Raw genomic sequence first — 50,000 nt, forward strand, 5'->3', positions numbered from 1 at the left:
CTTAGTGCCGGAGCTGATGTCGAGCCCTCGCGCGCTCCATCAACCCCGTGTGCCGGATAGCCGATATTTGCCACTATTGCCCCTGATCCGCTGATTGACCGGCAGGCGCGCGGCAAATTCGACGAGGTGATGGTCGAGCAATGGCTCGCGTGCTTCCAGGCTGACGGCCATGCTCATCCGGTCGGTCTTGGTCAATATGTCGCCGGGCAGCCAGATGCGGATGTCGGCATATTGGGCGCGGTCGAGCGGATCGCGCGCAGGGGCATCGGCCATTGCCTTGATGTAGCGGTCCTCCGCACGATAGGCGCCCAAACGGCTTTTCATGTCCTGATCGTAGAGCCGGTGGCGCAGCGCATGCGGCGTGACCCCGACCGAAGCGGCATAGGCAGCCCCGCCCTCCCCCGCCAGTTCAAGGAAGGTCGATTTGGCCCGCAGCGCGCGCGGCGCCCAGTCCGCCTTGGGATAATATTTGCCGAGCGCGCCGAACAGGGGCTGACGGACTGAGGCCGGGATGAGGCCGCGTATCCGCTCCCCCTGCATCTGGAAGCGATGGCGGCGATAGCCCGCGAATGCTTCGTCCGCGCCATCGCCCGACAGCGCCACTGTGACCTGTTCCCGCGCCAGTTCGCACACGCGAAAGGTCGGCAAGGCGGAGGCGTCGGCAAAGGGTTCGTCGAAATGGAAGGCAAGCCGGTCGATCAGGCCATAGTCGTCTGGCGACACGATACGGGTGCGATGGTCGGTCGCAAAGCGGCGGGCTATGCGATCGGCAAAGGCGGTTTCGTCGAGCGAGGCGACATCGAAGCCGATGGTGCAGGTCTTGACCGCCTGGGACGAAGCTTCCGCCATCAGCGCGACCACGCTGCTACTGTCCACCCCGCCCGACAGGAAGGCGCCCAACGGCACGTCCGCGACCATGCGGGACCGGACGGCCTGCCGCATCAGGGCGACCAGTTCTTCCTCCAGTTCCTGCGGTTTCGCCTTGGTCCGATCGGCGAAGCTGACGTCCCAATAGCGTTGGGGCTGGGGCAAAGGGCGACCGCGCACCAGCCGCAGCGTTTCGCCTGCGCCCAGTTTGCGCACGCCAGCGACCATGCAGGCGTCGTCGGGGACATAGCCATAGGCCATATAATCCTCGACCGCGCTCAAATCCGGCGCGCGGCGCAGCAACGGATGGGCAAGCAGGCTTTTCAGTTCCGATCCGAAGATCAGGCTGCCGTCGGACAGCAGGGCATAATGGAGCGGTTTGACCCCCAGCCGGTCGCGTACCAGCCAGAGCGATTGCGCCCGCGCATCGAACAGGGCGAAGGCGAACATGCCGTTGAAGCGGTGGACGCAGTCCTCGCCCCATTGGCGATAGCCGTGGAGGATGACTTCGGTGTCGCTATGGGTGCGGAAGATGTGGCCCTTGGCCTCCAGTTCCGCGCGGACTTCGCCGAAATTGTAGATTTCACCGTTGAATATGACAGCGAGGCTTTCATCCTCAGTCAGCATGGGCTGCGCACCGGACTCCAGGTCGATGATCGACAGGCGCAGATGGCCGAGGCCCACGCCGGGCGCGGTCCAGATGCCGCTGCCGTCCGGCCCGCGATGCGGCATCGCGTCGAGCATGGCGCGCACTCGCGCGGGATCGACCGGCTTGGCCGTTTCGAGATGAAAGATACCTGCTATGCCGCACATGGTGACCGCCCTAGCGCAAGCCCATCGCGCGGTCAGCCAAAAGCTTCACGTCACCCATATCGCCCAGGAAGGCATTGATGGCGGCGTCGGCGGACTGGCCTTCGCCCTCTTGCGCGGAAATGAGGATGGCGACGGCGCGCTGGTCCTGTCCCAACAGGCGCGCTTTCATCGTTTCGATCTTGACCGCAGGGCGGCTGCCCGTGGGGTTTCCTGCCCCCACGACATAGAAGCTTACGACATGGCGGACCACAGGGCCGGGCGCGGTGATCTGTTCGCCACGCGCATTGGCGGGCGCGCGGGCGGGCGAGGACCAGACCCATTGGCTGTCCGGGTCCGCCGCGCCCTGACCAAAGCCGACCAGTTCGCGGCCTTCATCCTGCCGGGCATAGGCAATGATGGTGAGATCGACGACCTGCCCCTTGCCATTGCGATAATGGCCAGTGACGCGATGATCCGCACCGTCGAAGCGGGGTGTCCAGGGATAGCTTTGGGCAGAAGCGGTGCGGGTCCAGCCATCGACCAGCGGCAGATCGATCCGCGAAGGCAGCGGATCGGCGGTGGCGGCGGTGGCGGCGAGCCAGAGCGGCGCAGCGATAATCAGCACCAGGGCGATGCCGGCCACTGTGCCAGCCGACGTCCGATGCCGCACCGCCCCCTGCAACTGCGCCGGATCGAACCATGGATCGCCCGGCTTGCGATCGAAAAAGGGCCAGGCGGTGGCCATCACGACGATCATGATGATCGCGAAGAATATCCAGCCATAGACCACATGGTCGAAACCGACCGCCGCGTCCACGCTGGTCAGATGGGCGACGAGGATGGTGGCGAAGGCGCGCACGCCATTGGCCAGCACCGACAGGCCCAGCGCGCCGGTCATGAAGATGATGCGGCGCGGCCATGTGCGGAAACAGACATTGCACACCAGTACGCCATAGGCCGTCATCGCGATCAGGAATTTTGCCCCGGAGCAGGCCTCGGCCACCTCGAAATAGCCTGTCGGCGTCGTGATGAAGATGCCCTCCATATGGGCGGGCACCCCCGACAGGTCGAGGAAGAACATGGCAAGGCGGGCCGTCACCAGCTGAAGCGGCGGAACGATCTCCTCACCAAAGGGGACCATGAAGAAGGCATAGAAGAGCGGGAAGATGAGCGCGCGCGCGACCGCCGGGCCGAGCAGCGCGATCGTCACGCCCTGCAACATCATGACAAGCGCGCCATGGCGAACCATCGCCACGCCAGCCGCCGCGCCAACCAGCCAGGCCAGCGCTCCCAGCGCCAGCCAGACCAGCCCCGGCGGCCATGCCACCGGCTCCAGTTGGCGCAGGCCGGGCAGACGTTGCTGCACCAGCCAGGCGACGAGCAAAGGGATGAAAAGGCAATGGCCGAAGGTGGAGGCCGTCCACCAGATGGTGACCATCGACCAGAGATCGGCATGGAACAGCGCCAATATGGCAGAGGCAACGATGCCCAGCGCGGTCAGATGGCCGCGCCACCCGGTCCGGTCGATCAGCGGCACCCGGCCAAGCGAAAGCGCCCGAACGCTCATGCCGCCTGCGACCCCGCGTCGTGGCCGAACAGCAGATCGGGCAATCCGGCAAGTGTTGCCGACCAGCGGTAGCGCGCCTCCATCCGGGCGCGGCCAGCCAGAGCGATCCGGGCGGCGCGGGCGGGGTCGGCGAGCAGGGCAATGACCTTCGCGGCCTCTTCAGCCGGGTTGGCGGCAACCAAAAATTCGGTGTCGTCGGCTGCGTCGATCCCCTCCGCAGCCTGTGGCGAGGCCACGACGGGCCGGGCCATCGCCATGGCTTCCAGCACCTTGTTCTGGATGCCGCGCGCAATCCGCAGCGGGGCGACGACAATATCCGCCGCCGCCAGCCAGCCGCGCACATCGGGCACGCCGCCGGTGACGATGACGCCGGGCCGATCAGCCAGCGATTCGACCGCTTTGGTCGGGTTACGCCCGACAATGGCAAAGCGCGCCTGCGGGTGGACGGTCCGGATGGCAGGCAAGGTCTGTCGCGCGAAACTTTCCACCGCCTCGATATTGGGGCGATAATCCATCTGCCCTGTGAAGACGAGCAGCGGGCCAGCGCCATGGTCAATGGCGGGAAAGGCGGCGGCGGGATCGAAATAATCGAGCGCCACGCCATTTTCGAGTGCGACGATACGTTCCGGTCCCAGCCCTGACGCAGTGCGGAACAGCGCGGCTTCGGCTTCGCTGACGAAGGAGCAGGCGTCGGCGCGAGCGGCTATGGCGCGTTCGAAATCGAGCAGCACCCGCCCCTCGCGCCGGTTGATCCAGGCCATGGGGCCAGCGCCTTCCGCGCCATAGGCGGCATATTTGGCCGAATCGAAATCCACGAAATCCATCAGAAAACGGACATCGGGAGCAAGTTGGGGCACGAAATGCGCCATTTGCGCCGAATAGGCGACCACCGCCGTGATCGGCCGCTGCGCCAATGTCTGTGCCACCCATTGATGCAGGCCGGGATGGTCGAACAGGGACACAAGCAGCGACTGGCCTTTGGCCAGACCGGTCAGCCCGGCAACGACTTTCGACCGGTCGCGCCGCAACAGGCACTGGCTGGCGGCCAGCTGCGCCAGATCGCCCGCATAGTCCATGTCGCGATCGTCATCGCCAAAGCAGCCGACATGGACCGGCGCAATCTGGGCCAGACGTTGAAGCAAATGATAGGAACGGATCTTGTCGCCGCGATCCGGCGGGAACGGGATACGGTGACACAGGAACAATATGTCGCCGGTCATCCCAGCCCCCGCGCGATGTGCGGGCCGATCAAGGTCGCGATCGCTTCGGGCAGCTTCTTCCAAAGCTCCACCTTGCGCCGATATTGCGGCGAGAGCGGATTGACATCGCGCGTCTCCTTGCCGGGCGCCGTGCGCAGATAATAGCCGAGCGGTTCACCGGCAAAGCCCCAGGTCTTTTTCCAGGCCGCCGGGCCAGTGCCGACCTTTGACCGGCCGAAATCAAATGTCGTCAGTCCACGTTCGCGCGATTGCCGCATCAGCAGGAAATAGAGGACTTCGTTGGAGCGCGTCGCCCGTGCGCCCTCCGCCGCGCCATGCCAATAGGGCATGCAGGCGCCGTGATGATAGAGGCTGATGACCGCCGACAGCGGCTTGCCGTCCTTCGACACGATCGCGATGTCGGCATCCTTCCCCATATGGTCGAGCATGGCGTCGAACAGCCCACGGGGAAATACCGGCGTGCCCAGATTATGCACGCTGTGCGCATAGAGGCGGTAATGAATGTCGCGAAGCCTTTTGTCCCGGCCACATTCAAAGGTCAGGTCGTTGCCCAGTCCTTTGCGGATTTCAGCGCGATGACGCTTGGGCACGGCCTTCAACTCCGCTTCGTCATCGGCGGCCAGCGGTCGGGAGAAGCCCAGATAGGCGTCGGCCTTTTCCTGCCACACCGCGCCGTCGGGCGCTTCGCCCCCACGCAGTTCCAGCGTGGAACAGCCCAGTTGTTCCGCCAGCGTCCAGGCCGCGTCGGCGAGCGCGGAGCCAGCCCTGCGATGCGTGGTCAGTAGTCCGCCATCGACCGCAAAGCCACTGCCGACCAGCGCACGGCCAAACAGGGCGGAACGGATATAGGTGAGCGGCAGCACGCCGACAATGTCGCCGCCCGCCCGGCGCGCCACCAGCATCTTCGCTTTCTGGCCCGTTCCGGCCTCTACGCCCATGATCCAGGCGGGGCGTTGAAAGGGCGTCGAATCGGGATGCGCACAGACCCATGCGTCCAGTTCGGCGACGCAGGCTGCATCCGTGAGACGCGCCTGCTCGACGATGACTGTCAGTCCGCTCATCATATTCATCGACGTTATTCCTATTGTCGCCCCGCCAACGATCTACGCGTGGAGGCTGAACATTTCGTATCCGTTTCAACCCAGTCCGCGCGAAATGAACGGGCCGATGAAATTGGCGATCGGTAGCGGCAATTTTTTCCAGAGCGCGACGCGGCGCTGATACTGGGCGCTGCCCGGATCGATGTCACGCTGCACGCCGTCCGCCGACCAGGCGTGATAGATGAGGGGCAAGGGATCAAAGCCGAAACTTTTTTTCCACGCCGCCTGTCCGCTGCCCGCTTTCGACCGGCCGAAGTCGAACAGCGTCATGCCGCGCGCACGGCCATGGGCCATCAGGCGATAATACATGAGTTCATTGGAGCGCAGCCGCCGTGCATCGGCAAGGCCACCGCCCCAATAGGGCATGACCCGCCCCTGATGGTAAAGCGTCAGCACCGCGGAAACGGGTCGGTCGCCTTCCCGGACGATCAGAATATCGGCATCCGCGCCAAACTGGTCCAGCACGGCGCGGAACAGGCGTCGCGGGAAAACCGGCGTGCCAAGGTTGCGGACGCTCGTGGCGTAAATATGATAATGGTCCCGCAAATGGCGCGCATCGCGACCGATCTCTACGCTGAGCGCCGGATTGGCAAGCGCCTTGCGCAGTTCCGCGCGATGCTTGCGCGGGACGGCGAGGAGTTCCGCATCATCGTCCACGGCCAGCGGACGCACGAAGCCGACATGCGCTCCATCCAGCCTTTGCCAATTGTCGCCGGGCGCGGGACCGCCGCGCAGTTCCAGCGACAGGCCGCCGCGTTCGCCCGCAAGCCCCTCCGCCGCCGCCGCCAGCACGGCAATGGCGCGATCATCATCCGCCAATATGCCGCCACCGACTGCAAACGCCGTGGACACGAGCGCAGCGCCGAACAGGCGGCTGCGCACATGATGCAGAGGCAGGATGCCCCTGATCCGGCCCGACGGCCCGACCGCTGCCAGGAGGAGTGCGCGATTGCCGGTCGCCTGCTCGATCGCGTGCAGCCAGGCGGGACGATGGAAAGGCAATCCGTCGGCATGCGCGAGCACGAAGACATCGACTGCGCGCGCCTGCGCCGGATCATTCAGGTCCATCAGGATGACGGCCAGGTCAGCGCCATTACCCAGCATCATGGCGCGAGCGCCGCCTGCGCGTCAGCCAGCGCATCCACCCGTGTCCAGGCGAAATCGCGGGTCAGGCGGCGCAGCTTGGCCGCCATGACCGACAGGTTGGTATAATGGCGCAGCCGTGAGCGCAGCGGCGCGTCGGTGCGGCGCGGCTGGCCGGGATCGATTTCCCATGGATGGAAATAGATGATCGCGGGTCGCCCGGCTTGCTCATTGACCTGCCGGATCGCCCAGCGGGAAAATTGATAGGGCAGCAGCCGGAAAAAGCCCCCGCCCCCCGCCGCCAGCGTCCGCTTGCCAAGCTTCGCGGTCGTCACCGGCAGCTCGACCAGATCGGACCCGGTCACCGGCTTCCATGCAAAGCGCGGCGAATCGGGCCAGCCATAATGATCGTGCCGGATCGGCGCGACGCTGGAGGAGTAGCGATAGCCCTCCTCCGCCAATATGGTATGCGCCCATGGCGTGCGCGGGTCGATGGAGAAGCTGGGCGCGCGATAGCCGGTGACCGCCTGCCCGCTGGCATCCTCCAAGATGGCGCGCGATTTGCGCAGGTCGGCGCGGAACTGATCGGGCGTGAAGGTGAACACCCGCGCATGATCATAGCCGTGGCTGGCAACCTCATGCCCCGCGTCGGCAATGCGGCGCATCAGCGCGGGATAACGTTCGGCGACCCAGCCAAGCGTGAAGAAGGTGCCGGTCACACCCGCTTGCGCGAACAGGTCCAGCACCGCATCGGTATTGCGCTCGACACGGTGCGTCAGGCCGTCCCAGTCGGCGCGCCGGATCGTGCGCTCGAACGCGCCGACCTGAAACCAGTCCTCGACATCGACGGACAGGGCGTTCTGTATCATATGGCGCACCTTGGCCGGGCTGCCCGCACGGGGCAAGCCATGTGTCAGGCAGCAGCGCTGTCGCGCGGCGCCGCCATTCGTTCTTCCCGCTCGACCCAATCGACCAGCAGGGTCAGCACCCGGCGCAGTGCCGTGTCCTGTTCCTCGGCGCGAAATTCCAGCGATTGCAACCGCTCCTCGATCAGGGTGAAGCAATCCTTGAGCGCTTCGGGATCGACTGTCTGTGCCGGCGTGAAAGGCACATGCGCCTGCACTGCCCGCAGCGAGGAAATTTCCGCGCGCAGCGCTTCAATCTCGGCCAGCATGTCGTGGCGCAGGGCGTCGACCTGATCCGCGTCGATCGTGGCGACAGGTTGCGGCTCGATCTGTCCGGGCGGTGACTGTTCGAAGGTCGACGATTCCGCCATCTCTGGCTCCTCCTCCGCTTCCTGCGCGTCCCAAGCTTCGACCGGCTCCTCGACAGCATCGAATGCCGTGTAGAGGGGTTCGTCCATCGCAGCGTCCGGGGATGCCTCTGCCACCGGCGACTCATCGACCTGCGGCGCGGCAAAGGGTGCCGCGAAAGGCGCAGGCGCGGTAGCTTCCACCTCTTCCTGCTCGACGACAGTCTCGTTGTCGGCCTCATCTGCGATCTCAGCGGCGGGTGCCTCCTCGACCTCCGCAACGCTATCGAGCGGCGACGGCGCGACCGGTTCGGGTGCGACATCCACGTCCAGCCCCATATCGGCCACGACAGCCTGCACCACATCCGCGTCAATCTCACGCAACTGGTCGATCGCGCCCATCAGCAGCACGCGGCTGACCAAAGCATTCAGGCGGCGCGGTACGCCACCCGTCGCAGCGTAGAGCGCGTCGAAGGCGGCGGGGGTGAATGTCGGGTTGCCCACCCATCCCGCGACCGTCAGGCGATGGATGATGTAAGGCTCGACCTCCTTGGCCATCATCGGTTCGAGATGATGGGTGGCAATGACGCGCTGGCGCAATTGTTCAAGCTGGGGCGATTTGAGCAGGTCGCGAAATTCGGGCTGGCCCAGCAGGAAAATCTGGAGCAGCGACTGTCCGCCAAGCTGAAAATTGGACAGCATCCGCAATTCCTCGATCGCGGACACAGGCAGGTTCTGCGCCTCGTCCACGATCAGAAGCGTGCGCCGTCCGGCGCGCGCCTGGCCATGGAGGAAGGCTTCGACCTTTTGCAGCGTCACGGCCTTGGACATGCCATCGGTCGCCAGACCGAAGCTCTGCGCGGCGAGGCGCAGCATGTCGTCGCCGCCCACCTGGGTCGACACGATCTTGACCGCGGTCAGCCGCGCGGGGTCGATCGTCTGCATCAGATGGCCGACCAGCGTCGTCTTGCCCGCGCCGATGTCGCCGGTAATGACGATGAAGCCTTCGCCCTGCGCCAAGCCATAGCCCAGATAGGACAAGGCCTTGCGATGGGTGGCGCTTTCAAAATAATAATGCGGGTCCGGCGTCAGCTGGAACGGGCGGCTCTGCAATCCATAATATTGATCGTACATCAAAATTCTCCAACCGACCCGTTAGAAACTGTAACGCAGGCCGACCTGCCCCATCGCGCTGATCACCGTGTCGAGATCATCCGCCTTCACGCCATCCACACCGACCGATGCCGACGCCGAAAGACGACGGGTCAAACCCTTGTAATAGCTGGTGAACCCGCCATAGTTGAGAACGTCTGGGCGCGCGTCGCTGGCGTCGAAATAATTGACGTAAACAACGGTATCGATGCTGTCGCGATCGCCCAACATATAGGTCATCGACGCATTGCCGTACCAGTTCTGGTCCTTCGACCCGCGCACCAGGACAGTCTGTCCCTGCGGCGTGACGAACTTGCGCTGCGAATAACCGGCACCCACGCCCCAGCCCCACTGGCCGCGACGCAGCGAATATTGCGCCGAAACGCCGCGATAGCGGAAATTGGCGTCGGTGATGCCCGACAGCGCATCATTGAAACATTGCCCGCCGCCGGTGGTGGAGAAGGCGCAACCGGTAATGTCGCCGGTGAAGGGATTGCGCGCCACGTCGAAGCTGCTGCCCGACAGCGCGGCGGCATTGGCGGTGATCAGACGACCGAAGCTGTCGATGCCGTCGAACAGGATCACGGCAAAGCTGCTGTTCGCGCCCTGCCAGGTAAAGCTGCCCTGATAGGTCATGCCGCCATAGCGCTGACCGACCTGCGCCTGAAGCGACGTGCGACGGCTGGGCCGCCACAACACGCCCGCGTCCCAGATAATATCGTCAAATTCATAGACCAGCGCGCGCGGCGAGCTTTTGTCAGTGACATAGCGGCCGTTGCGGATGACGGGCACGCCCGCTGAGTCCAGCAGCGGCGAACGCTGGCTGATTTCGATCTGCTCATAGCCAAGACCACCGATCAGCGCGACGGTGCGCGATACCGGCAGCGTGGCGTCGACGCGGCCCCATTTGTCCTCGAACCGCTGATCGAGCTGGCTGGCATCTTCACGGTCATAACCTGCGCTGGCGGTCAGGCCGACGGGCAGCAAGGTGCCGGGGCCAAAGCCCACCGATCCCATCAGATTATGCGTCCAGCTGTCCGCGAAAGATCCGCTGACAGGAGCGTTGGAAAGGTTGGAGTCCAGATCGTCCTCGACCCGCGCATAGCCGAGCCGATAGGAAGCGTTGACGGTGATGTCGCCGATCTGCGTCGTGTAGGCCGGGCCGATATAACCGGCATAGACCTGACTGGTGTAGCTGTCGTTGAGCGTCGATGCGCCCGACAGTCCATCCGTCCGCACCCGCGATGCCAGCCCACCGGTGTGGATGGACAGGCCGCGCGCGACATTGACGGTCGCGTTGGCGATGCCGCTCAGCACATCCTGGTCACCGATCTGGTTGCTCCAGCTGAAGCTGTGATTATATTGCAGATCGACGGCGGCTTCGACCCGGCGGGTCTGGACCTGCGCCGTCACGCCTGCGGTGACATTGGTGTAGGTCAGCACGTCGCCATCGCCCTTGAGCGGCGCCATCACCACCTGATCAACGCCCAGATAGGGCGTGACATTAACGCGCCGGTCCGCGCTGGTCGTCTGGGCGAGCGCAGGGGCACTCCCCGCGGCCAGCACGGCGAGCGATGCGCCGCTGATCCACTGACGGACAGTCATGACGAACTCTTCCCCTTGGCATAATAGCTGCCGAACCGGCGACCGCCGCCGTTGAAGCGGACCGCGTTGAGCAGAAGCTGAACCTGTGCGCCGCCCTTGAGCATCCCGGCAGCATCGCGCAGCGCGCTTTCCGATGTGCTGTCGGCGCGCACGACCAGCAGCGCGATCGCGACATGGCTGGCCAGCACGGCGGCGGGCGATGCCGCCAGCAACGGCGGCGAATCAAAAATGATGATGCGTTCGGGCCGTCCTTCGGTCAGCCGTGACAGCAATTGTTCGGTGCGCGCGGACGCAAGATATTCCGTGTCGGCATTGCTGCGCTGCCCGGCAGGCAGCACTGACAGCGACGGCAGGTCCGTGCGGATGATGATATCCTCTATCGCGATCATCGGATCGGCGAGCGCGTCCATCAGGCCGGGGCCGCTTTCCAGACCCAGCGTTTCGGGGATGCCGGGCTTGCCGAAATCCGCATCCACCAGCAGGATTTCGCGATCCTTCTCCGCCGCCAGGCTAAGCGCCAGATTGATGGCGCAGAATGTCTTGCCATCGCCGCTATGGGCCGAACAGATGAGGATGCGATTGCCGCGCTCCTGCCCCTGCAACTGGGCGAGCAGGTCGCGCTTGAGCAGGCGGAACTCCTCGCTCATCGCGGTGACTACGCCGTCGGGGCGCAGGAAACCGGCCTCCTCCAGCTTGATGCGATCGATCGGCTGGACCGGGCCGGTCCAGGGCAGGGCGCGAAAGGCCGACGGTGAAGGCGACACAGGGTCGGCCATGACCGGCGCTGGTGGCAGGTCCGCCGGAACGTCGACGGCCGGGGCGGCACGACCGCGCAGGGCAGCCGAGAAATCGTAAATCTCCGTCGCCCGCTCGATCAGCGATCCGCCCTTGATGGAGCTATGCTGGTTCATGGTTCCTGGCTCCTTCACGCCATACCGCGCTGGACGAATTCGACGACGATCAGCAGCAGGCAGACAGCGGCCAGACCACCGCTGGCGCCTGCGAACCATTTCATCCGCTGCTTGTCGATGGCGACCTGCGCGGCGCTGATCGTCTGGCTGATGGAGCCTGCGACCGGCAGGCCGATCGCCCGCTCCAGCCGCGCGGCGGTGGGGAATGTGCCCTTGAGCTGCCCCATGGCGAAAGCCACGCCGACGCCCGCACCGATCCCCAGGACCAGCACAGCCAGCAACAGCAGCGGCCGGTTGGGCGCAGCAGGCGCGGTCGGCATGCTGGGCGGGTTGATGACGCGGAACTGGACGGAGCCGGTCTCGGTCTTGACCTCGCCACGCAGACGGATCTCCTCCCGATCGGCCAGCAGCTTGTCATATTGGGTTTTCAGAACCTCATAGTCGCGGTCCAGCTTTTCCTGCTCCGACGCGATGCCCGGTTCATCGACCTGCTTGGCCATCATCGTGTTGAGATCGGCCTGTAGCTGCGCCTTGCGGGTCGAAAGCGCCTGCACCGTGGCGGCGCGTTCGGCCTGCATCGACTTGATCGACAGATAGGCAGGATTGGGGGTGCCGCCGCCGCCCGAACCGGCGCCGCCGCCGGACTTGCGCAGGGCGTCCACTTCACGCTGGGCAGCGATCACGTCAGGGTGTTGCGCGGTCCAGCCGCGCGCGCGCATTGCGGCCAGATTGGCCTGCGCCTGACCCAGCGCCGAAGGGCCGCCCGAAGGGCCGACGCCCGGCAGGCTTTGCGGCGTACCCGCCAGCTGACCGTTCATGGCACTGAGCGCGCTTTGCGCCTGAACCAGTTGCGAATCGATCGTGTTGATTTCCTGCCGCGCGGCATCCATCCGCTGGCTGATCGAGCCAGCACCGGGCAAGAGGCCGACATAGCGTTGCGCAAATTCAACGCGGCGCTGGTCGGCGGCTTCCAGCTGCTTGCCCCGCGCCGCGATCTGCTGATCCAAGAAGGCAAGGCTCTGCTTGGTTTCATTGCGGTCGCCGGAGAGATTTTCCTCCTGGAAAATATCGATCAGCTTCTGCACGATCTGCTGCGAAATCCGCGCATTCGCGCCGTCCGACAGGCTGCTGTCCGCGGAAATCGCGCTGATGTCGATCATGCTGGGGTCAGCCTGCGCCATCACCGTGATATTCTCGCGCAGCTTCGTGATCTTGGCAGCGATGTCGCGGGGGCCGGACACGCTCTGCGACAGGTCAGTGTTGCGCACGACCTTTTCCAGATTTTCCGCGCTGGCCAGCGTATTGCGGACCCGGTCGAGATCCTGCTGCGACTGGACCTGGGTGATGCCCACCTTGTCCTCCAGCAGCGACTGGGTGTTTACATAGACCCGCGCCTTCGACTGGTAGCTGTTGGGGATCAGGGCGACGCCTAGCCAGCCCAGCATACATACGCCCCAGGCCACGCCGAGCGCGATCCAGCGTCGGCTCCAGACTCCGTGGAGCAGCAGAAGCAATTCTTCGTAGAGACCGGCCATGATCAGAACATGCTTTCAGGGATGATGATGACGTCGCCGGGCGCGAGCATGACGTTCGCCTTCGTGTCGCCCTTTTTCAGCAGGTCGTTGATGCGGACCTGATATTCCTGCTGCTTGCCGGTATTCTTGTTGAAGCGGACCAGCCGCGCGCGGTTGCCCGCTGCAAATTCCGACAGGCCGCCGACCGAGATCATCGCATCGAGCAGCGTCATATTGGCGCGATAGGGGATGGAGGCGGGCTTTTCCGTCGCGCCCACGATCCGCACCTGCTGGCTGAACGTTCCGCTGAAATTGTTGACGATCACGGAAACCAGAGGGTTTTCGATATATTGGGTCAGCGCCAGCTTGATGTCGTCGGCCAGCATTTTGGGCGTCTTGCCCACCGCCGGCATGTCGGTGATCAGCGGCGTGGTGATGCGGCCATCCGGGCGCACCTGAACCTTTGCCCCCAGTTCGGGGTTGCGCCACACGAAGATGGTGAGATCATCGAGCGGGCCGATGACATATTCCTCGCCCGGCCCTTCGCGGGTCGACACGAAAGAGGCTGGCGGCAATTGCGGTCCGCTGGCACCACCCGCAGCGCAGCCCGACAGGACAAGCGCGGGCAGCGATGCACCGATCAGGAGCCTGGAAACCGACACGAAACGCATAATCTCACCTCTTTGTGCGGCCATGCGCGACCAGCCGCCAAAGAGGGCAAGGCGGGCCGGTCAGCACAGGGCTTCCGAGCTCTTCTTGCCGGGAAAGGGTAAAGATACCGTTAGGAGTTAAGTCACCAACAACTCAGCCAAGTAAAACTTCGCGAGGACTTGGGTGACCAAGAAATGCTGCCGGACTGGCCGATGCGCCATAGGCCCCGGCAAGGAAAATGGCGATCAGGTCGCCTTCCTGCACTGGTGGCAGCGCAATCCTGTCGCCCAGCCGGTCAATGGGCGTGCAGAGGCAGCCAACGACCGTCACGGGATCGGCGGCTGGCGGCGCGCCGAAATGGTTGGCGAGCGCGATCGGATAGTTGCGGCGAACCACCGTGCCGAAATTGCCGCTGGCCGCAAGTTGATGATGCAGCCCGCCATCGACGATAACGAAGGTTTCGCCCTGGCTGATCTTCACATCGATCACGCGGGTCAGATAGACACCCGCCTCCCCGACCAGCCAGCGGCCCAGTTCGATCGCAAAGGCGCTGCCCTTGAGAATATCCGGCAGCGATTCGAACGCTGTGTCGAGCGCAACGCCAATCGGGCGGATGTCGAGCGGCACGTCGCCGGGGAAATAGGCAAGGCCAAAGCCGCCGCCCAGATTGACCAGCGGCGGCGTGACGCCCACCGCTTCGGACAGGCGGGCGGCCAGCGCGATCGTCGCCGCCTGCGTCTCGATGATCGCCATAGCATCGAGATTCTGGCTACCGGCAAAGATGTGCCAGCCGCGCCAGTCCGCACCGCCATCGATCATCGCGCGGGCGAGCGCGGCGGCGCGATCGGCATCGACGCCAAAGGGTTTGGCCCCGCCACCCATCCGCATCCCTGATCCTTTGAGATCAAAGTCCGGGTTCACCCGCACGGCGACGCGCGGGGTCTTGCCTATCCGCTGGCCGATGGCGAGCGCGCGCCGCCCCTCCCCTTCGGATTCAAGGTTCAGCGTGACCCCGGCAAAGATCGCCGCTTCCAGTTCGTCATTGCGCTTGCCCGGCCCGGCAAAGCTGATCCGTGCCGGGTCCATGCCCGCCGCCAGAGCCATCTCCAGTTCACCGCCCGACGCAATGTCGAAGCCGTCCACCTGCTCCGCCATCGCCGTCAGCAGCGGCGCATAGGGGTTTGCCTTGATCGCATAATGGAGGTGAAGCGCCTGTGGCATGGCTTCGCGGAAACGGCGGATCTGCGCCCGGACAATGTCCATGTCATAGGCAAAGAGCGGCGTATCGCCCACTTCGTCGACCAGACTCGCCGCGCCATAGCCGCCGATCAGCAGCATCCCCTCTTCGCCCGCAAACCAAGCCGGGATCGGTCCCATCGGTTTCAAATGCCATACTCCCGCGCCAGCGCGACTCGATCAATCTTGCCGTTGGGATTGCGGGGAAATGCCGTCAGCACAAGGATTTCGCGCGGTTGCATGAAATTGGGCAGTTCCGCCTTGATGTGCGTGGAGACCGCCGGGGCAACGTCCGGGTCGGCGGAGCGGATCAGCAATTTGACCGCCTGCCCCAGCCGTTCATCCTTCACCCCCAGCGCCACCGCTTCGGCGACGCCCGGCACGGCCACCGCTGCCTCCTCTATCTCGGTCGGGCTGATCCGGTTGCCCGCCGACTTGATCATCGCATCGTCGCGCCCGACGAAATAGAGCAGGCCATCGGCATCGCGCCGCACCGTGTCGCCGGACCAGACCGCCATGCCGCCATAGCGGGACGCGGATGGCGCAGGCTTGAAGCGCTCGGCGGTACGGGCTGCGTCGCGCCAATAACCCTGGGCGACGAGGGGGCCGCAATGGACCAGTTCGCCCGGTTCGTCATCGTCAGTGATGCTGCCATCGGGGCGGACCACCAATATCTCGGCAAAGGGGATCGCCGACCCCATCGAGTCGGGGTGGCTCTGAACCAGGGCGGGCGGCAGATAGGTGGAGCGGAAAGCTTCGGTCAGGCCGTACATGGGATAAAGATCGGCCTTGGGAAACAGCGCGCGCAGCCGGGACACCAAAGGTCGGGTCAGCGCGCCGCCACTGTTGGTCAGCCGTTTGAGCTTGGCCGCTACCTCCGGCGGCCAATCCAGTTCGGTCAGCTGCACCCAGAGCGGCGGTACGCCAGCCAGCGTCGTGATGTCGCGCCGGTCGACCAGCTTCATGACGTCACGGGCCGTCAGATAGTCGAGCGGATAGACGCAGCCGCCGGCAAACCAGGTTGAGAGCAGTTGATTCTGGCCATAATCGAAGCTGAACGGCAGGACGCAGGCTGTGCGGTCCTGCGGCGTCAGACCCAGATAGTCGGCGACCGCGACCGCGCCCAGCCAGAGATTGGCGTGGCTGAGCATCACCCCCTTGGGCCGCCCGGTCGATCCGCTTGTGTAGAGGATGGCGGCGAGATCGTCCGGGGCTGCGGTCGAGGGTGCAAGCGCGGTACCACCACTCATGGCGCAGGCGGCGTCATCCTCCCGATGCAACTGGCACCCCTGCGGCACATCGCCCGGGGCCAGCGTCGCGAGTCGCGCCGTCGTGCCGATCAGCAGCGCCGCGCCGCTATCGGCCAGAATATGCGCCACCTGCGCATGTTTGAGCAGCGGATTGACCGGGACATGGACAAGACCCGCACGCGGCGCGGCGAGCGGCATCAGCGCCGCCACCGGCCCCTTGGCGATCCAGCTCGCCACCCGTGCGCCCGGCTCCAGTCCAAACCCCGCCAGCCAGCCTGCAAGCCGCCCCAGCGTTTCTTCCAGTTCGGCAAAATTATAGCTGCCCGACCGCCCGTCCAGCGCCGCCCGGTCCCGATCGCCGCGCAGCAGCAGGTGGTCGATCGGCAGGATCGTCATGGTCTGGTCTGTCTGGCGCATGCTTAACTCCATTTCCAGACTTTGCCCCTAAGCCTCACCTTCACGCATGCGGAGATAGTCGGTTGCCGACGACAAGGGAATATCACAGCCTCGCGCAAGTGCGGGACGCGCTGCAAGGCCGTCTCGATCGCGACGCCGTGCCCGGCCTGTTTGGCCGGTTCGACTGGTTCGATCTGCTGCATCGTCATTGTCTGGCCGATGTTCCGGTTCGGGTGGTCATGTCAGAGGATAATGGCGCGCAAGCCTGGCTGTTCCTGCTGGAACATGAAAGCCGTCGTCTGTCTGCGCTGGCCAACTGGTATAGTTTCGACTGGTCGCCGCTGTTCACGGGCAAGCCCGATGCGGCGCAGCGGGCACACCTGCTCGACACGCTGAGCCGCCACCTGTTGCGCAGCGCCAGCCAGATAGACCTCTATCCGGTCGAATCGAGCGTCGAACTGCTGGCCAGCCTGCGCCGGACCGGATGGTTTGCGCTGTCGCGGCCAATGGGCGGGCGGCATATTCTGGCGGTCGCCGGGCGGGATTTCGCGACCTATTGGGCCAGCCGCCCCGGTCGGCTGCGCACGCTGGTCAGGCGCCGGGCGCGGGCCAACCGCTATGACCTGTCGATCAGCGACCGGCTGACCGACGATCTGTGGCGCGATTATGTCGATGTGCACGGGCGCAGCTGGAAGGAGGCGGAACCCGGTCTGAATTTCCTGCGCGCGCTGGTCGAGCAGGAAAGTGATGCCGGGACGTTGCGGCTGGGCTTTGCGCGGGAGGCCGAGGGGAACAGGGGCCGCGCAGTCGCCACCCAATTATGGACGGTGGAAAATGGCGTCGCGCTCATCCACAAACTGTCCCATGATCGCGCTCATGACGCGGGATCGCCCGGCACGCTGCTGAGCCATGCCATGTTTGCCCAAGCGATCGATGGCGATCGGGTCGCGACGATCGACTATGGCACGGGCGATAATCCCTACAAGAGCGACTGGATGGAGGAGCGAGTACCGCTCCACCGCATCGACGCCTTCAACCCGCGCCATGCGTCCAACTGGCTGCCTGCGGCCCGAACAGCCATTTCCGCGCTTGTCGGATAGAGCGGGAATGACTAGGACGACGCCCATCATGCGGGCGCAATCTCCTCAGCCGGTCGACCGGACCGATGACATCGAGCTTCTGACGCGGGCGCTGTTGCGCGACGTGCTGGGCCTTTCGCAGGATCAGGTCGACGGGTTCGCGGCTGACACGCCCTTGTTCGGCGCGCTGCCGGAGCTGGATTCGATGGCGGTTGCTGGCTTGCTGACCGAGATGGAAGATCGTTTCGACATATTGATCGAGGATGACGACATCGACGGCGACACGTTCGAGACGTTCGGGTCGCTGGTCGCCTTTGCGCGGAGCAAGGTGGCGCAGTAATATCCGTTCGCCCTGAGCGAAGTCGAAGGGTCCGCCTGAACGTAGTGATGGCACTTCGCTCCGCTCAGTGGAAGGCTTCGACTTGGCTCAGCCCGAACGGCAAGTAGTCACGCCTCGACCATCGCCTCGAAATCCGCCTCGGCCAGGAATTTTTCCACGTCCAGCGCCGCCATGCAGCCCATGCCCGCCGCGGTCACCGCCTGGCGATAGATTTTGTCGGTCACGTCGCCTGCCGCGAACACACCGGGGATCGAGGTGCGGGTGGTGCCCTTTTCGACCAGCAAATAGCCCTCATCCATCGGCAGCTTGCCGGTGAAGAGTTCGGTTGCGGGATGATGGCCGATCGCGACGAAGCCGCCGTCGGTCGGCTCATGCGACTTTTCGCCGGTTACCGTGTCGATAAGGTCCACGCCGACCAGCCCTTCAGGCGTGCCGCCGCCGACGAATTTATCGACCGCCTTGTTCCACAGCACCTTGATATTCGGATGGGCGTGGAGCCGTTCCTGCAAGATCTTTTCGGCGCGCAGCGTGTCGCGGCGATGGATCAGGGTAACGTCATGGCTGTGGTTGGTGAGGTACAGCGCTTCCTCGACCGCGGTATTACCGCCGCCGATGACCACGACTTTCTTGCCGCGATAGAAAAAGCCGTCGCAAGTGGCGCAGGCGCTGACGCCCTTGCCCTGCAAATGCTCTTCCCCTTCTACGCCCAGCCATTTGGCCTGCGCGCCGGTGCAGATGACCAGCGTATCGGCGACATAGACGACGCCGCCGTCCCCGGTCAGGCGAAAGGGCCGCTGCGACAGGTCAACATCGACAATCTGGTCATACATCATCTGCGCGCCGACATGCTCGGCCTGCGCCTGCATCTGCTCCATCAGCCACGGCCCCTGGATCACATCCTTGAAACCGGGGTAATTTTCGACGTCGGTGGTGATGGTGAGCTGCCCGCCCGGCTGCATCCCCTGCACCACGATCGGCGCCAGACCCGCACGCGCGCCATAAATGGCGGCGGACAGGCCAGCAGGGCCGGAACCGAGGATGAGCATACGGGTCGAATGGGTGGCGGTCATATCAGGCTTTCAACTGCGATTCGTGTTGATGGGAGAGATAGGCCGTGACGGCGCGCAGGCAAGCGAAGGATTTGCTTGGGCGGTGCGAAGCGGGAGTGTGGGTAGCGCAAGGGATGATCCATCCGCCGCCGTCGATCGGCGCAACCTTGTGGCGAAAACGGGGCTGCTTCGCCTCCCCCTCCGGCCCTGCTCAATCCAAGACGTTGGGCAAATCCTCGAAACCCTTGCGCAGCGCAGCGCTCCAGCCCTGGGAGATCATGGCGAATTCTTCATTGTCGGCTTCGATGCGGGTGCGGACGCGGAAGTCGAACCTGTCGGTCGGGATGACCGTCAGGTCGAGCGGCATGCCGACGGACAGGTTGGAGCGCAGGGTTGAATCCATCGACACCAGCACCGCCTTCGTCGCGTCCTCCAGCGTCGTGTCGCGCGTGATGATGCGGTCCAGAATCGGCTTGCCATATTTATGCTCGCCGATCTGGAAGAAAGGCGTGTCCTCGGTCGCTTCGATGAAATTGCCCGCGCTGTAGACGAGGTAGAGCCGCGGCTTGCCGCCCCGGCGCTGGCCCGCGATCATGATAGAGGCGCTGGCGCCCGAACCACCCATTTCGATGCTTTCGCGGTATCGCGTCTGCATCGCGCGCATCGCATCGCCCACGATCTGCGCGACGCGGTGCATGGTGCTGCAATTGAGGATGGTTTCGATGTCGGGGTCGAGCTTGGCGTCCTTGATCGCCTTGCTGAGCGTGGCCTTCACCCCCTGCGTGATCGACAGGTTACCTGAACAAAGCAGGGTGATCGCCCGTTCGCCCTCAACCAGATAGGTGAAGCTCTTACGAAAGCGGGCGATATTGTCCATGCCCGCATTGGTGCGGGTGTCGGACAGCATGACCAGCCCCTGGTCAACCCGCACCGCCACACAATAGGTCATTCGTCCCCGTCCCCGAAAGCTGAATCAAAGCTGCGCGTTGGACGGCGGGATAGACTGCTGCTGTTGCCGCTGCAACTGCCGTTCCTCGACGCCATCAACCGCCTGCGCGATACGGACGTCCGCGTCAATCGAGATATCGCCCGCAACCGTGATCGTGCCCCGGATCGGCGCGGCCTCATCCGCGTCCAGTCCGCTGGCGACGCGCAGATAGCGTTCGGTCACGCAGACGCGGTTGGACGGATCGAAGCCGACCCACCCCAGTTCGGGAACCAGCGCCTCCGCCCAGCCATGGGTTTCATGCAATTCGCTGCCGTCGCCTGCCAGCAGATAGCCCGACACATAGCGCGCCGGGATGCCGAGCGAACGCGCCCCGGCGATGAAAATCTGGGCATGGTCCTGACACACCCCTGCCCCCAGCGCAAAGGCCTGCGCGGCGGTGGTGGCCGATGTCGTGACGCCCGCGCGATAGCCTACCGAGTCGATGACGGCGGCGGACAGCGCGTGCAGCCGGGCGAGCGGGCCGTCGCCTTCTGGCGTGGCGCGGGCCATGGCGGCGATACCGTCCGACGCGCGGGTGAGCGGCGTTTCGCGCAGGAAATAGCGCGGATTGACCCGGCTGACGGGAGCTCCGACGACGCCATGAGTCTCGCGGGTTTCGACCAGCCCTTCGGCGACGATGACGGCATTGTCCTGCCGATCATGGCGAATCCAGATGGTTTCCATCTCACCATAGCTGTTGGGGCGAAAATCCGTCAGCACATCGCCATTCACGCTGACCTGCCAATCCAGCACGGTCTGCGCCGGGGTATCGACCGGCATCAGCTTCAGCCGCATCGCCACGCGTCCGGCCGATGCGTCATAGCGATAGACGGTCTGGTGGCGGACAAGCAATTTCATGAAAGGCCCCCCTTCCCCCTTCTAGCCGAAATGATAGGCTTGGGCGATTTCCATGCCCAGTTGGTTGGTCATTTGCAGCCCGTGCTGCACCGTTTCATGCAGGCCGAAGCGGAAGATTTCCCCACTGTCGAGCTGTTCGAGCGCGCTCACCATCTGCTGCACCGTCTCATGGCAGGGGTTGCGCGTGCCGTGCCACCCTTCCAGCCGGTGCAGGCGATAGGCCAGCTGGTCGTAGCAATAGGCGACACTGCGCGGAAACATGCGGTTGAGCATCAGGAAATCGGTGATCTGCCAGGGCGTGTAAGTGCCGCCATAGACATGATGATAGGCACGGCTGCCCGACAGTGCATGCAGCACCGATGTCCATTGATAATGGTCGCGATTGCCGCCGATGACTTCGGTTTCCGGCAGCAGGACATAATATTTGACGTCAAGCAGCCGCAGCGTCATCTGCGCCCGTTCCAGCGCGGAGCCGCAGCGCAGGAAATCATGGCCTTCATTGCGCAACTGGCCCGAATGAGTGGCGCCGCGAAAGGTCATGACGCGGGTCTTGACCCAGTCGATAAGGGCCGGAAGTTGCTGCCGCGCTTCGGACACATCATAGCTGTCGAGCTTGCGCCAGCCGTCGTTGAGCGCTTCCCACATATCCTGCGTCAGCATGGTGCGCGCCGATTTGGCGTTGGACCGGGCTTTGAGCAGGCAGGAGCGGATCGAACTGGGATTGTCGAGGTCCAGCATCAGGAAGGAGACGACATCGCTTTCCGTCACCTGCACCCCTTCGGGAAACTGGTGGCCGCTGCCAGTCGCGCGCACGACGGAACGCCATTCGTCGCGATGATGCGCGCCGGGCAATATCGCCATGCGCTGCCCCATGGTCAGCAGCCGGGCGGTGGCTTCGGCCCGCTCCATATAGCGCGCCATCCAGTAGAGATTTTCGGCGGTCCGGCTCAGCATGTGGGATACCCCCTTCCCCATTCGCCCTGAGCCTGTCGAAGCCTGTCCTGAGCTTCGCCGAAGGCGGCTGTTCTTTCTTGAAGAGACGTGCAGGGCTTCGACAAGCTCAGCCCGAACGGATGTAGGTGTGTGTGGCGAGCCATCATCAATCCTGCATGACCCATGTGTCCTTCACGCCGCCGCCCTGGCTGGAATTGACGACCAGCGACCCTTCGGTCAGCGCAACGCGGGTCAGGCCGCCCGGCACCAGCCGCAATTGCTTGCCGACCAGGCAATAGGGACGGAAATCGGCGTGGCGACCCACGACGCTGGCGGGGCCGAGCGTGGGGACGGTGGACAGGTCCAGCGTCGGTTGCGCAATGAACTTGCCCGGATCGGCGCGGATGCGCGCGGCATAGGCCTCCACTTCGTCCTTCGACGATTTCGGCCCGATCAACATGCCGTAGCCGCCCGATCCATGGACTTCCTTGGCCACCAGATCGTGCAGATTTTCCAGCACATAGGCGCATTCGTCCGGCTTGCTGCATTGCCAGGTCTGGATATTGTCCAGGATTGGCGCCTCGCCCAGATAGAAGCGGATCATTTCGGGCACGTAGATATAGACCGCCTTGTCATCGGCGATGCCCGATCCGGGTGCCGAAGCCAGCGTCACGCCGCCATTGCGATAGACGTTGAAAATGCCCGGGACGCCGAGCAGACTGTCCGGGCGGAACACCAGCGGATCGAGATATTCGTCATCGATACGGCGATAGATGACGTCGACGGCCTTCGGTCCCAGCGTGGTTTTCATCCACACCCGGCCTTCATCTACGAACAGGTCCGCCGGTTCGACCAGTTCGACGCCCATCAGGTCGGCGAGGAAACTATGCTCATAATAGGCGCTGTTAAGCGATCCAGGCGTCAGCACGACGACGACCGGATCGCCGGTGCAGGCGGGTGGCGCGACTTCTTTCAGGCTCTTCAACAGCTCGGCGGGATAGTCGTCGACCGGCGCGACAATTCCCTGCGCGAACAGTTCAGGGAACATGCGCGTCATGATGTCGCGATTTTCGAGCATGTAGGACACGCCCGACGGGGTGCGGCAATTATCCTCCAGCACTTCAAAACTGCCCGGCCCGGTGCGAACGATGTCGATGCCCACAATATGGCTATAGACTTTGCCGGGGGGCGAAAAATCGGCCATTTCGGCCAGATAGGCGCTGTTCTGGTAGATGATGTCGGCGGGCATGATGCCGGCCTTCACAATCTCACCGCGATGATAGACGTCGTGCAGGAAGGCGTTGAGCGCACGGGCGCGCTGGCGAATGCCCTTGTCCAGCACACGCCATTCCTGCGCGGTGAAGATGCGCGGCAGCAGGTCGAAGGGGATCAGTCGTTCAGGATCGCCCCCCTCCCCATAGACGGCGAAGGTGATGCCGATGCGGCGGAAGATCGCCTCTGCCTCGTCCAGTCGACGATTAAGCCCGGAAATGCCCGTTCGCTCCACCCATTTCTGCACTTCAGCGTAGCAGGGGCGTATCGAACCATCAGGCTCAAACATTTCATGGAAGGGCAAGTTGTCGATCCTCCCTCAGCCAATATGGCTGGTTGTGCGTTGCAACATTAGGACGTGGCGCAAAAAAGATTGCAACAGAAAAATCGCGCAGACGCCCGCCATTACGCTATTCCCGCCTGCAAACGGCATGGGAATGATGATGCAGGGCAGAAAAACAGGGCTGGTCGCGGCGGCATTGATGCTGGCGTCCTGCGCTTCGGGCATACGCGAACAGATATACAAGGCCGACGCCACGCCCATCAGCGTCGCCCAATGGACCAAGGCGCCGCCCCAGCCTTTGCCGGTACGGACCGAGGACGGGCTGTCACTGACCGGCTATTATTGGCCGGGTGATCCAGGCGATCATGACGTCATCCTCTTCTTCCACGGGCGCGGATCGAACCAGGGGGTCGCCGCGCGCTATGCCGAACATCTGACCGGGCATGGCGATCATGTCATCGTCGTGTCCTATCGCGGCTTTGGCGGCAATCCGGGCAGCCCGACACAGGCAGGACTGGTGGCGGACGGCCGCGCCTTCGTCACGCGGGCGCGGCAACTTGTCGGAACGGACGCCCATGTCTTTCTGGTCGGCCATTCGCTGGGCGGCGCGGTGGCGCTGCATGTCGGGGCGACAGCGTCGGTAACCGGTGTGGTCACCCTGTCGACCTTCGACAAGCTGGCGGAATCGGCACCCGGCGCAGTCGGCCTGCTGCTGCCAGACAAATGGAACAATCTGGATGCCGCGACCAAGATCCACGCTCCGCTGGTGATGATGCTGGGCACTGCCGACGACCGGGTGGAATTGAGCCAGGCCGACGCGCTGTTCGATGCCGCGGGGACTCCCGCTACCTTGCTGACCATGCCGGGCGCGGGCCATAATCCCGACATGAGCCAGCTTGGTCCGCTGGTGAACGAAGCCGTCGGCGCGATCGATTCGGGCACGATCGCGGCTTATCCCGCGGCCCTGCCGCCAGGCTGGAGCGTACGTCGCAAATAAGTTGCGTTCTACCTGCATTACCCCCGTTGACCGACCCGCCCCTGCTGCGTATAGCGCCGCCTCACCGCAGGGCCACACGCCCCGCGCGGCCCCATGGGGCGGAGTAGCTCAGCTGGTTAGAGCAGCGGAATCATAATCCGCGTGTCGGGGGTTCAAGTCCCTCCTCCGCTACCATTTTCCAGACATTTATCCGTCGTGAGCGCCCAATGCAGCGTCGCTGCGTCGATCGCCGCTGGATTGGCGCGGTTGCCGGGAGGACGGGCCGGTCAAGCCGGGTGACGGATCGGGTGAATCGGGTTGCGCGGAAGGCCGCGGATCGTTGCGTGATTTGCTATTTGCCGTCGCCTGCCCTACATGAGCGATGCTACAGTCGCAAATCGACGGTCTTCGGCGCTTTGCGGCACCTACTTCCTTCTTTCCCTGCCCCTTAGCAACCCGGCGCGTCCACACGGGGTTCGCCGCACAGAAAGAAGGAATACCACATGAGCAGCATCACTGGCGTCGTCAAATTCTTCAACGCCGACAAGGGCTATGGCTTCATCGCCCCCGACAATGGCGGCGCAGACGCATTCGTTCACATCAGCGCCGTCGAGCGCGCTGGCCTGGCTACCCTGCGTGAAAAGGACCGCGTGTCCTATGACCTGGAGCAGGACAAGCGCGGCAAGATGGCTGCGGTGAACATCGCCCACGCTGAATAATTCAGACGGCCCGGATCGGGCGCGGGGGTCTTCCTTCGCGCCCGGCCCATTCATCCTTTGACATCAAGGAGAGCCAAATGGCCGTTACCGACTATCATAGCCTCGCCGCGCAAGCCCGCTCCGATGCCGACGCCGCGACGCTCAGCAATGTCCGCGATCGCTGCCTTCGCGCCGAAGCCGCCTGGCTGGCCATGGCCAAACGTCAGGATCTGACCGACACGGCCCGCGCCCGCCGGGAAGCCGCCGCTGCCGACGCCCGCGCCGAACGGCTGTCCGACGAGGCCGAGTAACTTTTCCGCTCTCTTTGTTGTCCGCACCGCCGGAACCCATGGCGTCGCCGCCCGTTGATCGGCCGACATCTTGGACACCAACAAAGGAGCCACTCCATGATCCGCACCCTGATTTTCGGCGCTATCGCCGGCTATGTCGGCAAGAAGCTGTATGACGACGGCAAGCTTGACCAGTTCCGCGACGATCTCGTCGCCCGCTACAATCAAGCCAAGGCCGACCTGTCCGACCAGCGCGTCGCCGACAGCAAGCCGGTGACGCAGGTGAACCACAACACCAGTCCGCTGGTGTCGTGATGCACAAACCCCTCCTGGCCATAGCCATGGTCGCGATGCTGCCGCTGGGCGCATGCGTATCGGATGGTGGCGGAAACCGTGGCTATGGTTATGACCGCCCCGGCGATCGCCGCGGCCCGCCCCGTTACCAGCGCCGTCCGATCCGCGATGACGAACAAATCTACCGTGATCGCGATGGCCGCTATTATTGCAAACGGGACGACGGCACGACCGGCACGATAGTCGGCGCGATTGCCGGCGGCGTGTTGGGCAATGTCATCGCTCCGGGCGGTTCAAAAACGCTCGGCACGATCCTTGGCGGCGGCGCAGGCGCCCTTGCCGGACGGGCCATCGATCGGAACGATGTAAGCTGCGAGTAACATCAAAAAGGGCGCGGGATTTTCCACCCGCGCCCTTTTTTTCATTGGCGTTTGCCTGATTACAGCTTGCCGGTCAGTTCCGGCACCACCTTGAAGAGATCACCGACCAGGCCGATGTCGGCCACCTGGAAGATCGGCGCATCTTCATCCTTGTTGATCGCGATGATGGTCTTGCTGTCCTTCATGCCGGCCAGATGCTGGATCGCGCCGGAAATGCCGACCGCGACATAGACTTCCGGGGCGACGATCTTGCCGGTCTGCCCGACCTGATAGTCGTTGGGCACATAGCCTGCATCGACCGCCGCGCGCGACGCGCCGACAGCCGCGCCCAGCTTGTCCGCCAGCGGGAAGATAACTTCCTCGAACGTCGGCCCATCCTTGAGCGCGCGGCCACCCGACACGATGATCTTGGCGCTGGTCAGTTCAGGACGCTCCAGCTTGGCGATTTCCGCACCCACGAAGGACGACATGCCCTTGTCGCCGGTCGAGCTCACGGCTTCCACCGTTGCCGATCCACCGTCCCGCGACGCCTTGTCGAACGCCGTGCCGCGCACGGTTATCACCTTCTTGGCGTCCTTCGACTTGACCGTCGCGATCGCGTTGCCCGCATAGATTGGCCGGGTGAACGTGTCTTCGCTCTCGACCGACAATATGTCGCTGATCTGCATGACGTCGAGCAGAGCGGCGACGCGCGGCGCGATATTCTTGCCATTGCTGGTGGCGGGCGCAACGAAGGCATCATGATGCCCCATCAGTTCCACGATCAGCGGTGCGACATTTTCGGGGAGTGCATGGCCAAAGGCCGCGTCATCAGCGACATGAACCTTGCCAACGCCCGCAATCTTCGCGGCCTCTTCCGCGACCGCGCTGACGCCTTCGCCAGCGACCAGCAAATGCACTTCGCCCAGCTTTGCCGCTGCCGTGACGGCGGAAAGCGTGGCATCCTTGACGGCACCGCCGTCATGTTCGACCCAAACGAGCGTTTTCATGCGGCAACTCCCATAGCCTTGAGCTTGGCAACCAGTTCATCGACATCGGCGACCTTGACGCCCGCGGTGCGCTTGGGCGGTTCGACGACCTTGAGCGTTTCCAGCCGTGCGCCGATGTCAACGCCATAATCGGCAGGTGTTTTCTGCGCGAGGGGCTTGCTCTTCGCCTTCATGATGTTGGGCAGCGAGGCATAGCGCGGCTCGTTCAGACGCAGGTCGGTGGTGACGATCGCGGGGGTGGACAGCTTGACCGTCTCCAGCCCGCCATCGACTTCGCGGGTTACCGACACGCTGTCGCCTTCAACCTCTACCTTCGATGCAAAAGTGCCCTGCGGCAGGTTCAGCAGCGCCGCCAGCATCTGGCCGGTCTGGTTGCTGTCATCGTCGATCGCCTGCTTGCCCAGGATGATCAGGCCAGCGCCTTCCTCTTCCTGCACCTTGGCGAGCAGCTTGGCCACGCCCAGCGGCTCGACCTCGTCATCGGTCTGGATCAGGATCGCCCGGTCGGCGCCCATGGCGAGCGACGTGCGCAGCGTTTCCTGCGCCTTGGCAACGCCGATCGACACCGCGATCACCTCGGTCGCCACGCCCTTTTCCTTGAGACGGATGGCTTCTTCGACCGCGATCTCGTCAAACGGGTTCATGCTCATCTTGACGTTCGCCAGATCAACACCCGTCCCGTCCGCCTTGACGCGCGGTTTTACGTTATAATCGATCACCCGCTTCACGGGGACAAGGATCTTCATTTCAACATCCTCCATTATAAATGCCAACACGGGCGCGGGCAGCCCGAAACCGGACTACCCGCACCCAAATGGTGTCAGTTCAGGTGAAAAGCGGCCTCAGGCTGCCTTCCTCACTTCTGCGACGATCTTGCGTGCTGCGTCGCCCAGATCGTCCGCCGGGACGATGGCCAGGCCCGAAGCCGCGAGAATGTCCTTGCCCTGCTGCACATTGGTGCCTTCCAGGCGAACCACCAGCGGGACCGACAGGTCAACTTCCTTGGCTGCGGCCACGATACCATCGGCGATGATGTCGCACTTCATGATGCCGCCGAAAATGTTGACCAGGATACCCTTGACCGCAGGGTCCTTCAGAATGATCTTGAACGCTGCGGTCACCTTTTCCTTCGAAGCGCCGCCGCCGACGTCCAGGAAGTTGGCGGGGAACTCGCCGTTCAGCTTGATGATGTCCATCGTCGCCATGGCCAGGCCAGCGCCGTTGACCATGCAGCCGATATTGCCGTCCAGCTTGATATAGGCGAGGTCATATTCGGATGCTTCGACTTCGGCCGCATCTTCCTCGGTCAGGTCGCGCAGTTCGGCGATGTCCTTGTGGCGGAACATGGCGTTGCCATCGAAACCGACCTTGGCGTCCAGCACCAGCAGGTTGCCCTGCTTGGTCAGCGCCAACGGATTGACTTCGATCTGCTCGGCATCGGTGTCCAGGAAGGCGGCATAGAGCGAGCCTGCGACCTTGGACGCCTGCTTGGCCAGATCACCGGTCAGGCCCAGCGCGGCAGCCACCGAACGGCCATGATGCGGCATGAAGCCGGTCGCCGGATCGACGGAGAAGCTATGGATCTTTTCAGGGGTCGAATGGGCGACTTCCTCAATATCCATGCCGCCTTCGGTCGATACGACGAACGCGATCCTGCTGCTGGCGCGATCGACCAGCAGGGCAAGGTAGAATTCCTTGTCGATGTCGGCGCCGTCGGTGATGTAGAGGCGGTTGACCTGCTTGCCCGCGTCGCCGGTCTGGATCGTCACCAGCGTGTTGCCCAGCATGTCGGCCGAGTGCGCCTTGACCTCATCCAGATTGAAGGCGAGGCGAACGCCGCCCTTGGCTTCGGCGGGCAGTTCCTTGAACTTGCCCTTGCCGCGGCCACCGGCATGGATCTGCGACTTTACGACATAAAGCGGTCCGGGCAGCTTCTTGGCGGCCTCGACAGCTTCCTCGACCGAGAAAGCGGCATAACCGGCGGCGATCGGCGCGCCATATTTCGCGAGCAGTTCCTTCGCCTGATATTCATGAATATTCATGGAGCGTGCCGTCCTTTTCCATCGAACCGTGATGGCGACGGCTAAAGCACAGACAGGATTGCAGGGCCAGAGTGATTTCGCAAAACGACTTTGCAAAATTGCAAAACCTTTGCGAAGCGTCAGCGCGGATTATTGCAAAATAACGCCTAGAGAGCGCAGTTGATCGCTGCCTTGCTGGTGACCAGAAAAATCTCCGGATCCTCCAGCGCGCGCACCTTATAGAGGAACCGATCCACGCTCATTTCGCCCATGTGAGACTTGCGGAGCGATGCGAGCGACTGGAGCCGGCGCAACTGCGCCAGGCTGAGCCGGTCGACCATGCGTTCGGCCATGCAACCCGCCATCCGGGGCGACAATCCGGCTTCCACCAGCCCGGCCCGCAGACGTGATTCGGGCGAAACAGTGGCGCAGGACGCCAGCAGGGATGCGGTGAGAGCGCAGGCAAGCGCGCGAAAAGCGATGGCTGTCATGCGCGCTTCATGGCAACTAGCGCCTGAACGCAGCATAAATACACGCCGCGCGGCGTGCCAAGGAATAGAGCATGATGGACAGATTTTTCGCCGCCCTGTCGCACCGGGTCGCCAGCTGGGCCGGACAACCATTGGCCTTCATTCTGGCAAGCGCCGTCGTGCTGGTCTGGGTCGCCACGGGTCCGATCTTCAATTATTCCGACACATGGCAACTGGTCATCAATACCGGCACCACCATCGTCACATTCCTGATGGTGTTCCTGATCCAGAATGCGCAAAATCGGGACGGATCAGCAATCCAGGCGAAGCTGGACGAATTGATCCGCGCCGTGGACAATGCGCGCAACGATTTTATCGGCATCGAACATCTGACCGAAGCCGAATTGCAGCGGATCAAGGCCGTGCTGGAAAAGGAATGTGGCGACGACGCGACTCATCATCTCGCGATCGAGCGATTGCTGGAGCGTCGCTGACGTCCGCACCATCAATGGGCGCGGACGATCAGCCTTTCATTTTCCTGCCGATAGGCATCGACCTGTTCGATGTAGCGCTGCGCCATATCTTCATAGGCGGTGCGCCCTTCGCGTGACGGGCTGGCCTGCGCCTTGATCAGCGACATCTGCTGACGGTGCAGCAGATAATTGATGTCCGTCTCCATACTCATATTCGCCCTCCTCCGGTATCGCGACTAGAAGAATTGGTCGATTATTGGCGGCATGGCGCGACGCGCGCAGCCATGCCGCGGATACGTGTATAGCATAGGAATATCGCCTTGGCGAACCGACCTAGCGCAGCGATGGCGCAGCCCAACGCAACAGGGCATAGCCACCAAGAGCCGAGGCGATCGACCCCATCAAGATGCCGCCCTTGGCCTCTTCGACCAGCAGCGCCGATCCGGGGAAGGCAAGCGCGCCGATAAACAGGCTCATGGTAAAGCCAATCCCGCACAGCATCGCCATGCCATAGATTTGCGCCCAGTTCGCGCCGTTCGGCCGTTCCGCTATGCCCAGTCGCGCCGCGGCCCAGACGCTGCCAAATATGCCGAGCTGCTTGCCCAGAAACAGGCCCAGCGCCACGCCCATCGGCAAGGGGTCCAGCAGTGCGCTAAACACCTGCGCGTTCAACACCAGCCCGGCATTGGCAAAGCCGAACAGCGGTACGATCAGATAGGCGCTCCAGGGATGCACGCCATGTTCCAGCTTGTGCAGCGGGCTGTCCTCCGCGTCGGGCGCGCCCGGCGTGCAGCGGATCGGGACCGTCATGGCCGCCAGGACGCCAGCGACCGTCGCATGAACGCCCGACAGCAGCATCAAATACCACAACAGCACGAACCCGATAAGATAGGGGATCAGCGACTTCACCCCTGCCCGGTTCAACCCGAACATCACGACCAGCACCGCAGCCGCCCCGGCAAGCGCGGCCATATCGAGACCCTGCGTATAGATCAGGGCGATGATCGCCACCGCGCCCATATCATCAACGATCGCCACCGCCGTCAGGAACAGCTTGAGAGAGGCGGGCGCGCGATTACCCAGCAGCGCCAGCACGCCGATCGCAAAGGCAATGTCGGTCGCGGCAGGGATCGCCCAGCCATTGGCCAGTTCCGGCTGTCCACCTGTTACCAAGAGATAGACGAGCGCTGGCACGACCATGCCCGCAACGGCGGCGATGATCGGCAGCCGCCGCCGCTCCCATGTCGACAGCCCGCCATCCAGAAACTCCCGCTTGATCTCCAGTCCGACGAGCAGGAAGAAAATCGCCATCAGCCCATCGTTGATCCACAGATGAACGGTCATTGGCCCCAGCTTCGGAGTCAGTTCCGGTCCAAGCTGCGCATGAATCAGGTCGTGATAGAGATGACCCCCGCCGCCCGGCAGATTGGCCAGAACCATGGCCAGCGTCGCCGCGATCATCAGCAACACAGCGCTGCCCGCCTGACTGGCAAGGAATTCGCGTAATACTGATGGGCGTGGCTTTGTCATTCTTTCGATCTTCCTGTTTTTTTTGCCTCCCTTTTGCGCAATTTGCGCAAAAGACTTGGAAGCGGCTGACACCAATGCCATCCTCTCCCCTGTCGAGGCATGGGGGTCAAGGCTTTGGGGGACATTTTGGTCGCTGGCCTTGCGCTCCTTCATCATGAAATCCTGCTATTTGCCGCCGTTGGACTGGCCATCGGCGGTTTGGACGATTTTCTGATCGACCTGCTGTTTCTGGCGCGCAAGGCATGGCGCGATCTATTCATATATGGTCGCCATGACCGTATGACGACGGCAACCCTGCCACCATCGCCCAATCCCGGCCGGATCGCGATATTCGTTCCCGCCTGGCGCGAAGCGGACGTGATCGGACCGATGCTGCGCCATGCGTTGGGGCGCTGGGGCGATGCGGATTATCGCATTTTCGTCGGCGCCTATCCCAACGACCCCGCGACGATCGACGCCATCGCCGCCGTTGCGCAGGGCGATCCGCGCATCCTGCTGGGCATCACCCCCCATCCCGGTCCCACGACCAAGGCCGATTGCCTCAATCTTCTATGGCAGGCGATGCTGGACGAAGAGACGCGCGAAGGATTCCGTTACAAGGCGATAGTGCTCCACGATGCAGAGGATGTCGTCCATGCCGATGAGATTCGTCTGTTCGACGTGATGATCGACAGGTTCCAACTGGTGCAATTGCCCGTGCTGCCGCTGCCGGGCCAAGGCAACTGGCTCTCCCGCGCCATCGCCAATCATTATTGCGACGAGTTCGCAGAAAGCCATGGGAAATATCTGACCATACGCGAAGCGCTGGGCGCGTCCGTGCCATCCGCCGGGGTCGCCTGCGCGTTCGAGCGGGACACCCTCGCAGCGCTCGCCCGCGATCCAGGCCATGGTCCGTTCGATCCGTCTTCGCTGACGGAGGATTATGAAGCCGGCTTGCGGATTCGCGACAATGGCGGGCGCGGCATATTCGTCCGGATGCGCGACGCAGACGGCGAACTGGTTGCGACCCGCGAATATTTTCCGGACACGATCGACAGCGCCGTCAGACAGAAAGCCCGCTGGATCGTGGGCATTTCTCTGGCGGGATGGGACCGGATGGGTTGGCGCGGCGGCCCGTTCGAATGGTGGATGCGCCTGCGCGATCGGCGCGCGGCCCTGTCCGCCTTTGTCCTGTTCGCCGCCTATCTGACGATTGCTCTATGGGGGATGCTCTGGCTCATCAGCCTCGTCCTGCCAATCCCGCCGCGGCCGCTGTCCCCCATGATCGTGGCCCTCCTGTGGATCAATGTCGGGCTGATGAGTTGGCGCGGCCTGATGCGCGTGCTGTTCGTGGGGCAGGCTTATGGCTGGCGTCACGGCCTTGGCGCAGTGCCGCGCACCTTCATCGCCAATCTCATCGCCATACTCGCAGCACGGCGCGCCATCTTCCAATATGTGCGGTCCTTGCTGGGCCGTCCGCTTGCCTGGGACAAGACCCAGCACCGCTTTCCCGACATGCAGTCCGATCCATGATCGCAACCGCCAGTGGCCGTCCACTCCGTTTCTTTGGGTTCTTGACGGTCGGCTGGATCGCGATCCGGCTGTGGAGCCAGCCGGAACCACCCCTGCCATTGATAGCCCACCAGAAATTCGCGGCATCGGCAACCACGCGCCCGCCAGCGTCGCAACCCACAAGGTCGGGGAATAATGCCTCGGAAATGACCATGCCTTCACCGCACAAGACCTGGACAGTCCAGATGGCGTCCCTTGTGCCCCCGCCGGCCGTCGCGGTCATGACGAATGCCCGCCTCCACCCGGTCCTGGCCAAGGGTCCAGCCCCGACCCACGCCCGCGTCCAAGACGCCATGCCGGTCGACCTGCTGAATTTCATCGCCTTTTCCATGGCCTTTGCCAACCGCCACTATGCGACCGACCCCGGTGCCAATTATGCTGCCCCCTCCCCTGCGCCGCTGTTGCGCTCGGCGTCGACACGGCCGGATCGCTGGCATGGCAGCGCATGGATGCTGTGGCGGGACAATGGCACGTCACCGACCGATGCCGCCCTTGGTCGGCTGGGCGCGTCGCAGGCTGGCCTGCGCGTCGATTATGACCTGACCCCTTCCGCCCCGATCCGCACCGTCGCCTATGCCCGCGCGACCAGTGCGCTCCAGCGCCCGGCAGCCCCGGAAGCGGCAATCGGCTTTTCGATCCAGCCCGCGCGCACCGTCCCTGTCAGCCTGGCCGTCGAACGCCGGATCGCGCTGGACAAGCGGGCGCGCAACGCGATGGCGATCATGGCGGTGGGCGGCTTTGGCCCCACACGGGTCGGCGGCGGGCTGGAGGCGGAAGCCTATGCGCAGGCAGGCATGGTCGGGCTGAACCAGCGCGACGCTTTCATCGACGGCAAACTCTCCCTGCTTGCCCCGATTGACACGAAAAAGCTGCGAATCGGTGCGGCCCTGTCCGGCGGAGCGCAGCCGGGCGTCGAGCGGATCGACATTGGCCCGGAAATGCAGATCCGATTGCCATTGCCCAACATCCCCGCCCACATCGCGGTCGAATGGCGGGAACGCATTGCCGGTCGCGCCGCGCCCTCCTCCGGCCTTGCCATCACCCTGGCTGCGGATTTTTGACGCTGGGCGCATCGCGCGCTTTCACTCGACACATTTTGCCACTACCCCGGTCGGGCCATGGATCTTTACCTGCCCATCGCCAATCTTTCGGTGAACGCGCTGGTCATTGTTGGCCTGGGCGGGATCGTGGGTCTGCTGTCGGGCATGTTCGGCGTCGGCGGCGGCTTTCTGACGACGCCGCTGCTCATCTTTTACGGCATCCCCCCCACCGTCGCCGCCGCATCCGCCGCGTCGCAGGTGACCGGGGCCAGCGTGTCTGGTGTTTTCACCCATATATCGCGCGGCACGGTCGATTTTCGCATGGGCGGCGTCCTGATCGCCGGCGGCGTGGTCGGCGCCGGGCTTGGCGTGCTGATCTTTCGCCTGCTGCAATATCTGGGGCAGATCGATACGGTCATCGGCATCCTCTATGTGCTGATGCTGGGCGGCATCGGCCTGTTGATGGCCAAGGAATCGATTCAGGCGCTGATCGCGCTCAAGACCGGCAGGCGTCCGCAGGCGCGCAAGCGGCGGCACCACCCGCTCGTCGCTGCGCTGCCGATGCGCTGGCGCTTCTATCGCTCCGGACTCTATATCTCGCCACTCGCCCCGTTGCTGCTGGGGATGGCGACCGGCATCCTGACGATGCTGCTGGGCGTGGGCGGCGGTTTCATTCTTGTCCCAGCCATGCTCTATCTGCTGGGCATGACGACCCAGTCCGTGGTGGGCACATCGCTGTTCCAGATCCTGTTCGTCACCATGGCGACGACGATGATGCACGCAATGACGACCAAGGCCGTCGATCTGGTGCTGGCGATGCTGCTGCTGATCGGCAGCGTCACGGGCGCGCAGGTCGGCACGCGGCTGTCGATGACGATCCGGCCCGAATATCTGCGCGTGTTGCTGGCGCTGATCGTGTTGCTGGTCGCTGCGCGCATGGCGCTGGGGCTGGGCTGGCGGCCCGATGAAATCTTCACGATTGAGTTGAACTGATGCGGCGGCGTGACCTTTGGCGGCTGGCGCCGGTCCTGTTGCTGGGCGCCGCCGCTGCGCCGCAACTGGTGCCGGATGTGTCGCAGCGCGACATCGAGATCCAGTATAGTTTCACCGGCGCTGACCTGCTGCTGTTCGGCGCGATCGTCTATCCCGATGGCAACCGCCCGGAAAAGCCCGCCGATATCGTCGTGGTGCTAAAAGGGCCGGAACAGTCGATCACCATGCGCGAAAAGCAGAAGGTGGCCGGCATCTGGGTCAATGCCGATCGCGCCAGCTTCCGGTCAGCGCCCAGTTTCTACGCGATGGCATCGTCCCGCCCGATCGACCGCATCGTCGACGAACGCACCGCCGCGATATATGAACTGGGCGTCGACAAGCTGCAATTGTCGCCATCTTCGCTCAACGATAGCGCGGAACTCAGCCGGTTCCAGGAAGGACTGGTCGATCTGCGCGAACGGTCCGGCCTGTTCGTCGAACGGCCCGGCACGGTCGAAATCAGTGACGGCGTGCTGTACCGGGCGCGCCTGCCGCTATCGGCGCGTGTGATCGTGGGCGATTATACTGCTGAGACTTTTCTGGTGCAGGACGGGCGCGTGGTCGCCGCCGCCGTCCGCGACATTACCGTGCGCAAATCCGGCTTTGAACAGTTCATGGCCGTTGCGGCGGAGAAATGGTCCTTCCTTTACGGACTGACCGCCATTGCGCTGGCAGTCGGCATGGGCTGGGCCGCGGGCGCCATCGCCCGGCGCGTCTGACGGCGCTGGCCATCGCCTCTCATCCTTTGGCATGATCCAATTGCGCGGGCGCCTTTTGTCAGACTAGAAGCCGATCAGGGGGAGCAAAAACATGACCGACGACGCGCAGCACCGGGACGATCCTTTCACGGCGCTTCAACTGCGCGATCATCCCCTGCGCGCGCCCCTGTCGCAGGAAATGCATGTGCGTACCATGCCCCGGCTGTCCGCCCCGGCCCGCCTGCTGCAATTCGTCCTGCTGGTGGATGAGGACGAAGCGCGCGAGAGCAGCGGGGCGCTGGCCGCGCTCCTCGCGGCCCATGGCGTCACCGCCGATACTGGCGACCGCTTCCTGACCTGCCGCCTTGGCATGCTCGAATTTTCCTGCGAACGTCACACCGAATTCATGACGTACAGCTTCATCGCGGACGGCGATGGCGACCCTTTCGACCTGACGCCCTTTGCCGCGACGGCACAGTGGATCGCTGGCCTGCCGGGGCGGATCATCCGATCGACCCAGATCGCGCTGGTCAGGACGCCCCCATCCGACGCCATGATCGCCAGCCATTTTGCGACCGACGACCTCATCATTTCCGACGTGGCGCAGGGCCGCGCCCGCATCTGGAGCGACTTTCGCCTGCACGCCAATGGCTTTGGTCGCCTGTTGATCCGCGACAATGGGCTGGCCGGTGCGGAACCATCGCAGTTGATTCAACGGCTTCAGGAGCTGGGCAATTATCGCAAGATGGCGCTGCTGGGCCTGCCCGAAGCGCAGCGGGCGACGCCGGTCGTCACCGCGCTGGAGCAGCGGCTGACCAATATCACGGCGCGCGTTGCGGAAAAGGACGCGGACGCCGACAGCGTGCTGGCGCAACTGTCCGCGCTCAGCGCCGAACTGGCGCAGATCGTCGCCCACACCCGTTATCGCATGAGCGCGACGCACGCCTATGCCGAACTCTGCTTCGACCGCATCCGGCGGCTCGATATGGCGACGGTGCGCGGGTTCCGATCGCTCGACGATTTTACTGAACGGCGGCTGCTCCCGGCGATGCGTACCTGCGACGCCTTCACCCGGCGGCTGGAGGATCTGTCGCAACGCACCGCCTGGACCAGCGCCATGCTTCGTACGCGCGTGGACACCGCGCTGGCGCGGCGCAATCGCGATTTGCTGGCGTCGATGGACCGGCGCACCGGCCTGCAACTGCGCTTGCAGCATACGGTCGAGGGACTGTCGGTCGTCGCGATCAGCTATTATGCGCTGGGCCTGTGGCATCATCTTGAAGCAGCGCTGGAACGCCAGGGCGCGCATCTGCCCGGCTGGATCGACATCGCGTTGCTGCCGGCCACATTGGTCACGGTATGGCTGGGCGTCCGGCAGATCAGGAAGGTGAAGCGTCCGCCCGCGCGTGGCGAGGCTGCACCGCACTGACAGCGCTCGATCATCCGGCGATGATCTCCGCAAACATGGCTGGATCGACATTGCTGCCCGACATGACGACAACGCTCGCACCATCGCATGGCGGTGCGAAGCCTGCGAGCATCGCTGCCAGCGCGACCGCGCCACCCGGTTCGACCACCAGCTTGAGCGTCGAAAAGGCAAAGCGCATCGCATCGCGCACCTGATCGTCGCTGACGGTCAGGCCAGCGGTCACCAGCGCCCGCATGATCGGCAGGGTCAATGCGCCGGGGCTGGGCGAGAGCAAGGCATCGCAAATGGAACGCGCACCGGGCCCGACCTGTTCGCGCACGCCGCTGATCAGCGACCGGGCGGTATCGTCAAAATCGCTCGGCTCGACGCTGTAGATGGCGGTGGCAGGCGACTGCGCCTTCACGGCGGTCGCGATCCCGGCGGTCAGCCCACCACCGCCGCAACACACCAATATCTGGCCGACCGACGCGCCCGCCGCATCCGCCTGCGCCAATATTTCCAGTCCGGCTGTCCCCTGCCCTGCGATGATATGGGGATCATCGAAGGACGGCACGATCGTCGCGCCCCGATCATTCGCCAATTGGGTCGCTATCGCTTCGCGGCTCTCGCGATGGCGGTCATAGGTCACGACGTCTGCGCCCAGCGCGCGGGTGTTGGCCAGCTTGATCGCGGGTGCGTCCACGGGCATCACGATGGTCGCTGGGATGCCCAGCAGGCGCGCAGCAGCGGCCACGCCCTGGGCATGATTGCCCGATGACCAGGCAACGACGCCAGCGGCACGTTCTACCGCATTCAGCCGGGCCAGCCGGTTATAGGCTCCGCGAAATTTGAACGATCCGGTATGCTGTGCACCCTCAAACTTCAGGAGAACCCGGCGGCCAGCCAATGCGTTGAGTGCCGCATTTTCAAGCAAGGGCGTGACGATGGCGGCGGGCGCGATGATGCGGGCGGCATCGGCGACGTCATGGGCGGTGATGGCGAAAGGTGCGTTGGACATGGACTGATCCCCCTATTGCTGCCGATCTAGTGCGGCAGGGCCGAGCGGAGAAGGGCCATTGCCGCCAGACTGGAGCCGGGGACCAACGGGAAAAGCCGGACTTCGCTGCTGCGCGAAATCCGGCTTTTCGGGAATATTGGTGGAGCCTAGCGGGATCGAACCGCTGACCTCGTCATTGCGAACGACGCGCTCTCCCAGCTGAGCTAAGGCCCCGATGTGCGCGGCTATAGGCGAGGGAAATCGGGCTGGCAACGGTCTTTTGCGCAAAATATTGGCCATGGTCCGCCCGGTCATCACTCAGGCCGTCGCCTTCCTGAGCAGCGCCATGCGCAGGCATTGGCAGGTGATTTCGTCGCGCTGATTGATCAGGCGATGGGTGAAAGTGACGATTCCCGCGTCTGGGCGGGACCGGCTTTCCTTCAGGTCCGTGACTTCGGATTCGCAGCGCATGGTGTCGCCGATGAACACTGGCTTTGGCATGACCAGCTTGTCATAGCCCAGGTTCGCGACCAGCGTGCCGAGCGTCGTATCGCCCACCGACAGGCCGATCATCAGCGCGAAGGTGAAGGTGCCGTTGACGAGAATCTGGCCAAATTCCGAGGCTTTGGCGGCTTCCGCGTCGAGGTGGAGCGGCTGGGGATTATGGGTCATCGTCGTGAAGAGGAGATTGTCCGTCTCCGTCACGGTGCGGCGGATGTCGTGGGCGATCCTGTCGCCGATGGTCCACTGGTCGAAATAGCGTCCGGCCATTTTTGCCCCCTTTTTGGGTCTAACTTTTCGATCTTCGCCCGTATGAGTGATGGGATTTAATCGAAAGTTTAGCGATTACAGTTGGTTATAGCAGATGGAAGTTCGGTAGGACATACGGCCCGGGAGGGCGTGATGCGCGCCCTACCCCTCCGCCTTCTCGATCTTTGCCAGCAGCACGCCTTCGCTCACCTGTCCGCCTTCGCTGGCGTTGAGTTCGGCCACCGTGCCGTCGAACGGGGCGATGAGGCTGTGTTCCATCTTCATGGCTTCCAGCGTCAGCAGTTTCTGGCCCTTGACCACTGCGTCACCCGCCGAAACCGACACGGAAATGATGCGGCCCGGCATGGGGGAGAGGATCGCGCCGTCGGAGGCGCTGCCGCCAGCGCCGCCGCTCGCGCGCCACGGGGCCAGTCGCCAGACCTGACCGGCCTGAGCGATCAGGACATCCTCGTGAACGGGATCGCCCTCCCCACCGCGCGGGTCGAAACCTATGGTCACCATTTCACCGTCCAGCAGAAAAGGTGCCTCTGCCCGCACCGGCGCGTTGAGACGGAAGCCCGCCAACATGCCGCCCTGTGTCAACGCGGCGGCAGCATCGGCCAATGCGTCGGCATCAGGATGATGGGGTGGCATCAGCGCATCGCCTTCGCGCGCGATCAGCCCGGTATCGAGCCGCGCGGCAATGAAATCGGGATGGTACAGCGCCTTGACCAGGAAACCGGCATTGGTCTTGAGCGGCCAGATCGCCGTATCGTCCAGCGCAGCGGCCAAGGCTTCGCGGGCGTCATTGCGGCTGGAGCCATGGGCGATGACCTTCGCGATCATCGGATCGTAAAAGGGCGAAATCTCCGCCCCCTGCTCTACGCCGGTATCAATGCGGCAACCTTCACCTATCTCGAACGTGTCGAGGCGACCGATGGAGGGCAGGAAGCCCTTGATCGGATCCTCCGCATAAAGCCGCGCTTCCATGGCGTGGCCGTTGATGCTGAGCTGGTCCTGCGCCAGCGGCAGCGGTTCGCCCGATGCGACGCGCAATTGCCATTCGACCAGATCGACGCCGGTGATCTCCTCGGTCACGGGATGTTCGACCTGAAGCCGGGTGTTCATTTCCATGAACCAGATGCGGTCGGCGCGCAGTCCTTCCGATCCGTCGGCGATGAATTCGATCGTGCCTGCGCCGACATAGTCGACCGCCTTGGCGGCGCGGACGGCGGCGGAGCAGATGGCCTCGCGGGTGGCGGCGTCCATGCCGGGTGCAGGCGCTTCCTCGATCACCTTCTGATGGCGGCGCTGGAGCGAGCAGTCGCGTTCGAACAGGTGGACGACATTGCCATGCGTGTCGCCAAACACCTGCACCTCGATATGGCGCGGGTTGGTAACCCATTTTTCGAGCAGGACATGGTCGTTGCCGAAGCTGGACGCGGCCTCGCGCTGGCAGGAGGCGAGCGCGTCGGCGAAATCGGCGGGACTGTCTACCTTGCGCATCCCCTTGCCACCGCCGCCCGCGACTGCCTTTATGAGGACGGGGTAGCCGATGGCGTCGGCCTGCGCGGCCAGATGAGCGGGCGACTGATCCGCGCCCAGATAGCCGGGCGTGGTGGGGACGCCGGCGTCTTGCATCAATTGCTTGGCCGCGTCCTTGAGGCCCATGGCAGTGATGGAGGACGGGTTGGGGCCGACCCAGATCAGCCCCGCGTCGATGACAGCCTGCGCAAATTCGGCATTTTCGGACAGGAAGCCGTAGCCGGGGTGGATCGCCTGCGCCCCGGTTTGCAGGGCGGCGGCGATGATCCGGTCACCCAGCAAATAGGATTCGCGCACCGGGGCCGGGCCGATATGGACGGCTTCATCGGCGGAGCGGACGTGGAGGGCTTGCGCGTCGGCGTCGGAGTAAACGGCGACCGTGCGGATACCCATCGCGCGCGCGGTGCGGATGATACGACAGGCGATTTCGCCGCGATTGGCGATGAGGAGGGATTGGATCATGGCAGGCGTCCTTCTACCTCCCCGAAACGGGGAGGGGGACCAGCCGAAGGCTGGTGGAGGGGTTGGCGCTCACGGCAGGCGGAGACAATGGCGATGACGACCATGTCGACCGATTGCAGCACTTCTCTCGCGGGAATGCGAATTGTGTCGAACCCGCGCGCGCGCATATGAGCATCGCGGACGGAGTCGCTTTCCGGTTGATCGCCGCGATTATGAACTTCGCCGTCGATTTCGATGGCAAGCCGTGCAGACAGGCAGGCGAAATCCAGACTGTATGGGCCTATCGGGTGTTGGCGGCGGAATTTGAAGCCGCCGGGCCGCTGGCGCAACGCGCGCCACAATATCACCTCAGGCAGATTGCCGGAGCGTCGTTCGCGCCTTGCCATCCTGATCGTCGCGGAGGTGGTGTTGAATGCCCCTCCACCACCCTTCGGGCGGTCCCCCTCCCCGTTCCGGGGAGGTATGGCGTTGTCCTGCCCCACCCCCATCACATCCGGAACACGCCGAATTGCGCCCTCTCAGCCACCGGCGCGTTCAGCGTTGCGGCGAAGGCCAGGCCCAGTACGTCGCGGGTTTGCGCGGGGTCGATAATGCCATCGTCCCACAGCCGCGCGGTGGCGTAGTAGGGATTGCCTTCCTCTTCATATTTCTGGCGGACCGGCGCCTTGAAGGCTTCGGCTTCCTCCGGCGACCATTTGCCTGCGTCGCGGTGGACGGTGGCGAGGACGGATGCGGCCTGTTCGCCGCCCATCACGCTGATGCGGGCATTGGGCCAGGTGAAAAGGAAACGGGGCTGATAGGCCCGGCCGCACATGCCGTAATTGCCCGCGCCAAAACTGCCGCCGATGAGGACGGTGATTTTGGGCACCTGCGCGGTAGCGACGGCGGTGACAAGTTTCGCGCCATGCTTGGCGATCCCCTCCGCCTCATATTTGCCGCCGACCATGAAGCCGGAAATATTCTGGAGGAAGAGCAAGGGGATGCGCCGCTGGCAGGCGAGTTCGATGAAATGCGCGCCCTTTTGCGCGCTTTCGCTGAACAGGACGCCGTTATTGGCGAGGATGGCGACGGGCATGCCCCAGATATGGGCGAAACCACAGACGAGCGTGGTGCCATAGAGCGGCTTGAATTCATGAAATTCGGAGGCGTCGACGATGCGGGCGATGACTTCGCGTACATCATAAGGCGCGCGAACATCATCGGGAATGATGCCGTAAAGATCGCTCGCGTCATATTTGGGCGGGCGGGGTTCGCGCAGATTGAGGTCCGGCTTGCGGTCGGGTTGCAGGGTCGAAACAATGTCGCGGACGATGGTGAGCGCATGATCGTCATTGTCGGCAACATGATCGACCAAGCCCGATTTGCGACCATGCAGGTCACCACCACCCAGATCTTCCGCCGAAATGACTTCGCCGGTCGCCGCCTGCACCAGCGGCGGTCCAGCCAGGAAGATCGTGCCCTGGTTGCGGACGATGACGGTTTCGTCGGACATGGCGGGAACATAGGCGCCGCCCGCCGTACAACTGCCCATGACGCAGGCGATCTGGGGAATGCCCTGCGCCGACAGGTTGGCCTGATTATAGAAGATGCGGCCGAAATGGTCGCGATCGGGAAACACCTCCGCCTGATTGGGCAGGTTCGCGCCGCCGCTGTCGACCAGATAGATGCAGGGCAGCCGGTTTTCGAGCGCGATTTCCTGCGCACGCAGATGCTTCTTCACGGTGACGGGATAATAGGTGCCGCCCTTGACCGTCGCGTCGTTGCACCCGATCATGACCTGCCGACCGGCGACACGGCCAATGCCTGCGATCAGGCCCGCGCCGGGGACATCATCGCCATAGAGACCGTTGGCGGCCAGTTGGCCGATTTCCAGAAAAGGCGAGCCGGGATCGAGCAGCCGCTCGACGCGGTCGCGGGGCAAAAGCTTGCCGCGCGCTGTGTGCTTGTCGCGGGCGCTGGCGGAGCCGCCCGCGGCTGCGGCGGCGACTTTGGCCCGCAATTCCTCGGCCAGTGCGCGATTGTGCGCGGCGTTGTTGCGAAAGGCTTCGCTGTCGGGGAACAATTTGGTGTCGAGGACCGGCGCGCTCATGCCCTTGCGCTCCCGCGCCCGGTGGTGGCAGTGCGGTGCCCCCTGCCCTGTTCGAGGCCGTTCATGCCCACCATCGCTCTCCTTGTCATTTCAAACCTCTTCATGACCGTCGCCTGGTATTGGCACCTGAAAGGCGGAATGACCAAGCCGCTCGTTGTGGTCATCCTGATCAGCTGGGGCATCGCGCTGGTCGAATATTGTTTTGCGGTCCCTGCCAATCGCATCGGATTTGCCCATGGCTGGTCCGCAGGGCAGCTCAAGATCGCGCAGGAGGCGATCGCGCTGCTGATCTTCGGCGGGTTCATGGTGACGGTGCTGGGCGAACCGCTGCACTGGCGCCATTTCGCCGCGTTTGCCTGCATCATGGCGGGGGTCGCGTTCCTGTTCGTGGGCAAGAACTGATCCGTCAAACCAACCTTCGCTCGAAACGAACGGACGAGGGTGTCACAGCATGACCCGACCATATTCTATGCCCCGACCAGCTCTCGCCCGATCAGCATGCGGCGGATTTCATTGGTGCCTGCGCCAATGTCGAGCAGCTTGGCATCGCGCATGAAGCGTTCGACCGGCCAGTCCTTGGTATAGCCCGCGCCGCCCAGCGCCTGCACCGCTTCAAGCGCGACCTTCACCGCATTTTCGCTGGCCAGCAGGATCGCGCCCGCCGCGTCGTAGCGGGTGGTGCGGCCTGCGTCGCACGCTTTGGCGACGGCATAGACATAGGCGCGGGCGCTATTGAGGGCGACATACATGTCGGCGATCTTGGCCTGCATCAGCTGGAACGCGCCGATCGGCTTGCCGAACTGCTGGCGTTCGCGGACATAGGGCAGCACGACGTCGAGGCAGGCCTGCATGACGCCAAGCTGGATGCCCGCAAGCACGGTGCGTTCATAGTCCAGCCCCGACATCAGCACGCCAGCCCCGCCGTTGAGCGGGCCCATGATATTCTCTTCGGGCACTTCACAATCATCGAACACCAGTTCGGCGGTGGGCGATCCGCGCATGCCGACCTTGTCGATCTTTTGCCCGATCGAAAAGCCGGGCACGGATTTTTCGATGAGGAAGGTGGTGATCCCCTTCGTGCCGTCCCCGGTGCGGGCATAGACGACCAGCGTGTCGGCTTCGGCCGCGTTGGTGATCCAATATTTGGTGCCGTTCAAGACGTAGCGGTCGCCCTTTTTGTCGGCGCGCAGCTTCATTGCCATGACGTCAGAACCGGCCCCCGCTTCCGACATGGCGAGCGAACCGACATGCTCGCCCGAAATAAGCTTGGGGAGGTAGCGCGCCTTCTGTTCCGCATTGCCCCAGCGGCGGATCTGGTTGACGCAGAGGTTGGAGTGCGCGCCATAGCTCAGCCCTATGGACGCGGACGCGCGGGCAACTTCCTCCTGCGCGACGACATGCTCCAGATAGCCCAGGCCCAGGCCGCCATCGGCCTCTTCCACCGTAATGCCGTGCAGGCCCAGTTCGCCCATTTCCGGCCACAGCGCGCGCGGGAACCAGTCCTCCGCATCGATCCGGGCGGCCAGAGGGGCGATGCGGTCATTGGCGAAGCGGCGGCTGCTGTCGCGGATCATGTCCGCAGTCTCACCCAGGGCGAAATCGAAATCGGTCATTGGCGTCTCTCCATTACCCCTATCCTAGCGCCAGCGTGCCCAAGAGAAAAATTGAAAGGACGGTGCTTAGTGTATAGTTTCTGTCTATGATCGAACGCTATCTGCTGCGCTATTTCCTGGCCGTGGTCGACCAGGGCAATTTTTCCCGCGCGGCGGCGCATTGCCATGTGTCGCAGCCGACCCTGTCCGTGGGCATCGCGAAGCTGGAACAGACGGTCGATGCGCCGCTGTTCCTGCGCAGCAACCAGCGGGTCGAACTGACCGAGGCAGGCGCGCGGCTACTGGGCCATGCACGGCGGATCGAGCGGGAATTCAACCTGGCCGAGCAGGCGGGCGCGCGATCGACGCAGGGTGCGCCGCTGCGGATCGGCCTGTTGACCAGCATTCCCGGCGCCCTGGTGGCACAGGCCGTGGCCGCTTGCAGCCCCGGCGACGCGCAGGCGCTGGAACTGGTGCCGGGCACGGAGCGCGAACTGTTGGCGCGGCTGGATGCGGAGCGGATCGACGTTGCGCTGACGATGGTGCGCGACGGGGCGGATCGCTATGCCGCGCGACCGATCATGCAGGAAGGCTATGGGCTGGCCCTGCCCTCCAGCCACGATCTGGCCGGTCGGGCGCGTGTCGCGGCGGAGGAACTGGCAGGCGAGGTGATGATCGTGCGGCGACATTGCGAGGCGCTTTCGGCCACCAGCCGCTATTTCGTCGATCGCGGCGTGCGTCCGCATTTCGCCTTTCGCGCGACCAACGACGAGCGCGTGATGCAGATAGTTGCGGCGGGCCTGGGCGTGACAGTTATGCCAATGGCCTATAGCTGGCCGGGCATGGTGCGCGCTGCGCTGGCCGATTTTGGCGCACGACGCACGATCGGCCTGTTGTTCAGCGCGCGCGCACAGGGGTTAAGCCAAGCGATGCCGCCCATCCTGACGGCGCTGGAAGCAATTGTTGCCGATAAGCCACATTCCCCAAAAGACAGGTAATGGGGCCGATTGTATGACAATATCAACCATGCTAATTGTATTCCTGGGACACAAATCAACGATGTCCGGTTCCAGGGAGAGACGCTTTGAAGGCATCCATCAATGCACGCGCGATGTGCGCTTTGTTCGCATCGGTTTCCAGCATCGGGCTGATGCCCGTAGCGCAGGCACAGACCGACGGCATGGACATCATCGTCACCGCGCAAAAGCGCAGCCAGTCCTTGCAGGATGTCAGCCTGGCCGTGTCCGCGGTCAGCGGCGATGCACTCGCCAATGCCGGGGTGAACAATCTGCAGGACATCCAGCAGCTGGTGCCATCCGTCACCTTTGGCAATGATTTCAACCAGGCCAAGGTGTTCATTCGCGGCGTGGGGGCCAATACGTCCACCACCGGGTCCAGCACCGGCGTCGCGCTGCATGTCGATGGCGCCTATGTCGCGCGGGCAGAAGCGCAACTGACATCCTTGTTCGATCTGGAGCGGGTGGAAGTGCTGCGCGGCCCGCAGGGCAGCCTGTATGGGCGCAACGCGGTCGGCGGCTCGATCAACCTCATCACGGCCAAGCCGACCGCCGATTTCACCGGCTATGCCCGGATCGGCTATGGCAATTATAGCGCGATGATTGCCGAAGCCGCGGTCGGCGGCCCGATCATCGACGCGATTCGCTTCCGCCTGGCAGGCAAGGTCGAGGCGCGGGACGGCTTTGGCGGAAATCCGTTCAAGGGCGGCAGCGATGTCGATGACCTGTTCCGCTATATGGTCCGCGGGCAGATCCAGTTGATCGCGTCGGACAAGGTCGATTTCCTGCTGTCGGGCGAATATTTCCGTCAGAACGACAATAGCGGCGCAGTGCATTATCGCGGCCCCGCCTTTCCCGGTGTCCCCCGGCTGGCCCCGACGGGTACGGGCGGCTTTGCAAGCAAACCGCGCGATCTGGGCAGCGACGAGCCGCCCTCGGTCGACACCAAAAGCTATTCAGTCACCGGCACGCTCAATATTGAGCTGAGCGATGCGTTGAGCATTGGCAACATCACCAATTATCGCGATTTCAAAACGCAACTGATCCAGGATCTCGACGGGTCGGCGCTGGTCGCCACCCTGCCCAACTCGACGTCGATCCAGACCCGCACCATCGACGCGCAGCAGTTCAGCAACGAATTGCAATTCAAATATGACAGCGCCATCGTGAAGGGCGTGGTCGGCCTTTATTATTTTCACGAACGGCAGCGCCCGCGCGATCAGGTGGGCCTGAGTTCGACCAACGATCTGGCGTCCAACATCACCGTGCTGGCGACGCGGCCGACCTTTGTCGACAATGTCGCAGCGCCCGTAGGTTCCGTGACGCTGGCCGAAGCGCTGGCCATGTGCAACTTCCCGGCCGGCACGTCGCCCAACCGCGTCTGCCTGAAATCCAGCCTTGGCACCCGCGCCTATGCCGCTTTCGGGCAGCTGAATTTCGACATGGGGGAGGCATTTGGGCTGAACGGCGTGTCGCTGAAGCTGGGTGGCCGCTACAGCCATGAAAAGGTCGACAGCGCCAACCCGTCGATCATCCTGACCGCCAATGGCAACCCCGCCGTGGCGCAGGTGCGCAAGACGACGGTTAAAGGCACCTATCGCGAAAAGACGTTCAAGGACTTCACCCCGGAAATCGGCCTGCAATGGCAGCCCAATCGCGACCTGCTGCTCTATTACACCTATTCCGAAGGCTTCAAGGCCGGGTCGGGCGAAAATGCGGCGGGCAGCACCACGATCGTGCGCCCGGAAAAGATGAAGAACCACGAACTGGGGATAAAGGCGGAACTGCTCGACCGGCGCTTGCAGATCAATCTGGCCGCCTATCATTACAAGCTGGACGATTTGCAGATCAACAAAACGATCGGCGGCGGACCTGCCGGCTTTACCACCATCTTCGAAAATGCCGCCAAGACGTCGGCGACCGGCGTGGAAGCCGACATGATGGCCCGTCCGGTGGATGGCGTGCGCCTGCGCGGTTCCCTGTCCTACACCGACAGCAAATATGACGATTTCATCACGGTCGACCCGCTCAACCCCGTCAACGTCGCCCAGGCGGGGCAGCCCGCCTATAACCCCGTCACCAATCCCGATCCGACCGCCTTTGGCGCGCCGTGCGGCCCCGGCGCGCTCAACGCCAATGCGCCCTGCAACATCCAGCTGGCCGGCAATCCCACGCGCAATTCGCCCACATGGGCCTATAGCGCCGGGATAGAGGTCGACTTGCCGATCCTGACCGAAACCGGGACGATGACGCTGAGCGGCGACATGTCGGGCAAGAGCAATGTCTATTTCACCGAGTTCAAGCGACTGGTGGAGGGCACACGCGCCTATACGATGTTCGACGCCTCATTGCGCTGGATCGACCGGACCGAAACGGTGACGGCATCGCTGTGGATCAAGAATATCAACAACACGCTGCGCGAAAGCAGCACCTTTGCGATCTCCACCGGCCGCATCATCGGCGTCACCTACCTGCCGCCGCGCACCTATGGCATGACGCTGGGCTACAAATTCTGACGACGCCCCAACCCGCGCCGGTGCAAGATGCTCCGGCGCGGGTGAGCGTATGAAGCGGAAATTTCGGGAAAATCGGCAGTCGGGGCCGGAAAATGGTGCGCTTACAGGACTCATATAATTGTGCTATCAATTTGAATCAAGAAGCTAATATTCACTGAGCAAAGCTACAGGCCCCCACACAAACCCCCAAAAAAAAATTTCGGCGAAAACGGCGCGAATTCGGGTCCTGTCGGGTCATTTTTGCAGTTATTCGTACACCAGTGGAGTTAGCCCACTTTCGCCGATTTCAACCCATTCCCGCCCTTCAGAGCCCAAATTTCGTGACCCCAGTGCAGACGTTCCGCTTTTGTGATTGAGGATCGAAAATTTCGGGCCGACGGAGCGAGCACCATATTCGATGAGCGATCGGATGAAGAGGTTCAGCAGGTTCATCATTCCAGTATCTCGACGGCAGATGGCCCGAAGCCACGACGGAAAAGGGTGCAAGAGCAGACAAGTGAGTGGATGGATCCTAGTCTCACGATCAGCAACACGGCGAAATCGATTCCGCGCTCACCGTGGACGAGTTCCATCATTGCCCCGGCGTCTTGACGGCTCGGCGTGACGTCGAACGTGGGATGGGAATGCCACTCGCCCAGATAGTTGAAGCGGTCATACGCGTTCCCTGTCCGCTGGAAGAACGCATCGAGCGCCTCCGCATGCGCGCCGGGGCTACGGACGAAATGGGCACTTCCGCCGGTCTCAGCGTCAATGGATGTCTCAACGATCCGGAAATGCCCGGGTTCGATTTGCTCGCCCATGAGGACACCGCCAATCTCACGCGGGCCAGCCAACTGGAGCGCGCTACGCAGCGTTGCCACGACATCTTCGGCGATCTCAACCCGCATCGGCGGCTGCGGGATCAAGGTCGGCAAGGAACTCTTCGAGCGCCTTAGCGGCGTCGGCATCCTTCACCGTCCCCCAGGCATCGGCTTCGCCTAGGTCTATCGGGCGCACATCGAATGGTGCGGAGAAGAGCCATTTTTCACGAAGGCCGATCAGATAGGCGGGGTACGGAAAGATGGTTGCATCTGGCCGGGCAAGCAGGTCGACGGCAAAGGTCAGCGAAATATCCTCTGGCGATCGGCCCTCCTTCACCAACCGGGTGAAGGTCTCCCACCGGGTCACCTCATCGGGATCGAGCCGGGCGATATTCTCGATGAGCGAGGCTTCCAGCGCCGCCGCGTCATCCCCCGCCTCCATGATCGCGCAGGGCAGCGGCTCGACGCTTCCTTCCTCCTGCGCCACGATCATCGCGGCATGGTAGCGCCGTTTGCCCGCGACAATCTCGTAGGTGGTGGGTGATCCATTCTGTCGCACGATCAGCGGCACCAGCACGCCCCGCGCCCGAACGGACGGCAGGATATTGTTCAGGTCCGGCGCCCTCTTCACGCCCCGCATGTTCGCAGGCGAGATCGAGAGGCAGGCAATGTCGATATGCTTGAGTTCCATGACTTTTACTCCTCTTGCACACACCGGACCCCGAAAAAGCGGGGTGGGCGGCAAGAGCGCACCGGCAGGCCCGGACAAGCGGCGGGCTGCATCCGGTAGGACCGCAACGAAGTGAAGGAGCTGCGCCGCAGGCCGGCTTGCCGCCCGCCACGACGGGCCTAGAGGGAAGCGACGCCCACACCGCTTGGCCGGGACCGGCCCACGCCATCGCGCCTAGCGATGTCCACCGGCGGTCCGCCAGGATCGCGCGTCAGCGATCGGCACCCGGCAGGGCCGAGACAAGGAAAGTGGGCT

47 protein-coding genes, 2 tRNA genes and 2 pseudogenes are annotated in these 50,000 nt (G+C 63.6%); 17 read left to right on the forward strand and 34 right to left on the reverse strand.

All coding sequences use genetic code 11. The annotated features are described in order from the left end of the window. Positions 1 to 63 precede the first annotated feature (63 nt). The 13 genes and pseudogenes from asnB to SX1_RS15805 all read right to left on the reverse strand — a co-directional run. A pseudogene (gene asnB / locus SX1_RS15745) lies at positions 64 to 1,680 on the reverse strand (asparagine synthase (glutamine-hydrolyzing)); the annotation flags it as partial. A 10-nt stretch (positions 1,681 to 1,690) separates the two neighbouring features. Continuing rightward, a complete protein-coding gene (xrtA, locus tag SX1_RS15750) occupies positions 1,691 to 3,226 on the reverse strand; it encodes an exosortase A (RefSeq protein ID WP_019053764.1) in 1,536 nt (511 codons plus the stop codon). Continuing rightward, positions 3,223 to 4,446 (reverse strand): TIGR03087 family PEP-CTERM/XrtA system glycosyltransferase, encoded by a 1,224-nt coding sequence (locus tag SX1_RS15755; protein WP_019053765.1) that lies wholly within the window; start codon positions 4,444 to 4,446, stop codon positions 3,223 to 3,225. The genes xrtA and SX1_RS15755 overlap by 4 nt, the downstream gene beginning before the upstream one ends. Next, entirely contained in the window at positions 4,443 to 5,516 is a 1,074-nt protein-coding gene (locus SX1_RS15760; protein ID WP_019053766.1) for a FemAB family XrtA/PEP-CTERM system-associated protein, read from the reverse strand. The genes SX1_RS15755 and SX1_RS15760 overlap by 4 nt, the downstream gene beginning before the upstream one ends. 66 nt (positions 5,517 to 5,582) lie before the next feature. Next, a complete protein-coding gene (locus SX1_RS15765; RefSeq protein ID WP_019053767.1) occupies positions 5,583 to 6,653 on the reverse strand; it encodes a FemAB family XrtA/PEP-CTERM system-associated protein in 1,071 nt (356 codons plus the stop codon). After that, positions 6,650 to 7,498, reverse strand: coding sequence for an XrtA system polysaccharide deacetylase (locus SX1_RS15770; RefSeq protein ID WP_026149817.1), 849 nt, complete (start codon positions 7,496 to 7,498; stop codon positions 6,650 to 6,652). The genes SX1_RS15765 and SX1_RS15770 overlap by 4 nt, the downstream gene beginning before the upstream one ends. Before the next feature lie 44 nt (positions 7,499 to 7,542). Next, entirely contained in the window at positions 7,543 to 9,015 is a 1,473-nt protein-coding gene (locus SX1_RS15775) for an XrtA/PEP-CTERM system-associated ATPase (RefSeq protein ID WP_019053769.1), read from the reverse strand. A 21-nt stretch (positions 9,016 to 9,036) separates the two neighbouring features. Next, positions 9,037 to 10,638 carry a hypothetical protein gene (locus SX1_RS15780; protein ID WP_019053770.1) on the reverse strand — a complete coding sequence of 534 codons (1,602 nt, stop codon included), beginning with the start codon at positions 10,636 to 10,638 and terminating at the stop codon, positions 9,037 to 9,039. Then, positions 10,635 to 11,549 carry an AAA family ATPase gene (locus SX1_RS15785; RefSeq protein WP_019053771.1) on the reverse strand — a complete coding sequence of 305 codons (915 nt, stop codon included), beginning with the start codon at positions 11,547 to 11,549 and terminating at the stop codon, positions 10,635 to 10,637. The genes SX1_RS15780 and SX1_RS15785 overlap by 4 nt, the downstream gene beginning before the upstream one ends. Before the next feature lie 14 nt (positions 11,550 to 11,563). Then, a complete protein-coding gene (locus tag SX1_RS15790) occupies positions 11,564 to 13,084 on the reverse strand; it encodes an XrtA system polysaccharide chain length determinant (RefSeq protein ID WP_019053772.1) in 1,521 nt (506 codons plus the stop codon). 2 nt (positions 13,085 to 13,086) lie between these two features. After that, entirely contained in the window at positions 13,087 to 13,734 is a 648-nt protein-coding gene (locus SX1_RS15795) for an XrtA/PEP-CTERM system exopolysaccharide export protein (RefSeq protein WP_017181323.1), read from the reverse strand. A gap of 133 nt (positions 13,735 to 13,867) precedes the next feature. Further along, positions 13,868 to 15,100 (reverse strand): pyridoxal-dependent decarboxylase, exosortase A system-associated, encoded by a 1,233-nt coding sequence (locus tag SX1_RS15800; RefSeq protein ID WP_026149818.1) that lies wholly within the window; start codon positions 15,098 to 15,100, stop codon positions 13,868 to 13,870. Continuing rightward, positions 15,097 to 16,617 carry an acyl-CoA ligase (AMP-forming), exosortase A system-associated gene (locus tag SX1_RS15805; RefSeq protein ID WP_019053774.1) on the reverse strand — a complete coding sequence of 507 codons (1,521 nt, stop codon included), beginning with the start codon at positions 16,615 to 16,617 and terminating at the stop codon, positions 15,097 to 15,099. The genes SX1_RS15800 and SX1_RS15805 overlap by 4 nt, the downstream gene beginning before the upstream one ends. Positions 16,618 to 16,679: 62 nt before the next feature. On the opposite strand from SX1_RS15805, the gene SX1_RS15810 reads away from it, so the two are divergent. Then, positions 16,680 to 17,696 carry a GNAT family N-acetyltransferase gene (locus SX1_RS15810; RefSeq protein WP_026149819.1) on the forward strand — a complete coding sequence of 339 codons (1,017 nt, stop codon included), beginning with the start codon at positions 16,680 to 16,682 and terminating at the stop codon, positions 17,694 to 17,696. A 28-nt stretch (positions 17,697 to 17,724) separates the two neighbouring features. Continuing rightward, the gene (locus tag SX1_RS15815) at positions 17,725 to 18,015 is read left to right on the forward strand and encodes a phosphopantetheine-binding protein (RefSeq protein ID WP_017181327.1); all 291 of its coding nucleotides are present in this window, start codon (positions 17,725 to 17,727) and stop codon (positions 18,013 to 18,015) included. Between the two features lie 107 nt (positions 18,016 to 18,122). Here the strand turns inward: SX1_RS15815 and trxB are convergent, their stop codons facing one another. The 5 genes from trxB to SX1_RS15840 all read right to left on the reverse strand — a co-directional run bounded on the left by trxB (position 18,123) and on the right by SX1_RS15840 (position 23,419). Beyond that, a complete protein-coding gene (gene trxB / locus SX1_RS15820) occupies positions 18,123 to 19,085 on the reverse strand; it encodes a thioredoxin-disulfide reductase (RefSeq protein WP_019053776.1) in 963 nt (320 codons plus the stop codon). A 190-nt stretch (positions 19,086 to 19,275) separates the two neighbouring features. Further along, positions 19,276 to 20,013: a proteasome-type protease gene (locus SX1_RS15825; protein ID WP_017181329.1), complete on the reverse strand. Its 738-nt coding sequence runs from the start codon at positions 20,011 to 20,013 to the stop codon at positions 19,276 to 19,278. 24 nt (positions 20,014 to 20,037) lie between these two features. Then, the gene (locus SX1_RS15830) at positions 20,038 to 20,910 is read right to left on the reverse strand and encodes a transglutaminase family protein (protein ID WP_019053777.1); all 873 of its coding nucleotides are present in this window, start codon (positions 20,908 to 20,910) and stop codon (positions 20,038 to 20,040) included. A 21-nt stretch (positions 20,911 to 20,931) separates the two neighbouring features. Then, positions 20,932 to 21,864 (reverse strand): alpha-E domain-containing protein, encoded by a 933-nt coding sequence (locus tag SX1_RS15835; RefSeq protein ID WP_019053778.1) that lies wholly within the window; start codon positions 21,862 to 21,864, stop codon positions 20,932 to 20,934. Between the two features lie 145 nt (positions 21,865 to 22,009). Beyond that, complete coding sequence (locus SX1_RS15840; protein ID WP_026149820.1) at positions 22,010 to 23,419, reverse strand: circularly permuted type 2 ATP-grasp protein; 1,410 nt, start codon at positions 23,417 to 23,419, stop codon at positions 22,010 to 22,012. Between the two features lie 139 nt (positions 23,420 to 23,558). Here SX1_RS15840 and SX1_RS15845 point away from each other — a divergent pair, with 139 nt between their 5' ends. From SX1_RS15845 to SX1_RS15870, 6 genes are all read left to right on the forward strand, one after another. Beyond that, positions 23,559 to 24,395, forward strand: a complete 837-nt coding sequence (locus SX1_RS15845; RefSeq protein ID WP_255209774.1) for an alpha/beta hydrolase — start codon at positions 23,559 to 23,561, stop codon at positions 24,393 to 24,395. Between the two features lie 97 nt (positions 24,396 to 24,492). Further along, positions 24,493 to 24,569, forward strand: a tRNA-Met gene (locus SX1_RS15850). A 308-nt stretch (positions 24,570 to 24,877) separates the two neighbouring features. After that, positions 24,878 to 25,093 (forward strand): cold-shock protein, encoded by a 216-nt coding sequence (locus SX1_RS15855; RefSeq protein ID WP_006948571.1) that lies wholly within the window; start codon positions 24,878 to 24,880, stop codon positions 25,091 to 25,093. Positions 25,094 to 25,170: 77 nt separating this feature from the next. Continuing rightward, the gene (locus tag SX1_RS15860; RefSeq protein WP_017181334.1) at positions 25,171 to 25,383 is read left to right on the forward strand and encodes a hypothetical protein; all 213 of its coding nucleotides are present in this window, start codon (positions 25,171 to 25,173) and stop codon (positions 25,381 to 25,383) included. A 96-nt stretch (positions 25,384 to 25,479) separates the two neighbouring features. Further along, positions 25,480 to 25,677, forward strand: a complete 198-nt coding sequence (locus tag SX1_RS15865) for a hypothetical protein (protein WP_017181335.1) — start codon at positions 25,480 to 25,482, stop codon at positions 25,675 to 25,677. Further along, positions 25,677 to 26,036 (forward strand): glycine zipper 2TM domain-containing protein, encoded by a 360-nt coding sequence (locus tag SX1_RS15870; RefSeq protein ID WP_026149821.1) that lies wholly within the window; start codon positions 25,677 to 25,679, stop codon positions 26,034 to 26,036. The genes SX1_RS15865 and SX1_RS15870 overlap by 1 nt, the downstream gene beginning before the upstream one ends. Positions 26,037 to 26,095: 59 nt before the next feature. On the opposite strand, the gene SX1_RS15875 is transcribed toward SX1_RS15870, so the two are convergent. The 4 genes from SX1_RS15875 to SX1_RS15890 all read right to left on the reverse strand — a co-directional run bounded on the left by SX1_RS15875 (position 26,096) and on the right by SX1_RS15890 (position 29,537). After that, entirely contained in the window at positions 26,096 to 27,025 is a 930-nt protein-coding gene (locus tag SX1_RS15875; protein ID WP_019053782.1) for an electron transfer flavoprotein subunit alpha/FixB family protein, read from the reverse strand. After that, positions 27,022 to 27,771 (reverse strand): electron transfer flavoprotein subunit beta/FixA family protein, encoded by a 750-nt coding sequence (locus tag SX1_RS15880; RefSeq protein ID WP_026002082.1) that lies wholly within the window; start codon positions 27,769 to 27,771, stop codon positions 27,022 to 27,024. The genes SX1_RS15875 and SX1_RS15880 overlap by 4 nt, the downstream gene beginning before the upstream one ends. A 96-nt stretch (positions 27,772 to 27,867) precedes the next feature. Continuing rightward, positions 27,868 to 29,067, reverse strand: coding sequence for an ADP-forming succinate--CoA ligase subunit beta (sucC, locus tag SX1_RS15885; protein WP_017181339.1), 1,200 nt, complete (start codon positions 29,065 to 29,067; stop codon positions 27,868 to 27,870). 146 nt (positions 29,068 to 29,213) lie between these two features. After that, a complete protein-coding gene (locus tag SX1_RS15890; protein WP_019053783.1) occupies positions 29,214 to 29,537 on the reverse strand; it encodes a hypothetical protein in 324 nt (107 codons plus the stop codon). Between the two features lie 74 nt (positions 29,538 to 29,611). Between SX1_RS15890 and SX1_RS15895 the strand changes: the two genes are divergently transcribed. Further along, on the forward strand, positions 29,612 to 30,010 hold the full coding sequence (locus tag SX1_RS15895) for a low affinity iron permease family protein (protein ID WP_026002083.1): 399 nt from the start codon (positions 29,612 to 29,614) through the stop codon (positions 30,008 to 30,010). Positions 30,011 to 30,021: 11 nt separating this feature from the next. On the opposite strand, the gene SX1_RS24260 is transcribed toward SX1_RS15895, so the two are convergent. Together SX1_RS24260 and nhaA are read right to left on the reverse strand one after the other, a co-directional pair. After that, a complete protein-coding gene (locus SX1_RS24260; RefSeq protein ID WP_130754494.1) occupies positions 30,022 to 30,201 on the reverse strand; it encodes a hypothetical protein in 180 nt (59 codons plus the stop codon). Positions 30,202 to 30,322: 121 nt separating this feature from the next. Continuing rightward, on the reverse strand, positions 30,323 to 31,519 hold the full coding sequence (gene nhaA, locus SX1_RS15905) for a Na+/H+ antiporter NhaA (RefSeq protein WP_026149822.1): 1,197 nt from the start codon (positions 31,517 to 31,519) through the stop codon (positions 30,323 to 30,325). A gap of 99 nt (positions 31,520 to 31,618) precedes the next feature. Between nhaA and SX1_RS15910 the strand changes: the two genes are divergently transcribed. The 5 genes from SX1_RS15910 (at position 31,619) to SX1_RS15930 (ending at position 37,269) form a co-directional block, all read left to right on the forward strand. After that, positions 31,619 to 33,031, forward strand: coding sequence for a glycosyl transferase family protein (locus SX1_RS15910; protein WP_019053786.1), 1,413 nt, complete (start codon positions 31,619 to 31,621; stop codon positions 33,029 to 33,031). Between the two features lie 260 nt (positions 33,032 to 33,291). Next, positions 33,292 to 34,131: a hypothetical protein gene (locus SX1_RS15915; RefSeq protein WP_255209775.1), complete on the forward strand. Its 840-nt coding sequence runs from the start codon at positions 33,292 to 33,294 to the stop codon at positions 34,129 to 34,131. 57 nt (positions 34,132 to 34,188) lie between these two features. Next, positions 34,189 to 35,103 carry a sulfite exporter TauE/SafE family protein gene (locus SX1_RS15920; protein ID WP_017182574.1) on the forward strand — a complete coding sequence of 305 codons (915 nt, stop codon included), beginning with the start codon at positions 34,189 to 34,191 and terminating at the stop codon, positions 35,101 to 35,103. Continuing rightward, the gene (locus SX1_RS15925; RefSeq protein ID WP_019053788.1) at positions 35,103 to 35,861 is read left to right on the forward strand and encodes a TIGR02186 family protein; all 759 of its coding nucleotides are present in this window, start codon (positions 35,103 to 35,105) and stop codon (positions 35,859 to 35,861) included. The genes SX1_RS15920 and SX1_RS15925 overlap by 1 nt, the downstream gene beginning before the upstream one ends. A 91-nt stretch (positions 35,862 to 35,952) precedes the next feature. Next, complete coding sequence (locus SX1_RS15930; protein WP_019053789.1) at positions 35,953 to 37,269, forward strand: DUF3422 domain-containing protein; 1,317 nt, start codon at positions 35,953 to 35,955, stop codon at positions 37,267 to 37,269. Positions 37,270 to 37,279: 10 nt separating this feature from the next. Here the strand turns inward: SX1_RS15930 and SX1_RS15935 are convergent, their stop codons facing one another. The 6 genes from SX1_RS15935 to SX1_RS15960 form a co-directional block, all read right to left on the reverse strand. Continuing rightward, a complete protein-coding gene (locus tag SX1_RS15935) occupies positions 37,280 to 38,266 on the reverse strand; it encodes a threonine ammonia-lyase (RefSeq protein WP_019053790.1) in 987 nt (328 codons plus the stop codon). Positions 38,267 to 38,403: 137 nt separating this feature from the next. Continuing rightward, positions 38,404 to 38,479: transfer RNA gene (locus tag SX1_RS15940), tRNA-Ala, on the reverse strand. 84 nt (positions 38,480 to 38,563) lie between these two features. Then, positions 38,564 to 39,016: a MaoC family dehydratase gene (locus SX1_RS15945; RefSeq protein WP_019053791.1), complete on the reverse strand. Its 453-nt coding sequence runs from the start codon at positions 39,014 to 39,016 to the stop codon at positions 38,564 to 38,566. A gap of 141 nt (positions 39,017 to 39,157) precedes the next feature. Next, entirely contained in the window at positions 39,158 to 41,002 is a 1,845-nt protein-coding gene (locus tag SX1_RS15950; RefSeq protein ID WP_019053792.1) for an acetyl/propionyl/methylcrotonyl-CoA carboxylase subunit alpha, read from the reverse strand. Beyond that, positions 40,999 to 41,388 carry an endonuclease domain-containing protein gene (locus SX1_RS15955; RefSeq protein ID WP_019053793.1) on the reverse strand — a complete coding sequence of 130 codons (390 nt, stop codon included), beginning with the start codon at positions 41,386 to 41,388 and terminating at the stop codon, positions 40,999 to 41,001. Before SX1_RS15955 ends, SX1_RS15950 begins: the two co-directional genes overlap by 4 nt. A gap of 101 nt (positions 41,389 to 41,489) precedes the next feature. After that, entirely contained in the window at positions 41,490 to 43,091 is a 1,602-nt protein-coding gene (locus tag SX1_RS15960) for a carboxyl transferase domain-containing protein (protein WP_019053794.1), read from the reverse strand. A gap of 63 nt (positions 43,092 to 43,154) precedes the next feature. Between SX1_RS15960 and SX1_RS15965 the strand changes: the two genes are divergently transcribed. Beyond that, positions 43,155 to 43,493, forward strand: a complete 339-nt coding sequence (locus SX1_RS15965; RefSeq protein WP_017182566.1) for a DMT family protein — start codon at positions 43,155 to 43,157, stop codon at positions 43,491 to 43,493. A gap of 65 nt (positions 43,494 to 43,558) precedes the next feature. Here the strand turns inward: SX1_RS15965 and SX1_RS15970 are convergent, their stop codons facing one another. Further along, on the reverse strand, positions 43,559 to 44,704 hold the full coding sequence (locus tag SX1_RS15970; protein WP_019053797.1) for an isovaleryl-CoA dehydrogenase: 1,146 nt from the start codon (positions 44,702 to 44,704) through the stop codon (positions 43,559 to 43,561). A gap of 86 nt (positions 44,705 to 44,790) precedes the next feature. On the opposite strand from SX1_RS15970, the gene SX1_RS15975 reads away from it, so the two are divergent. Next, positions 44,791 to 45,681: a LysR family transcriptional regulator gene (locus SX1_RS15975; protein WP_019053798.1), complete on the forward strand. Its 891-nt coding sequence runs from the start codon at positions 44,791 to 44,793 to the stop codon at positions 45,679 to 45,681. A gap of 86 nt (positions 45,682 to 45,767) precedes the next feature. Continuing rightward, positions 45,768 to 48,215, forward strand: a complete 2,448-nt coding sequence (locus SX1_RS15980) for a TonB-dependent receptor (protein ID WP_019053799.1) — start codon at positions 45,768 to 45,770, stop codon at positions 48,213 to 48,215. 246 nt (positions 48,216 to 48,461) lie between these two features. Here SX1_RS15980 and SX1_RS24265 read toward each other — a convergent pair whose 3' ends face one another. The 3 genes and pseudogenes from SX1_RS24265 to SX1_RS24615 form a co-directional block, all read right to left on the reverse strand. Then, positions 48,462 to 48,650 (reverse strand): hypothetical protein, encoded by a 189-nt coding sequence (locus SX1_RS24265; RefSeq protein ID WP_157410236.1) that lies wholly within the window; start codon positions 48,648 to 48,650, stop codon positions 48,462 to 48,464. Further along, positions 48,647 to 49,129: a Mov34/MPN/PAD-1 family protein gene (locus SX1_RS15985; protein ID WP_255209776.1), complete on the reverse strand. Its 483-nt coding sequence runs from the start codon at positions 49,127 to 49,129 to the stop codon at positions 48,647 to 48,649. Before SX1_RS15985 ends, SX1_RS24265 begins: the two co-directional genes overlap by 4 nt. A gap of 166 nt (positions 49,130 to 49,295) precedes the next feature. Beyond that, positions 49,296 to 49,706 (reverse strand): annotated as a pseudogene (locus SX1_RS24615) (ParB/RepB/Spo0J family partition protein); the annotation flags it as partial. Positions 49,707 to 50,000 lie beyond the last annotated feature (294 nt).

The organism is Sphingobium xenophagum NBRC 107872 (genome assembly GCF_000367345.1).
Lineage (GTDB): Bacteria > Pseudomonadota > Alphaproteobacteria > Sphingomonadales > Sphingomonadaceae > Sphingobium > Sphingobium xenophagum.

Excerpts from the sequence above, each read along its gene's own strand:
- SX1_RS15845 (WP_255209774.1), top strand. The coding sequence starts at position 23,559 with ATGCAGGGCAGAAAAACAGGGCTGGTCGCGGCGGCATTGATGCTGGCG.
- SX1_RS15875 (WP_019053782.1), bottom strand. The coding sequence starts at position 27,025 with ATGAAAACGCTCGTTTGGGTCGAACATGACGGCGGTGCCGTCAAGGAT.
- SX1_RS15775 (WP_019053769.1), bottom strand. The coding sequence starts at position 9,015 with ATGTACGATCAATATTATGGATTGCAGAGCCGCCCGTTCCAGCTGACG.
- SX1_RS15795 (WP_017181323.1), bottom strand. The coding sequence starts at position 13,734 with ATGCGTTTCGTGTCGGTTTCCAGGCTCCTGATCGGTGCATCGCTGCCC.
- SX1_RS15935 (WP_019053790.1), bottom strand. The coding sequence starts at position 38,266 with ATGTCCAACGCACCTTTCGCCATCACCGCCCATGACGTCGCCGATGCC.
- SX1_RS15815 (WP_017181327.1), top strand. The coding sequence starts at position 17,725 with ATGCGGGCGCAATCTCCTCAGCCGGTCGACCGGACCGATGACATCGAG.
- xrtA (WP_019053764.1), bottom strand. The coding sequence starts at position 3,226 with ATGAGCGTTCGGGCGCTTTCGCTTGGCCGGGTGCCGCTGATCGACCGG.
- SX1_RS15915 (WP_255209775.1), top strand. The coding sequence starts at position 33,292 with ATGACGAATGCCCGCCTCCACCCGGTCCTGGCCAAGGGTCCAGCCCCG.
- SX1_RS15920 (WP_017182574.1), top strand. The coding sequence starts at position 34,189 with ATGGATCTTTACCTGCCCATCGCCAATCTTTCGGTGAACGCGCTGGTC.
- SX1_RS15955 (WP_019053793.1), bottom strand. The coding sequence starts at position 41,388 with ATGGCAAGGCGCGAACGACGCTCCGGCAATCTGCCTGAGGTGATATTG.
- SX1_RS15770 (WP_026149817.1), bottom strand. The coding sequence starts at position 7,498 with ATGATACAGAACGCCCTGTCCGTCGATGTCGAGGACTGGTTTCAGGTC.
- SX1_RS15825 (WP_017181329.1), bottom strand. The coding sequence starts at position 20,013 with ATGACCTATTGTGTGGCGGTGCGGGTTGACCAGGGGCTGGTCATGCTG.
- SX1_RS15960 (WP_019053794.1), bottom strand. The coding sequence starts at position 43,091 with ATGAGCGCGCCGGTCCTCGACACCAAATTGTTCCCCGACAGCGAAGCC.
- SX1_RS15950 (WP_019053792.1), bottom strand. The coding sequence starts at position 41,002 with ATGATCCAATCCCTCCTCATCGCCAATCGCGGCGAAATCGCCTGTCGT.
- SX1_RS24265 (WP_157410236.1), bottom strand. The coding sequence starts at position 48,650 with ATGATGAACCTGCTGAACCTCTTCATCCGATCGCTCATCGAATATGGT.
- SX1_RS15965 (WP_017182566.1), top strand. The coding sequence starts at position 43,155 with ATGCCCACCATCGCTCTCCTTGTCATTTCAAACCTCTTCATGACCGTC.
- trxB (WP_019053776.1), bottom strand. The coding sequence starts at position 19,085 with ATGACCGCCACCCATTCGACCCGTATGCTCATCCTCGGTTCCGGCCCT.
- SX1_RS15925 (WP_019053788.1), top strand. The coding sequence starts at position 35,103 with ATGCGGCGGCGTGACCTTTGGCGGCTGGCGCCGGTCCTGTTGCTGGGC.
- SX1_RS15895 (WP_026002083.1), top strand. The coding sequence starts at position 29,612 with ATGGACAGATTTTTCGCCGCCCTGTCGCACCGGGTCGCCAGCTGGGCC.
- SX1_RS15765 (WP_019053767.1), bottom strand. The coding sequence starts at position 6,653 with ATGATGCTGGGTAATGGCGCTGACCTGGCCGTCATCCTGATGGACCTG.
- nhaA (WP_026149822.1), bottom strand. The coding sequence starts at position 31,519 with ATGACAAAGCCACGCCCATCAGTATTACGCGAATTCCTTGCCAGTCAG.
- SX1_RS15755 (WP_019053765.1), bottom strand. The coding sequence starts at position 4,446 with ATGACCGGCGACATATTGTTCCTGTGTCACCGTATCCCGTTCCCGCCG.
- SX1_RS15860 (WP_017181334.1), top strand. The coding sequence starts at position 25,171 with ATGGCCGTTACCGACTATCATAGCCTCGCCGCGCAAGCCCGCTCCGAT.
- SX1_RS15930 (WP_019053789.1), top strand. The coding sequence starts at position 35,953 with ATGACCGACGACGCGCAGCACCGGGACGATCCTTTCACGGCGCTTCAA.
- SX1_RS15945 (WP_019053791.1), bottom strand. The coding sequence starts at position 39,016 with ATGGCCGGACGCTATTTCGACCAGTGGACCATCGGCGACAGGATCGCC.
- SX1_RS15830 (WP_019053777.1), bottom strand. The coding sequence starts at position 20,910 with ATGAAATTGCTTGTCCGCCACCAGACCGTCTATCGCTATGACGCATCG.
- SX1_RS15880 (WP_026002082.1), bottom strand. The coding sequence starts at position 27,771 with ATGAAGATCCTTGTCCCCGTGAAGCGGGTGATCGATTATAACGTAAAA.
- SX1_RS15865 (WP_017181335.1), top strand. The coding sequence starts at position 25,480 with ATGATCCGCACCCTGATTTTCGGCGCTATCGCCGGCTATGTCGGCAAG.
- SX1_RS15970 (WP_019053797.1), bottom strand. The coding sequence starts at position 44,704 with ATGACCGATTTCGATTTCGCCCTGGGTGAGACTGCGGACATGATCCGC.
- SX1_RS15975 (WP_019053798.1), top strand. The coding sequence starts at position 44,791 with ATGATCGAACGCTATCTGCTGCGCTATTTCCTGGCCGTGGTCGACCAG.
- SX1_RS15790 (WP_019053772.1), bottom strand. The coding sequence starts at position 13,084 with ATGGCCGGTCTCTACGAAGAATTGCTTCTGCTGCTCCACGGAGTCTGG.
- SX1_RS15780 (WP_019053770.1), bottom strand. The coding sequence starts at position 10,638 with ATGACTGTCCGTCAGTGGATCAGCGGCGCATCGCTCGCCGTGCTGGCC.
- sucC (WP_017181339.1), bottom strand. The coding sequence starts at position 29,067 with ATGAATATTCATGAATATCAGGCGAAGGAACTGCTCGCGAAATATGGC.
- SX1_RS15835 (WP_019053778.1), bottom strand. The coding sequence starts at position 21,864 with ATGCTGAGCCGGACCGCCGAAAATCTCTACTGGATGGCGCGCTATATG.
- SX1_RS15785 (WP_019053771.1), bottom strand. The coding sequence starts at position 11,549 with ATGAACCAGCATAGCTCCATCAAGGGCGGATCGCTGATCGAGCGGGCG.
- SX1_RS24260 (WP_130754494.1), bottom strand. The coding sequence starts at position 30,201 with ATGAGTATGGAGACGGACATCAATTATCTGCTGCACCGTCAGCAGATG.
- SX1_RS15805 (WP_019053774.1), bottom strand. The coding sequence starts at position 16,617 with ATGCGCCAGACAGACCAGACCATGACGATCCTGCCGATCGACCACCTG.
- SX1_RS15760 (WP_019053766.1), bottom strand. The coding sequence starts at position 5,516 with ATGAATATGATGAGCGGACTGACAGTCATCGTCGAGCAGGCGCGTCTC.
- SX1_RS15855 (WP_006948571.1), top strand. The coding sequence starts at position 24,878 with ATGAGCAGCATCACTGGCGTCGTCAAATTCTTCAACGCCGACAAGGGC.
- SX1_RS15890 (WP_019053783.1), bottom strand. The coding sequence starts at position 29,537 with ATGACAGCCATCGCTTTTCGCGCGCTTGCCTGCGCTCTCACCGCATCC.
- SX1_RS15870 (WP_026149821.1), top strand. The coding sequence starts at position 25,677 with ATGCACAAACCCCTCCTGGCCATAGCCATGGTCGCGATGCTGCCGCTG.
- SX1_RS15910 (WP_019053786.1), top strand. The coding sequence starts at position 31,619 with ATGGGGGTCAAGGCTTTGGGGGACATTTTGGTCGCTGGCCTTGCGCTC.